Here is a 54,912-nt window from a genome sequence, read left to right as displayed (position 1 = left end):
CTCAGCGACCTGACGAACAACCGCGCGCTGGGTCCGGTGGGCGCGATCGGCATCGGATGCGCGGTGCTGTCGACGCTCACCTTCCTGCCCGCCGTGCTCGCCCTGCTGGGCCATGCCGCGTTCTGGCCCGCCAAGCCCCGCCCGGCCGATGTCGCCACGGGCGGCCACGGACTGTGGCGCCGGGTGGCGCACCGGGTCGACAGCAGCCCCCGGAAGGTGTGGCTGGCGACCTGTGTCGTCCTCGTGGTGGGCGCTGCCTTCTTCCCGGCGCTCAAGTCCAAGGGTGTCCCGCTGGACGAGCTCTTCGTCAACGACGCCCCGTCCGTCTCAGCGCAGCAGACGCTGGGTAAGCACTTCCCGGGCGGCTCCGGGCAGCCCGTGGTCGTCATCGCGGACGCGGCCAAGGGCGCGGAGGTCACCGCGGCGGCGGGCAAGACGCCCGGCGTCGCCTCGGCGGCCCCGGTGGGCGAGTCCGGCAGGCCGGGCGGCACGCCCAAGGTGGTGGACGGGCGGGTACGCATCGACGCGACCCTGACCGGCGCGCCCGACAGCGACGCCGCCAAGGAGACCGTGCAACGCCTGCGCGACCGGCTGCACACGATCGACCCCGGCTCGCTGGTGGGCGGCTACAGCGCCCAGAAGTACGACACCCAGCGCACCGCCGAGCACGACCGCGACCTGATCGTCCCGGTGGTCCTGCTGATCATCCTGGTGATCCTCATCGCGCTGCTGCGCTGCCTGCTGCTGCCGGTGCTGCTGGTGGCGACGGTGGCGCTCAACTACCTGGCCACGCTGGGCATCGCGGGCCTGGTCTTCCGGCACGGCTTCGGCTTCTCCGGCACGGACGCGTCGGTACCGCTGTACGGGTTCGTGTTCCTGGTCGCGCTCGGGGTGGACTACAACATCTTCCTGATGTCCCGCGTCCGCGAGGAGACGGTGCGGCACGGCACGAGGGAGGGCATCCTGCGCGGGCTGATCGCCACGGGTGGTGTCATCACCTCGGCGGGCGTGGTCCTCGCCGCGACGTTCGCCGCGCTGATCGTGATCCCGTTGGCGTTCCTCGTGCAGATCGCGTTCATCGTCGCGTTCGGCGTCCTGCTGGACACCCTGGTCGTCCGCTCCCTGCTGGTCCCGGCCCTGGTCCGCGACATCGGCCCGGCGGTGTGGTGGCCGAGCAAGCTGTCCCGCGAGCGGCACACCCCGGAGGAACCGGAGTCGGCCGACGGGGACCGGGTGGAGCAGAAGCAGTAACCCTCGCACACGAAGGCCGCCGCACCCGGTGCACGGGGTGCGGCGGCCTTCGGGCTACGCGGGGTCCAGGCGCCTGCGCAGGAGGCAGAACTCGTTGCCCTCCGGGTCGGCCAGGACGTGCCAGCTCTCCTCGCCGGTCTGGCCGACGTCGACCGGGCGGGCGCCGAGGGCGAGCAGCCGGTCCAGTTCGGCGTCCTGGTCGCGGTCGGTGGCGTTGACGTCGATGTGCAGCCGGAGCTTCCCGGCGCGTGGGTCGCCGCTCGGGCTGAGGACGAGGGTCGGCTGCGGGCCGCCGAACCCGGCGCCGGGCGGCCCGATCTCGATGCTGCCGTCCGCCTCGCGGCCGAGTTCCACATAGCCGAGCACGTCGCTCCAGAACGCGGCGAGCCGCTCGGGGTCGGCGACATCGATGACCAGCTCACTGATGCGGCATGCCATGCGGGTCAGTGTACGGAGAACGGGCGAATCCGGTACGGCGGAAGCGACCCGACCGTGCCGTACCGGGGAGCCATCCCAGCATGACCCTCACCGCACACATCGACACCACCCGCCCGGTGGCCACGCTCATCAACGTGTTCACCGTGGCCCCGGACCGCCAGATCGAGCTGCTCGACCTCCTCGCCCGCGCCACCGAGGAGACCATGAAGTACCAGCCGGGCTTCATCTGCGCCAACTTCCACGCCTCCCTGGACGGGCAGAGCGTCGTCAACTACGCCCAGTGGGAGACCGAGGAGCACTACCGCGCGATGCTGGCCGACCCCGAGGCCAGGGTGCACATGGAGAAGGCCGGCACCATCGCCACCGACGTCCAGCCCCGCCTGTTCCGGGTGGAGTCGGTCCACGCGAGCTGAGCCCACCCGGCCCCCAGCCTCAGGCTCTCCTCAAGTCCCTTGGCAGCACCGGCACATGACCGCCAGGATCGCTCGCATGACAGGACTCATGGGACTGACCAGGGGCCGGGCCTTCGTGCTGCCGCTCAAGGACTCGGACGCGATCCTGGCGGCGGTGCGCCGAGCGCTGGCGGACGCGTCGCCGGAGGAGCGGCCGGGGCTGGAGCGGGCCGTCGCGCTCGTGGAGTCCACCGCCGCCGCCTCCGAGGACGAGGCGTGTGCCCGCTGGGTCCGCGCCCGGCTGGCCGCCACCGGCTTCACCGGTGACATCGCCTCGATGGCCGCCCTGCGGGCCCTGCGCAAGGCCGAGCCGAGCCTCGGCCTGCTGATGGCGGTGGAACTCCAGAAGAAGGCGGTGGCTCACCCGGAGTGAGGCGCGCCCCGGTCCGCGTTCCCGCTCACCCCGAGTGAAGGGCGTCCCCGGCCCGGGTTTCCGCTCACCCCGAGTGAAGGGTGTCCCCGGCCCGCGTTCCCGCTCACCCCGAGTGAGGCGCGCCCCCCAGTCCGAGTTCCCGCTCCCCCAGTGGCGCGAAGAACCGTTCCACGTCGGTGACCTCCGCCAGGGTGGCGGGTGACCAGCGCGGGGTGCGGTCCTTGTCGATGATCTGGGCCCGGACGCCCTCGACCAGGTCGGGGGTGGTCAGGGCCGCGCAGGAGACGCGGTACTCCTGGTCGAGGACGGCTTCCAGGGAGTCGAGCCGACGGGCGCGGCGGAGGGCGGCCAGGGTGATCTTCAGGTCGGTGGGGGACCTGGTCAGCAGGGTGTCGGCGGTCGCCTTCGCCTCGGGCGAGCCATGGTCCTGGAGCCGGGCGATGATCTCCTCGACCGTGTCGGCGGCGTAGCAGGAGTCGATCCACTCCCGCCGGGCCGCCAGCTCGCCCGCCGGAGCCGGACGCCCGTGCCGGGCGAGCACCTCCTCCACTTCGAGCGCGTCGAGGTCCGCCACGAGATCCGGCAGCGCGTCGGACGGTACGTAATGGTCGGCGAGCCCGCACAGCAGCGCGTCCGCCGCCCCGATCTGCGCGCCGGTCAGCGCGAGGTGGGTGCCCAGTTCGCCGGGGGCGCGGCTGAGCAGGTAGGTGCCGCCGACGTCCGGCACGAAGCCGATGCCGGTCTCGGGCATGGCGATCCGGGACCGCTCGGTGACGATCCGGACGCTGCCGTGCGCCGAGATGCCGACGCCCCCGCCCATCACGATGCCGTCCATGACGGCCACGTACGGCTTGGGGTAGCGGGCGATACGGGCGTTCAGCCGGTACTCGTCCCGCCAGAACTCCGCCGAGGCGGTGCCGTCGCCGTCGCGGGCGTCGTCGTGGACGGCGCGGATGTCGCCGCCCGCGCACAGGCCCCGTTCTCCCGCCCCGGTGACGACGACGGTCTTCACGGTCGGGTCCCGCTCCCACTCGGTGAGCGCTTCGTCGATGAGACCGACCATGGTGTGGTTCAGGGCGTTCAGGGCCCGGGGCCGGTTCAGCGTGAGGTGGGCGGCCCGGCCGAGGGTGTGCACCAGTACGGGTGCCTCGGCGCCGGTCATCCGATCACCTTCGGCGGGCAGTGGGCCACGATGACGCGCATGATCTCGTTGGTTCCTTCCGGGTCCGGTGGACGGGCGGGACACCGACGATCTTGCCTCCGCGGGAGCCTCCGGCGACACCCCCAGCTTTGGTGGAATATTCAACAACCCTGGGGCGCTGTACCCGCCGAAGGAGGTCTCAGGTGGACATCGAGTACTACGACCACGGCACCGCCGCCGAGCGCTGGGAGCGGGCGGGGATGTTCTTCGACGCCAAGGAGTACGCGAGCGCCGCGCGCGTACTGACCGGGCTGGTCGAGGAGGTCCCGGAGCAGACCGCACCCCGGCTGCTGCTGGCCCGCGCCTACTACCACTCCGCGCAGCTGGGCCGCGCCGAGGCCGAGCTGCGGATCATCGTGGAGCGGGACCCGGTGGAGCAGTACGCCCGGCTGATGCTGGGCCGCACGCTGGAACGCCAGTCCCGCGGCGAGGAGGCCGCGCCGCATCTGCGGCTCGCCGCCGCCCTCGCGGGCGACTTCCCGCAGGACTGAGCACGTCCGGGCGCGTCGGATGAACGGCCGGTTTCGCACCGGTCGTTGGTGCGGCGCGCCCCTCTTCCGCGCCGGCAGGCGTGGCATCCTGGCGCGATGACACCTGTCAGTGATCACCCACCCCTGGCCGAGCGGGTGGCCGAACTCCTCGCGGCGGGCGGCCCGTTGCCCATCGTCGCGGCCGGACACCCGGTGCTGCGCCGCCCGGCCGAGCCGTACGAGGGCCAGCTCGCGCCCGCACTGCTGGCCCGCTTCGTCGAGGCCCTGCGCGACACCATGCGCGCGGCCCCCGGTGTGGGACTGGCCGCGCCGCAGGTCGGGGTGGGACTGCGGATCGCCGTGATCGAGGACCCGGCCCCGGTGCCGGAGGAGATCGCGGTGGTCCGGGGCCGGGTGCCGCAGCCGTTCCGGGTGCTGGTCAATCCCGTGTACGAGGCGGCGGGCGCCGAGGGCGCGTCCTTCTACGAGGGCTGTCTGAGCGTGCCCGGCTGGCAGGCCGTGGTGACCCGGCACGCGCGGGTGCGGCTGCGCGGGCAGGACGAGACCGGGCGGGAACTGGACGAGGTGGTCGCCGGGTGGCCCGCCCGGATCGTGCAGCACGAGACGGACCACCTGGACGGGACCCTGTACCTCGACCGCGCCGAACTCCGCTCGCTGTCGACCAACGAGGCGGTGACGGCCCGCTGGGCGCAACCGTCACCGGAGACGGCCGCCGAGGCACTGGGCTTCCAACTCCCCTGAAGCAGAGCGTCAGTTGTCCCGGTAGGCCTCCAGCAGCCGCAGCCACACCTCGCTGAGCGTCGGGAACGGCGGCACCACGTGCCACAGCCGGTCCAGCGGCACCTGCCCGGCGACGGCGACGGTCGCCGACTGGACGAGTTCCCCGACGCCCGGCCCGACGAAGGTGACCCCGCGCAGGATCTCCTCGTCCAGGTCGACCACCATGCGGGCGCGCCCCTTGTACCCGTCGCCGTACAAGCTCGCCCCCGCGACGGAGCCGAAGTCGACGTCGACCGCGCGGACCCGGTGCCCGGCCTGCTCGGCCTCCGCGAGGGAGAGCCCCACGGCGGCGGCCTCGGGGTCGGTGAACACGACCTGGGGTACGGCGTGGTGGTCGGCGGTGGCCACATTGGCTCCCCACGGAGCCTGGTCCAGCGGGGTGCCGGCGGCGCGGGCGGCGATGGCGCCGCCCGCGATCCGGGCCTGGTACTTCCCTTGGTGGGTGAGGAGCGCCCGGTGGTTGACGTCGCCGACCGCGTACAGCCAGTCGGTGCCGGGGACCTGGAGGGTGTCGTCCACCTCCAGCCAGGAGCCGGGTTCGAGGCCGACGGTGTCGAGGCCGATGTCGTCGGTCCCCGGGGCGCGGCCGGTGGCGAACAGGATCTCGTCGGCCTCGATGCGCTCGCCGTCGCCGGTGACGGCGACGACGGTGCCGTTCTCGCGGGTGACGGACTCGACGGAGGTGCCGGTGCGCACGTCCACGCCCGCCTCGGTGAGCGCCTGTCCGACCAACTCCCCGGCGAACGGCTCCATCCGGCTGAGCAGCCCCTTGCCCCGGACCAGCAGGGTGACGCGCGAACCGAGCGCCTGCCAGGCGGTGGCCATCTCGGTGGCGACGACACCGCCACCGACCACGATCAGCCTGCCGGGCACCGTCTGCGCGCTGGTCGCCTCCCGGCTGGTCCAGGGCCGCACCTCGGCGAGGCCGGGCAGGTCGGGGAGCTGGGCGCGGGTGCCGGTGGCGACGACGACGGCCTGCCGGGCGGTGAGCGTGGTGACCGTGCCGTCCTCGGCGGTGACCGTGACCGTGCGGGGTCCGGCGAGGCGGCCGTGGCCCCGGTACAGGTCGATCCCGGCGCCGTCCAGCCACCGGACCTGGCCGTCGTCCTTCCAGTGCGAGGCGAAGTCGTCCCGTCGGGCGAGCACCGCCCCGGCGTCGAGCGGCCCTTGGTTCGCGGGGGCGAGGCCGGGCAGGCGGCGGGCGTCGGCCTGGGCGATGACCGGCCTGAGCAGCGCCTTGCTGGGCATGCAGGCCCAGTACGAGCATTCGCCGCCCACCAGCTCGCTCTCCACGATCGCGGTGCTGAGCCCGGCCGCGTGGGCGCGGTCGGCGGCGTTCTCCCCCACGGGCCCGGCCCCGAGCACCACGACGTCGTACGCGATGGTTTCCGTTTCCGTCATGCGGCCAGTGTGGTGGGTGGGCGTCCCGGGGGCCACACACATGGTGCGCGGGGCGCGGGAATGCCGAAAGGTTTCCTTGAGGGGAAGCTGTAGGGGACCGAATCAGGGAAGACGGGGGCGGGAAGGCCCGGAATAGGCGCCCTGGCGGGCATGTTTCCGCCGGTGGCACTGCCTCCACACCAGGAAGAGGGATCACACCATGAGCGGCACCGTGGAGCTGACCAAGGAGAACTTCGACCAGACGGTGGCGGACAACGAGTTCGTCCTCATCGACTTCTGGGCGGACTGGTGCGGACCCTGCAAGCAGTTCGCGCCCGTGTACGCGAAGGCCGCCGAGGAGAACCCCGACCTGGTGTTCGCCAAGGTGGACACCGAGGCCCAGCCGGAGCTGGCGCAGGCGTTCGGCATCCAGTCGATCCCGACGCTGATGATCGTCCGCGACCAGGTGGCGATCTTCGCGCAGCCGGGCGCGCTGCCCGAGGCCGCGCTCACGGACGTCATCGACCAGGCCCGCAAGCTGGACATGAACGAGGTCCGCAAGGACATCGCGGCCCAGGAGGCGCAGGGCGAGGGACAGCAGTCGGGCGAATGAGCTAGCTGGACGCCCGGTGGACGAGGGTGGCGTCGAGCACGGTCCGGACCTCGGGTTCGGCGCCGGGATGGCGTACGGCGTGGTCGACCAGTTCGGCGAGGTCGCGGCCGGAGGGCAGTTCGATGCGGACGGTGCTGAGCCGGGGCCGTAGCAGTCGGCCGAGCATCAGGTCGTCGGCGCCGACGACGGCCACGTCCTCCGGTACGCGCAGCCCCGCGTCCTGGAGGGCGCGCATCAGGAGCATCGCGTACTCGTCGTTGTGGGCGAACACGGCGTCGAGGCCCAACTCGGGCAGACGGGCGGCCAGTTCATCGGCCGCCCGTTCCGTGTACGCGAGGGGCAATCCGGTCACGGTCGCGTCGGTCGCGGTGAGGGCACGGCGGGCGCCCGCGAGGCGGGGGCGGGAGAAGAGCTCCAGGCCGGGTTCCTCGGGGAGGATCACGCCGATCCGGCGGCGGCCCCGGGCGTACAGGTGGGTGGCGGCGCGGTGGCCGATGACGGTGTGGTCCATCAGCAGGGCGTGCGCGCCCTCGACGCGCGCGGGTCCGAGGGTCACCACGGCGCGGGCCCCGGCCCGCTTGAGCACCGTGACGCCGTGCGGGCCGAGCCCGGAGCCGGGGACCAGGACGGCCACGGGGCGTAACTCGGCCCAGGCGCGGGCGACTTCGTCGCCCTGACCGACGGCGCCGTGCTGGACGACGGTGTAGTCCAGTCGGCCGAGCGCGGCCTGGAGTTCGCCGAGGAAGCGGTGGTGGAGGGGGCCCGCCGGGACGGCCGGGGCGGGCATCAGGACCATGCGGCTGTGTCCGGCGCGCAGGGTGCGGGCGGCCGCGTGGGGCACGTACCCGAGTTCGCGGGCGGCGGCGTGGACGCGGCGGCGGGTGGGCTCGCTGATCCGTACGGCGTCGGTGTCGTTGAGGACGTAGGACACGGTCGCGCGCGAGACTCCGGCCAGGCGGGCCACGTCGGCGCTCGTGGGCGTGTTCGGTATCTGCACCATGACAGGGCGCATCCTGGCAGAGCCCGCGGGGGCGGGTGCGGGCGGGGCGAGGCCGTACAGGACTGGACTAGAACGGGTCGGGCGACCTGGGGATTCACCCATCATTTTACGAACATGTTCGCCACGAACTTGTTCGGAGCGAACATGTTCGTTAGTGTCCGGCCATGACCCCACCCTCCGGTTCCCGTCGGGAGCGACCCGCCAAGCCCGCCCTCACCCGGGAGGGCATCGTGGCCGCCGCGGTGGCGATCCTGCGCGCCGAGGGGCTGCGCAAGGTCACCATGCGGCGGCTGGCCCAGGAACTCGACACCGGCCCCGCCTCGCTCTACGTCTACGTCCGCAACACCGACGAACTGCACGCGGCCGTCCTGGACGAACTCCTCGGCACCCTCCCGCCCGTCCCCGCCGAGGGCACCTGGCGGCAACGCCTGGAGCGGGTGCTCACGTCCGTCACGGCGATGCTGCTGGCCCACCCGGAGCTGGCGCGCTCCGCGCTGACCGCGCGGCCGAGCGGACCGCACTACCTGAACCTGATCGAGACCCTGCTCGGGCTGCTCGCCGAGGGCGAAGTGCCCCGCGACCGCGCGGCCTGGGGCGTCGACCTGCTGCTCCAGCACGCCACCGCGACCGCCGCCGAGCACGCCGGGGAGGAGCCCGCGGACGACTGGCGGAACCTGGTCGGCACCCTGCGCGAGGTCTCCGGCCGGACCCACCCGCACATCGCGGGCAGCGCCGACGTGCTGCTCTCGGGCACGCCCGAGAACCGGCTGTCGTGGGCCTTCCAGACCCTGATCAACGGCATCGAGCGGACCGCCGTACCCGAATGAGCCACCAGGAGACCTCCATGACCGGACCCACCACCACCCCGCTCCCTCACCACCCCATGGCCGTCATCGGCGCCGGACTCGGCGGGCTCGCGCTCGCGCGGGTGCTGTACGCGCACGGCGTCGAGGCGGCCGTGTTCGACCTCGACCCCTCACCGGAAGCGCGCACGCAGGGCGGGATGCTCGACATCCACGACGACACCGGGCAGGAGGCGCTGCGCGCGGCCGGGCTGCACGAGGCGTTCCTCGCACGGGTCCACGAGGGCGGTCAGGCCACCCGCGTCCTCGACCGGCACGCCGAGGTCCACTGGTCGCACGCGGACGACGGCACGGGCGGCCGTCCCGAGATCGACCGGGGCGAACTGCGGGCGCTGCTGCTGGAGTCGCTGCCCGAGGGCCTGATCCGCTGGGGCGCGAAGGTGACCGGGGCGCGTGCGCTGGGCGACGGACGGCACGAGGTGACGCTCGCGGACGGCACCGCCTTCACCACGGACCTGCTGGTGGGTGCGGACGGCGCCTGGTCGCGGGTGCGGCCGCTGGTGTCGGACGCGGTGCCCGCGTACACCGGGATGTCGTTCGTCGAGGCCGACCTGCTGTCCGCCGACACCCGGCACCCGGTGAGCGCCGAAGTGGTCGGCGGCGGGATGCTGTTCGCGCTCGGTGCCGGGCGCGGCTTCCTGGCCCACCGCGAGCCGGACGGCAGCCTGCACGTGTACGCCGCCGTACAGGCTCCGGAGGAGTGGCTCGACGGCGTCGACTTCACCGACACCGAGGGGGCGGCGGACGCGGTGCTGAAGGAGTTCGACGGCTGGCACGCCGAGTTGCGGGCCCTGGTCGCGGACGCCGACCTCCCTCTGATCCCCCGCCGTATCCACGCCCTCCCCGCCGACCACCGCTGGCCCCGCACCCCGGGCGTGACCCTGCTCGGCGACGCGGCACATCTGATGTCGCCCTTCGCGGGCGAGGGCGCCAACCTGGCGCTGATCGACGGCGCCGACCTGGCCCGCGCCCTCCTCGCCCACCCCGGCGACCCGGAGGCCGCGCTCGGCGCCTACGAGGAGCGGATGTTCCCCCGCGCCGGACACTCGGCCACCGACTCGGCCGTCATGGGCGCGATGCTGTTCCAGCCGGACGCGCCGGAGCGGCTGTCGGCGATGTTCGGTGGCCGTCAGCCGTGGGCACGGCAGCCGTGATCCGGTCGACCAGGTCGTACCAGCCCGCCTCCAGCCGCCCCATCGGCATCCCGCACTGGCGGGTCAGATGGTGGATCAGGGCGGGGTCCAGGTAGTTCAGGAGGGTCAGTGCCAGGAAGTCGCAGTCGGCCTCCGGGCGGAGCTGGCGGAGCAGGACCGTGAGGTGGGTGCGCAGCGCCTGGACCGAGGGGTGGGCGTAGCGGCGGGTGGGCTCGGGGACGGCCGCGAGCTGGAGGTCCAGTTGTTCGGCGCAGCGGTGCAGGACGGCCGTGCCGAAGGCGCGGAGGCGGTCGCGCGGGGGTGCGCCGGGGCCCAGCGGGGGCGGGCCGCAGAGGAAGTCGGCCTGGAGCCCGCGGGAGGAGTGGTCGAGGAGGGCGGTGAGCAGTCCGGTGCGGTCGCCGAAGCGGCGGAAGACGGTGCCCTTGCCGACCTTGGCCGCGGCGGCGACGGCCTCCATGGTCACTCCGGCCACCCCGTGTTCGGCGATCAGCCGGGTGGCGGCCTCCAGCAGCCGGGCCCGGTTGCGGGCGGCGTCGGCGCGCAGGCACGGCTCGTCGGGGCCGGTGCCGACCTCCAGCAACTGGGGCGTGTCGACGGGCTCCGGAGGCTGCGGGCAGGGCGGCAGAGCGCTGGACATGAAGACAGCGTAAAGCATCGGGAACAAAACTGGACCCCGGTCCGGTTAAGGTGGTAGAAAATTAAACGGACCCCGGTCCGGATCGTTTCCAGCGTGTTTCACCACCCTTTGGAGTACTCCATGTCCGTTCGCATCCTCGCGCTCGTCGGCAGCCTCCGCGCCGGTTCGCACAACCGTCAGCTCGCCGAGGCGGCCGCCAAGCTCGCCCCCGAGGGCGCCGAGGTCGTGATCTACGAGGGTCTGGCCGACGTTCCGTTCTACAACGAGGACACCGACGTCGAGGGCCAGGTCCCGGCCGCCGCCGCCGAGCTGCGCGCCGCCGCCCAGGCCGCCGACGCGTTCCTCGTGTTCTCCCCCGAGTACAACGGCACGATGCCGGCCGTGCTGAAGAACGCCATCGACTGGCTGTCCCGCCCGTACGGCGCCGGCGCCTTCGGCGGCAAGCCCGTCGCCGTCATCGGCACCGCCTTCGGCCAGTACGGCGGCGTGTGGGCGCAGGACGACACCCGCAAGGCCGTGGGCATCGCGGGCGGCAAGGTGATCGAGGACATCAAGCTCTCCATCCCCGGCTCGCTGACCCGCTTCGCCGAGACCCACCCGTCCGACGACGCCGAGGTCGCCGGCCAGCTCACCGAGGTCGTCACCCGCCTGCACGGCACCGTGGGCGACGTCATCGCCGCCTGACCTCTGGTACGCGAGAGGGCCGCAGTCCACTGGACTCCGGCCCTCTCGCGCGTGCGCGGAAGCTACTTGGCGAACGCGTCCACGCCCGTCAGCTCCGCCGACAGCGTCCACAGGCGGGCCGCCTGCTCCGGGTCGGTCGCCCAGTCCTTGACGCCGCCCCAGGTGCCGTCCGCGGGGGCGGGCTCGGCGATGTCGCAGTCCTCCAGGTACAGACCGCCCAGACCGTCGAGCCGGGGCGAGGTCGCGGCCCAGACCTGGGTGGCGGCGCCCTGCTCCGGGGTCTTGAAGCCCGCCGGGTTCAGCGGGTTGCCCTGCTCGTCGATCCAGCCGCGCTCGACCATCTCCTCCTTGGGCAGGTGCCGCTGGAGCGGGGTCATGATGCCGCCGGGGTGGAGCGAGAAGGCCCGGACACCGGAGTCCCGGCCCAGGGTGTCGAGCTGGAGGGCGAACAGCGCGTTGGCCGTCTTGGCCTGACCGTACGCCTGCCACTTGTCGTAGCCCTCGGTCCACTGGACGTCGTCCCAGCGGATCGGCGCGAGGTGGTGGCCGCGGGAGGAGACGGAGACGACGCGGGCGCCGTCACCGGAGGCGAGCGCGGGCCAGAGACGGTTGGCGAGGGCGTAGTGGCCGAGGTGGTTGGTGGCGAACTGGGTCTCCCAGCCGGGCCCGACCCGGGTCTCCGGGCAGGCCATGATCCCGGCGTTGTCGATGAGGAAGTCGACGGTCCGCCCGGACGCGAGGAACCGCTCGGCGAAGCCGCGCACGCTCTCCAGGTCGCCGAGGTCCAGCTCGTCCACCTCGACGTGTCCGATCCCGGCCAGCGCCTCCCGGGCCACGTCAGGACGCCGGGCCGGGACGACGACATGGGCGCCGGCCTTGGCCAGCGCACGGGTGGTCTCCAGCCCCAGCCCCGAGTAGCCGCCGGTGACGATCGCCAGCTTCCCCGTGAGGTCGATACCCCGCAGGACCTCGTCGGCGTTGCTGTCCGCGCCGAAACCCGAACCGATCTTGTGCTGTGCAGGAGTGCTCATACCCGGAACGCTACGAATTGGAGTGCTCTCGAAGTCAAGCGGAACACCGGGGCGCGCCGGAACGCCCGCGAAGCGACCCTGAGGGGGTGAATCGCCCGCGAGCGAGGGAAGGGGCACGATCATGACCATGGACCCGCCTCCGTTCGACCCGGAACTCGCCGCCGCTCTGGAGCCGCTCAAGGACGTGCTGGAACCGGGCCTGACCCCGGACGGGATCGAGGCGGCCCGGGAGGAGGCGGCCATGGAGGTGTTCGGCTCGCTGGACCTCACCATGGACGGCGCCTTCGAGGTCGAGGACCGCGAGGTGCCGGGTCCGCCGGACGCGCCGGACGTGTCCCTGTACCTCTGCCGCCCCGTCGACGCCCCGCCCGGCGCCCGGCTGCCGGTGCTCTACTACGTGCACGGCGGCGGCATGATCCTCGGCACCAACCGCGCGGGCGTGGACGCGGCGCTGTCCCTCGCGCTGGACCTGGGCGGCGCGGTGGTCGTCTCCGTGGAGTACCGGCTCGCCCCCGAGCATCCGCATCCGGCGCCGGTCGAGGACGTGTACGCCGGGCTGCTCTGGACGGCGGAGCACGCCGAGGAACTGGGCGGCGACCCGCGGCGGATCGTTCTCGCGGGAGCCAGCGCGGGCGGCGGACTCGCGGCCGCCGTGGCCCTGCTGCTGCGGGACCGCCAAGGTCCGCCCGTGCTCGGCCAGTTGCTCCGGTACCCGATGCTGGACGACCGCAACGACACCCCCTCCGGCCACCAGATGGCAGCCACCGGCGTCTGGAACCGCACGGCCAACGAGACCGGCTGGAACGCCCTGCTGGGCAAGGACGCGGGCGGCCCGGACGTCTCCCCGTACGCCGCCCCGGCCCGCGCCACCGACCTGTCCGGGCTGCCCCCGGCCTTCCTCGACGTCGGCTCGGCGGAGACGTTCCGGGACGAGGTGGTGGCGTACGCGTCCCGGATCTGGCGGTGCGGCGGGGTGGCCGAACTGCACGTCTGGCCGGGCGGGTTCCACGGCTTCGACGCCTTCGCGCCCCGGGCGGCCGTCTCCCGGGCGGCCCGCGCGGCCCAACTCGACTGGCTGAGAAGGCTGCTCACCGACGGGACGGATCAAACCCCGAGGTCCGAGGGCCCGTTGACCGACCACTAGGGTGCACGGCGTGAGCACGTACAGCGAAGAGAACGTTCCCGGCCGCTTCGGCCCCCACGCCACCACCGAGGCCGACCCGCGCCAGGTCGGCCCGGTCGCCACCGAGTACACGCCCGAGCGGGACGGCGACCCCGATCCCGGGGAGATCGTCTGGACCTGGGTGCCGTTCGAGGAGAACGACGGCCGGGGCAAGGACCGCCCGGTGCTGGTCGTCGCCAGGGAGGCCACCGGCACCTTCCTCGCGGTCCAGCTGTCCAGCAAGGAGCACGACGGCGAGCGGGAGTGGGTGGCGATAGGCCAGGGCCCCTGGGACCGCACCGGCCGCGACTCCTGGGTGTCCGTGGAGCGGGTGCTGCGGCTGCACGACGACGGCATGCGCCGGGAGGCATGCGCGCTGGACCGGATGCGTTTCAACCTGGTCCGGCAGCGGCTCTACGAGCGCTACGGCTGGACCTGACCAGTCTCCGGAAGGCCCGCCCCGAGCCGGGGCGGGCCTTTCGCGTGCCCGCGTCGGACTCACCCGGTCGGCGCAGCCCCGCCCGGACCGCCCCGGCCCTCCTGAGCTGGCCGAACCGCCCGCACCGGCCGCTCTCCCCACCGCGCCCCCACGCGCCGCCGGGGTAATGCTGGTGGGGTGCCGCGAAGGCGCCCGGAACCGGTCACCCGGTACGGGAGGAAACGCGCGAGGAGACGGAGATGAACGATCCCGGACGTCCCATTGGGCGCTCTTGTGCGATTCGGTGCGAGGGTCTTGGGTGGAACGCGTCTCTGCCCGGCACACCCGAAGCCGGGCTCCGTCGGCACGCTGGCACCCCAGGAGAGTCCCGACATGTCTGACACCCAGAACGGTGACTGTACGGAGCACCACTGCACGAAACACGACTGCGCCCGGCACCGTAGCGTGGTCACCGAGGCCGAGGTGGACGCCCTGGTCCGCGGCATCTGCTTCAAGACCGGCCCGCCCCGCACCCTCGGGGTGGAGGTGGAGTGGCTGGTCCGTGACCCGGAGCGCCCCTGGCTCCCCGTCACCCCCGAACGGCTCGAAGCGGCCCACGCGGCCGTGCGCACCGTCCCCCTGGACTCGCCGCTCACGGTCGAGCCCGGCGGCCAGTTGGAGCTCAGCTCACTGCCCGCCGCCTCCCTGACGGAGTGCGTGAACTCCGTCTCCGCCGACCTGACCGCGGTCCGCAAGGTCCTCGCCGGGCACGGCCTCGCCCTCCTCGGCGTGGGCCACGATCCCTGGCAGGAACCCCGCCGCTTCCTCCACGAACCCCGCTACGACGCCATGGAGGCGTGCCTGGACCGCACCGGCCGGGCCGGACGGCACATGATGTGCGCGTCCGCCTCCGTGCAGGTCTGCGTGGACGCCGGGTACGAGGAACCGGGCCCGCAGGGCTACGAGCGGCGCTGGTGGCTGGCGCACCAGCTCGGCGCGGTCCTGGTGGCCGCGTTCGCCAACTCACCCCTGACCGGACGGCGGCCCACCGGCTGGCGCTCCACCCGGCAGCTGCACTGGATGGAGATCGGTCCCGGCCGGGCCGGTGCTCCCCCGACCGACGGCGAACCACGGGCCGACTGGGCCCGGCACGTCCTGGACTCCCCGGTGATGTGCGTCCGCCGCGACGACGGTCCCTGGGACGTGCCGGAGGGGCTGACCTTCCGCGAGTGGACCCGCTCGCGGGCCCCGCGCCCGCCCACCCGCGCGGATCTCGACTACCACCTGACCACACTGTTCCCGCCGGTCAGGCCGCGCGGCCATCTGGAGCTGCGGATGATCGACGCGCAGCCCGGTGACGACGGCTGGATCGTGCCGCTCGCGGTGACGGCGGCCCTCTTCGACGACCCGGAGGCCGCCGAGGCCGCGCACCGCGCGGTGAAGCCGCTGACGGAACGCGCGCTGGACCGGCCCGCCCCGCACAACCCGCTGTGGGCGGACGCCGCCCGGCTCGGGCTCGCCGATCCGGGACTGCGGGAGGCCGCTATCGCCTGCTTCACGGCGGCGCTGGCGGCGCTGCCCCGGCTCGGCGCGACGCCCGAGGTGTCGGACGCGGTGGCGGGGTATCTGGGCCGTTACGTCCTGCGGGGCCGCTGCCCGGCCGACGATCTGCCGGCGGGTCCCGACGTCACGGACCCGCGCGCCCGAGCGAGGAAGGACATCCGCGCATGACCGCCCAGGAGAACCGCACGGCGACGGCCGGCACCGAGACGCTGCGGGAGCGGCTGCTCGCCTCGCTGGTCACCGCCCGCGCCCGCACCACCCTGCTGACCAGCTGTGTCGAGGACCCGGACCTCACCGCCCAGCACTCCCCGCTGATGTCGCCCCTGGTCTGGGACCTCGCGCACATCGGCAACCAGGAGGAGCTGTGGCTGCTGCGCAACGTCGGCGGCCGGGAGCCGATGCGGCCCGAGATCGACGGGCTGTACGACGCCTTCGAGCATCCGCGCTCCGCACGCCCCTCGCTGCCGCTCCTGCCGCCCGAGGAGGCGCGGAAGTACGCGGCCGAGGTGCGCGGGCGGGCGCTGGACCTGCTGGAGGGCGCGGACTTCGAGGGCGGCACCCGGCTCACCGAGGCCGGTTTCGCCTTCGGAATGATCGCCCAGCACGAACAGCAGCACGACGAGACGATGCTGATAACCCATCAGCTCCGCACCGGCCCGGCCGCGCTGACCGCGCCCGCCCACGACCCGGTGCCGCCGTACGCCGGTCCGGCCGAAGTCCGGGTTCCCGGCGGCCCGTTCACCATGGGCACCTCCACCGAGCCCTGGGCGCTGGACAACGAACGCCCGGCGCACGTGCGGGAGGTGGCGCCGTACTGGATCGACACCGTGCCGGTGACGAACGGGGCCTACCAGGCGTTCATCGCGGACGGCGGCTACGCCACCGAGCGCTGGTGGACCCCGGAGGGCTGGGCGCACGTCCGCGCCAACTCCCTTCAGGCGCCGCTGTACTGGCGCCGGGACGGGGACCAGTGGCTGCGGCGCCGCTTCGGGGTCACGGAGGTGGTGCCGCCCGAGGAGCCGGTGCTGCACGTGTCCTGGTACGAGGCGGACGCGTACGCCCGCTGGGCCGGGCGCAGGCTGCCCACCGAGGCGGAGTGGGAGAAGGCGGCCCGGCACGACCCGGTCACCGGCCGCTCCACCCGCTACCCGTGGGGCGACGCCGAACCGGGCCCGGAGCATGCCAACCTGGGCCAGCGGCACCTCTCCCCCGCCCCCGTGGGCAGTTACCCGGCCGGTGCGTCCCCGCTCGGGGTGCGCCAGTTGATCGGGGACGTGTGGGAGTGGACGTCGAGCGACCTCGAACCGTATCCGGGGTTCGCCGCGTTCCCGTACCGGGAGTACTCGGAGGTGTTCTTCGGACCCGAGTACAAGATCATGCGTGGCGGTTCGTTCGCCGTGGACGCGGTGGCCTGCCGGGGTACGTTCCGCAACTGGGACTACCCGATCCGGCGGCAGATCTTCGCCGGGTTCCGCACCGTCCGCTCGGAGTCCGTCTGATGTGCCGCCACCTGGCCTACCTGGGCCCCGAACAGCCCCTCAAGCGCCTGCTGCTGGACCCGCCGCACAGCCTGTACCGGCAGTCCTGGGCGCCCCGGCGGCAGCGGAACGGCACGGTGAACGCCGACGGCTTCGGGGTCGGCTGGTACGCGGACGGCGACCCGGTCCCGGCCCGCTACCGGCGCTCCGGACCGATCTGGGCGGACCAGTCGCTGCTGGACCTGGCCCGCGTCGTGCGCTCGGGCGCGGTGCTGGCGGCCGTGCGCGACGCTACCCTGACGGGGGCGGACGCGGAGGCCGCGGCGGCGCCGTTCGCCTCCGGGCGCTGGCTGTTCAGCCACAACGGCGCGGTCGCGGGCTGGCCCGACTCGGCCGCCCCGCTGGTCTCCCTGCTGCCCCCGGTCGACGTGCTGTCGCTCCAGGCGCGCACCGACTCGGCGTTCGTCTGGGCGCTGGTCCTGCACCGGCTCAGGTCGGGCGAGGCGCCGGAGCACGCCCTCGCCAAAACGGTCCGCCGACTGGCCGAGGCGGCCCCCGCCTCCCGTCTCAACCTCCTGATGACCGACGGCGGGACGGTCACCGCGACCGCCTGGGGCGACAGCCTCTGGTACCGCGCGGAACCGGGCCGTGCCGTGATCGTCGCCTCGGAGCCGTACGACGACGATCCGCTGTGGCGGGAGGTTCCCGACCGCACCGTGGTCACCGCGAGCCGTACCGAGGTGCGGCTCGACCCCGTCGAGGACCTCGTGTCCATGCCACCGAAGGAGCCCTGTACGTGAGCCTGCACGTCACCCGCACCCTCCCGGAGGACGCGACCGACGCCGCCCTGCGCGCCGACGTCCTCGACGGCCTCTCCGCCGACCCCAAGACCCTCCCGCCCAAGTGGTTCTACGACGCCCGCGGCAGCGAGCTGTTCGAGCGGATCACCGAGCTGCCCGAGTACTACCCGACCCGCGCCGAGCGGGAGATCCTCCAGACCCGCTCCGGTGAGATCGCCGCGGCCAGCGGCGCGCGCACCCTGATCGAGCTGGGCTCGGGCTCCTCCACCAAGACCCGCCACCTCATCGACGCGCTGACCTCGCTGGAGGCGTACGTCCCGGTCGACGTCAGCGAGAGCGCGCTGGTACAGGCGGGGCAGGCGCTCACCGACGAGCGGCCCGGTCTCGCGGTGCACGCGCTGATCGCGGACTTCACCAAACCGATGACGCTGCCCGGGACACCCGGTCCCCGGCTGGTCGCCTTCCTCGGCGGCACGCTGGGCAACCTGCTGCCCGCCGAGCGGTCCGACTTCCTGGCCACCGTGCGCGCCATGCTGGCACCGGGCGACGGGCTGCTGCTCGGCACCGACCTGGTGAAGGACGAGGCGGTGCTGGTCCGGGCGTACGACGACGCGTCCGGGGTGACGGCCGCGTTCAACAAGAACGTGCTCAACGTGGTCGACCGCGAGCTGGGGGCCGACTTCGACCCGGACGCCTTCGACCACGTGGCCCGCTGGGACCCGGAGCGGGAGTGGATCGAGATGCGGTTGCGCTCGCGTACCGCGCAGACGGTGAAGATCCCGGCGCTCGGCATGGTCGTGGACTTCGCGGCCGGTGAGGAGCTGCGCACCGAGGTGTCGGCGAAGTTCCGCCGGGAGAGCGTCGGCGCCGAACTGGAGAAGGCGGCACTGGAGTTGACCCACTGGTGGACCGACTCCGAGGACCGCTTCGCGCTCTCGCTCAGCGTGGCGCGCTGAGCGGACCGGCGCACCGAGTTGCCGTGTCCCCGCCCGGCGGGCGATGTCTCGCGCGCCGGGCGGGGATGCGGCACGGTGGATTACGGCGCGACAAACCGGCCATCTCGGGACGGCCGGGCGCCGCCACCCTGCCGTACGGCGAAGAGGAGCACCCGCCCATGTCGAACCACACCTACCGGGTCAGCGAGATCGTCGGCACCTCCAACGACGGTGTCGACCAGGCCATCCGCAACGCCATCGGCCGTGCCGACCAGACCCTGCGCAATCTGGACTGGTTCGAGGTCACTCAGGTCCGGGGGCAGATCGAGAACGGGCGGATCGAGAAGTACCAGGTGTGCCTGAAGGTGGGCTTCCGCCTGGAGGACGTCTGAGCCAGGTGAACCGCCCCACCGGCTCAGGTCCGGCCCTCCCGCTCCTGGGCCTCCTCCAGCGCGGCCGAGGACTCGGCCCAGCGGGCCCGTACGACGGGGAACCCGGCCCGTTCCGCCGCGTCGCAGACCAGCTCGTCGTCGTCCACCACGACCAGCACCTCACGCCGCCGGGCGAGCCCGCGCAGGATCTCCAGCTTGGTGGTCCGGGCGGGCCTGCGGTCGTGGTTCGGCCGCATGTGCAGCTCACCGTCCGGGAGTTGGTGCAGGGCGAGCCAGTCGAGGGTGTCGCGGCGGCCCCGCTCGGGCCGTCCGGTCAGGTACACGACGTCGCAGGTGCGGGCGGCGGTACGGGCCATCGCCACCCCCTCGGCCAGCGGCGGATCGAGGGGTGCGGCGGCGAAGAAGCCGTCCCAGTCGCGCGGACGCCGCTCCAGGAAGTGCTGCCGGTGCGCGGTCCCCGCCAGGGTGTTGTCGAGGTCGAAGACGGCGACCGGGCGCGCGCTGCTGTGTGCCACAGGCCCACTGTAGAGCGGCCGCCGTGCCCTCCGGGCGTTCGAGATGCGAAGCCGGGCCGGGGCGGTGACCCTGGGAGGGAAGCCTCAAAGCGACGAGGAGGGCTGCCATGTCCTTTATGGACAAGATCAAGGGAATGCTCAAGGGCCACGAAGACATGGCCGACAAGGGCATCGACAGGGGTGGCGACTACCTCGACCAGCGGACCGGCAACAAGCACCAGTCCCAGGTCGACACCGCTCAGGAGAAGCTGAGGGACCAGTTCGGCTCCCAGCAGCACCGCGACAACCCGCCGCAGTCCTGACCTCGCGGGGACGGCCCCGTCACGGCGTCACCCCGCGCGGAACTCCTGTGAACCGTCACGTCCGCTGAACCATGACGACCGCGTCCGGCCCGGAGCGACTCCGGGCCGGACGCGGACGTATGCGTGCGGACGGGTGAGGGATCATGCTTCACATGATCCACACTTCACGCCGCGGTCTGCTGGCCGCCTTCGCCGTCACCGCCGCCTCCCTGCCGCTGGGCGCCCTGGCCACCGCCCCCGCGCGGGCCGACGCCCTGCCCGCCCCCGTGGACCCGCTTCCCGCCCCTGCCGGGCTGACCTCGGCCCGCTCCTCGGTGACCCTGCCGCCGCTGGACGCCTCCTACTTCACCCAGGTGACGCTGGCCGCGCCGCTCACCGCCACCGTGCTGCCGGGCACCCCGGCGCGGACCGAGATAACCAGCGGCGGCAGACGGGTCGCCCTCCTCAGCCAGGGCGCCCGGACCGTGCTGGTGCCGGGCCCGCGAAGAACGTTCGCCGAGAACAAGCGGCCCTTCGTCGACGACTTCGGGCGCACCCTGCCGGACACCTCGCTCCCGGCCGCCGACCGCGCGTACTGGGGGACCTCGCCGGGCGGCGGCAGCTGGTCCACGCTCGGCCCGGCCGACACCGACTACTCGGTGCTGCCCGGCACCGGTGTCATCGCGCTGACCACGGACTACGCCAGCCGCCACGCGACCCTGCGGGACGACCGGATCACCGACGTGGACGTCCGCGCGACGGCCCGCTTCGACAAGGTGCCCACCGGTCAGGCGTGCTCCTACGCCCTGTCCTTCGGCTACCAGGACACCCACAACAACTACCGGGCCCGGCTGTCCTTCCTGACCAGCGGCGCGGTGGAGCTGCGCGTCGAGAAGGAGATCGCCGACACGGTCACCCAGCTCGCCACGGCCGCCACCCTCGCCACCGGCGTCCCGGCGGGCACCGACTTCTCGATCCGGGTGCGCCGGGAGGGCACCCGGATCAGGGTCAAGGCGTGGCGTACGAGCACGGCGGAGCCGTCCGGCTGGGCCGTGGACGTCACGGACTCCGCGTTCGGTCCGGGCCGGGTGGGCCTGCGCGCGCTGGCCAACCAGGGCTGCACCAACCTGCCGGTCAAGCTCCAGGTGAGCCGCTTCGAGGTGGACGCGGCGAACTGGGACACCCCGCCGACCGTCACCCACGGCGACTGGGTGCGTGTGCTGCCGCAGCCCTTCGACGGCACCTGGACGGCCGACCTGGAGCGCACGGTCCGCGGCTGGGCCGGATCGACCGCGCCGGACGTGCTGGCGTACGCCGCGATGTTCCTCGGCGGCGCCCCGGCGGTCACCGCCGGGGACGGGCCCGCGCGGGGCAAGCAGGTGCTGGGCGAGGCCGGTTACGGCTATCTCGACCCGCAGGGCTACCGCTACGAGGGCGCCGACTTCCACGAGTACATGAACGTGGGCTGGACCTTCCCCAACGGCACCTACACGGGGCCGTCCAGCAAGCAGGTCGGCAACCTGGACTGCTCGGGCTACACGCGGATGGTGTACGGCTACCACCTGGGCGTGCCGCTGGCCGCGGGCGCGGACACCTCGGGGACGCGGATACCGCGCAAGTCTCGGGACATCGTGAACTACGCGCCCGGTGTCGTCGTCGACCGCACGAACGGCACCGCCCCGCCCGCCGCCACGCAGCTCCAGCCCGGGGACCTGGTGCTGTTCAACGCCGACTCCGGCGACGACCACCCGACCGTCACCGTGGACCACGTGGGCATCTACCTGGGCCCGGACGCCGACGGCAAGCGCCGTTTCCTGTCCAGCCGGAAGACGGTGGACGGTCCCACCATGTCCGACCTGGGCGGCGCGTCCCTCCTCGACGGCACCGGAACGTACGCCACCGCCCTGCACACGGTCCGCCGTATCTGACCCCCGGAACACAGCAGACGGGGCCGGGGATGAGCACCACTCCCGGCCCCGCCCGTCCGCCCCCTTGGCGAACGTCTGCTGTGGCGGCTACCGCTTGCCCGCCTTACGGGTGGCGCGCAGCCACTCCTTGTTCATGCCGGTGATGGAGAAGAGCGGGATGCCCTTGGGGCAGGCGGTGGCGCACTCCCCGGCCAGGGTGCAGCCGCCGAAGCCCTCCGCGTCCATCTGGGCCACCATGTCCAGCACCCGAGTCTCCCGCTCGGGCCCGCCCTGCGGGAGGACGTTGAGGTGGTTGACCTTGGCCGAGGTGAAGAGCATCGCGGCGCCGTTGGGGCAGGCGGCCACGCAGGCACCGCAGCCGATGCACTCCGCGTGCTCGAAGGAGAAGTCGGCGTCGGGCTTCGGCACCGGTGTCGCGTGGGCCTCCGGGGCGGCGCCCGTGGGGGCGGTGACATAGCCGCCCGCCTGGATGATCCGGTCGAAGGCGGAGCGGTCCACCACCAGGTCCTTGATCACCGGGAAGGCGGCGGCCCGCCAGGGCTCGATGTCGATGGTGTCGCCGTCCCGGAAGGACCTCATGTGCAGCTGGCAGGTGGTGGTGCGCTCGGGGCCGTGGGCGTCGCCGTTGATGACCAGGCTGCACGCGCCGCAGATGCCCTCGCGGCAGTCGTGGTCGAAGGCGACGGGGTCCTCGCCCTCCAGGATGAGCCGTTCGTTCAGGACGTCCAGCATCTCCAGGAAGGACATGTCGGGTGAGATGCCGTCCACCTCGTAGGTGGACATGGCGCCGTCGGTGTCGGCGTTCCGCTGGCGCCAGACGCGCAGGGTGAGCCTCATGCGTAGCTCCGCTGGGTGGGGTGGACGTACTCGAAGACCAGGTCTTCCTTGTGCAGGACGGGGGACTCGCCGGTGGCGGTGAACTCCCAGGCGGCCGCGTACCCGAACTCGTCGTCCCGGCGGGCCGCCTCGCCGTCCGGGGTCTGGGACTCCTCGCGGAAGTGGCCGCCGCAGGACTCGGCGCGGTGCAGGGCGTCGAGGCACATCAGCTCGGCCAGTTCGAGGTAGTCGACGATGCGATTGGCCTTCTCCAGCGACTGGTTGAACTCCTCGCCGGTGCCGGGGACCTTGATCCGGCGCCAGAACTCCTCGCGGATGCGGGGGATCTCGGCGAGTGCCTTGCGCAGGCCCTCGGCGTTGCGGGCCATGCCGCAGAACTCCCACATCAGCTCGCCGAGTTCACGGTGGAAGGAGTCGGGGGTGCGGTCGCCGTCGACGGCGAGGAGCAGGTTGACCCGGTCCTCGGTCTCGGCCAGCACCTCCTGCACCTCGGGGTTTTCGTCGGTCAGCGGCTCCTGGTGCGGGTGGCGGGCCAGGTAGTCGTTGAGGGTGGCCGGCAGCACGAAGTAGCCGTCGGCCAGGCCCTGCATCAGCGCGGAGGCGCCGAGCCGGTTGGCTCCGTGGTCGGAGAAGTTGGCCTCCCCGATGGCGAAGAGTCCGGGGACGGTGGTCTGGAGGTCGTAGTCGACCCAGAGCCCGCCCATCGTGTAGTGCACCGCGGGGTAGATCCGCATCGGCACCTCGTACGGGTCCTCGTCGGTGATCCGCTGGTACATGTCGAAGAGGTTGCCGTACTTCGCCTCGACGGCCTTGCGGCCCATGCGCCCGATGGCGTCGGCGAAGTCCAGGTAGACGCCCTGGCCGCCGGGGCCGACCCCGCGTCCCTCGTCGCAGACGTTCTTGGCGGCGCGGGAGGCGATGTCGCGCGGGACCAGGTTGCCGAAGGAGGGGTAGATCCGCTCCAGGTAGTAGTCCCGCTCGTCCTCCGGGATCTCCTTGGGCGGACGGGTGTCGCCCTCCGCCTTCGGCACCCAGATACGGCCGTCGTTGCGCAGCGACTCGCTCATCAGCGTCAGCTTGGACTGGTGGTCGCCGGTGCGCGGGATGCAGGTGGGGTGGATCTGGGTGAAGCAGGGGTTGGCGAACAGCGCGCCGCGCCGGTGCGCCCGCCAGACGGCGGTCGCGTTGGAGTTCATGGCGTTGGTCGACAGGTAGAAGACGTTGCCGTAGCCGCCGCTCGCCAGGACCACCGCGTCCGCGAAGTAGGTGTCGATCTTCCCGGTGATCAGGTCGCGGGCGACGATGCCGCGCGCCCGGCCGTCGACCACGATCAGGTCGAGCATCTCGGTGCGCGGGTGCATCTCCACGTTCCCGGCCGCGATCTGCCGGGACAGCGCCTGGTAGGCGCCGAGCAGCAGCTGCTGTCCGGTCTGGCCACGGGCGTAGAAGGTGCGCTGGACCTGGACGCCGCCGAAGGAACGGGTGTCGAGCAGGCCGCCGTACTCACGGGCGAAGGGCACGCCCTGGGCCACGCACTGGTCGATGATCTCGACGGAGACCTGCGCGAGGCGGTGCACGTTGGACTCGCGGGCCCGGAAGTCGCCGCCCTTGACGGTGTCGTAGAACAGCCGGTGCACGGAGTCGCCGTCGTTGCGGTAGTTCTTCGCCGCGTTGATGCCGCCTTGCGCCGCGATGGAGTGGGCGCGGCGCGGGGAGTCCTGGTAGCAGAACTGGACGACGTGGTAGCCCTGTTCGGCGAGCGTGGCGCCCGCCGAACCGCCCGCGAGGCCGGTGCCGACGACGATGACGGTGTGCTTGCGCCGGTTGGCCGGGTTGACCAGCTTGGCCTCGAAGCGGCGGGTGTCCCAGCGCTCCTGGACCGGGCCGGAGGGGGCCTTGGTGTCGGCGACCGGGTCGCCGGTCGGGTAGTCGGTGTAGGTCATGGTCAGCTCACCACTCCGGTCATCACGCCCACGGGTACGGCGATGAAACCGGCCGTGAGCAGCAGCGCGAGTACGTTTGCGGCACCCTTCAGGAACCGTTCGCGGGTCCGGCCACCGGCGCCGAGGGTCTGGGCGGCGCTCCAGAAGCCGTGCCGGATGTGCAGGCCGAGGGCGAGCATCGCCACGATGTAGATGACGTTGCCATACCAGGTGGAGAAGGTGTCCACCACGTTCTGGTACGGGTGGCCCTCCTGGAAGCCGCCGGAGTGCACGGTGCCGGTGGTCAGGTCCAGCAGATGCCAGACGATGAACAGACCGAGGATGATCCCGCCCCAGCGCATGGTCCGGGTGGCGTAGCTCGTACGCGCCTTCTTGTGCACGTACTTGCTGGGCCGGGCCTTGATGTCGCGGCGGCTGAGCTGGTACGCGGCGGTGGCATGGGCGACCACGGCGACGACCAGGACCACCCGCACGATCCAGAGCGTCCACTCGTAGTGCATGAACGGCTCGCCGACCGTGCGCAGCCAGTGGGCGTAGTGGTTGAAGTCGCCGGCCCCGAAGTAGATCTTCAGGTTTCCGATCATGTGCGCGACCAGGTACAGCAGCATCACGATGCCGCTGACGGCCATCACGGTCTTCTTGCCGACGGAGCTGTCCCAGACTGTGCGCGCCATCGACGGCCGTCGGTCCGTCCGCGTTGCCAGAGCCATGGACAGGACGTTACGACCGCGCCGCCGATCGGTCCAAGACATGGTTCGGCTGGTTTCCATAGCCTCTCGCTATCCTGGAGGGGTGCAGTTCCAGCAGCTCCAGTACTTCGTCGCCGTGGCCGAGACTCGGCACTTCACCCGTGCCGCCGAGCGGGTCCATGTCGCGCAGCCTTCGCTGTCCCAGCAGATCCGGGCGCTGGAGCGGGAGCTGGGCGCGGATCTGTTCGTCCGGGCGCGGGGCAACATCGCGCTGACCGACGCGGGCGAGGCGCTGCTGCCGCTGGCCCGGCGCATCCTCGCGGACGCGGACACCGCCCGGCACGAGGTGCAGGAACTGGTGCAGCTGCGCCGAGGCCGGGTCCGGCTGGGCGCGACGCCGAGCCTCTGTACGGGGCTGCTGCCGGACGTGCTGCGCGCCTTCCACGACCGGTATCCGGGCATCCAGCTGCTGGTCCAGGAGAGCGGCTCGCGGGACCTGGTCCGGGAGCTGGGCCGGGGGGAGCTGGACCTCGCCCTGATCGTGCTGCCGCTGCCCGCTCCGGCGCCCGCGCTGACCACGGTCGAGCTGCTGCGGGAGGACCTGGTCGTGGTGTCCTCCCCCGAGGCTCCCGCCCCCGGCGGAGGGCGCCGCTTCGTGGAGATCGCCGACCTCGAGAGCGAGCGGCTGGTGATGTTCCGGTACGGGTACGACCTGCGGGAACTCACCGTCAACGCGTGTCGCTCCGCTGGGTTCGAGCCGGAGTTCGCGGTCGAGGGGGGTGAGATGGACGCGGTTCTCGGGTTCGTGCGGGCGGGGCTCGGTGTGGCTGTCGTGCCTCGGATGGTGGCCAGTCGGGCCGGGCGGGGGCTTCGGGTGACTCCCCTCGCCCGGCCGGGGCTGTCCCGGACCATCGCGCTGGCGCACCGGAGTGATGTGGCTCCGCCTCGGGGGGCTCAGGAGTTGCAGCGGATGCTGTTGGAGCGGTAGCGGCTGTTCGTCTGCCTGGTGCTGTGGTTCTGCGGGTGCGGGTGCGTCGGGGCTTGTCGCGCAGTTCCCCGCGCCCCTGACGGGGTGCGGCCTGCTGCGCGGCCGCACCCCGTCCCCTCACCTCCCCGCGCCCCCCGTTCCCTCAGCTCGTCGCGTCTGCCAAGGCCAGGGTGTGCAGGTTCTCCGGGGGGCCCGGCCTCGCGTAGTACCAGCCCTGGGCGGTGTCGCAGCCCAGGAGGCGGAGCTGTTCCGCCTGGGCGCTGGTCTCCACGCCCTCGACCGTGACCGCCAGGTCCAGGCTGTGGGCCAGGGAGACGATGCCTTCGACGATCTTGAGGTCGACCGGGTCGGCCGGGAACTGCTGCATGCCCTGGGTGAAGGAGCGGTCCAGTTTGAGCACGCTGACCGGCAGGCGGCGGAGGTTGGCCAGGTTGGAGTAGCCGGTGCCGAAGTCGTCCAGGGCTATGTCGACGCCCATCTCGGCCAGTCGGCGCAGCGGCTTGAGGAGGCCGTCGTCGGCGCCGATCAGCGCGGACTCGGTGACCTCCAGGCACAGCGCGTCCGGCGTGACCCCCGCGCGCTCCAGGATGTCGACGGTGTCCTGCACCAGGCCGGGGTGGGTGAGCTGGCACGGGGAGAGGTTGACGTTGATCCGCAGCGGGCCCGCCGCGCTCCCGTCCTGTTTCTCCCGCCAGGCACGGGCCTGCCGGATCGATTCCTCAAGGACCCACCGGCCCAGCGGGACGATCAGCCCGGTGTGCTCGGCGAGCGGGATGAAGCGGTCCGGGCCGAGCACCCCGTGCTGCGGGTGCAGCCAGCGGACCAGGGCTTCCGCACCGCTCACGGTGCCGTCGCCGAGCTGGACCAAGGGCTGGTACTCGATGAAGAACTCGCCGCGTTCCAGCGCGCTCGGCAGGGCGGTGGTGAGACCGTGCCGGGTGATCGCGCGGGCGTCCGCCTCCGGGTCGGCCAGCTCGGCCCGGTTGCCGCCCGCCGACTTGGCCCGGTACATCGTGATGTCGGCGCTGCGCAGCACCTCCGCCGCCGTACGCTCCCCCGCCGGGCCCTCCACGATGCCGAGGCTGCCGCGTACCAGCAGGTCGCGGCCGTCGATGCCGACCGGGGTGAGCAGGGCGTTGCTGATGCGTTCGGCCAGCTCCTCCACCCCGCGCTCGGTGTCGCGGCCGGTGGTGAGGGCCACGAACTCGTCGCCGCCGAGGCGGGCGACCATCTCGCCGGACGCGGTGGTGCAGGACTGGAGCCGGTCGGCGACCTCCACCAGCAGCCGGTCGCCCGCCGCGTGGCCGAGGCTGTCGTTGATGGCCTTGAAGCCGTCGAGGTCCAGGTAGCACAGACCGAAGCGCTGGCCCTCGCCCGCCGCGAGCGCCTTCTCCAGCCGCTCGAAGAACAGGGTGCGGTTGGGCAGCCCGGTGAGGGCGTCGTGGGTGGCCTCGTAGCGCAGCCGCAGATGGAGCAGGCGGCGCTCGGTGGTGTCCTCCATCAGCGCCAGCTGGTACTGCGGGGTGCCGTCTGCGTCCCGGAGCAGGGACACCGTGAGGTTGGTCCACAGGGCGGTACCGTCGGTCCGGTTGAACGCCTTCTCCACGTGGTAGTGGTCGCGTTCGCCGCGGACCAGTTCCTCGTAGAGCCGCCAGGTCTGGGGCGCGTCCTCGGGGTGGGTCCAGTCCCGGACCTTCCGGCCGCGCATCATGGTCTCGGAGACGCCGAACATGCGCTGGAGGGCGCCGTTGACCTGGAGGACGTTGCCGTCGAGGTCGGCGATGCCGATACCGATCGCGGCGCCCTCGAACACCGCGCGGAAGCGGGCCTCGCTGGCGTGCAGCGCCTCGGCGACCACGCCCTGGGCGCGCAGCGCGGCCTGCGCGATGGACTCCTGCTCGGCGAGGGTGCGCTCGCGCAGCGCCTGGGCGTACCCGGCGGCCATGGCGTGCTGCAGTCGCGAGGAGCGCATGCGGAGTTGGTCCTGCGGGCTGTCGTCGCCGCAGTACAGCACGAGGTAGGCGTCGACGCAGTCCAGGGTGCGGGCGAGCACCTCGGGGTCGGTGCCGTGCGCGTCGACCAGCGCGGCACCGACCGCCCTGGCCTCCCCGGCGTCGAAGCTGTGGGCCCGCAGGGCCCGGCTGAGGCGGTGGGCGAGCGGGAGCAGCAGCTCCTCGAACCCGGCGCGGGTGAGCGACGTGGAGGTGACGGGGTAGACGGCCCGGCTCCATATCGTCGTCAGCCGCCGCACTCTGCCCTCCGGGCCGTCCGGCTCCGCGCTCACGCCGTACGCCCCACGCCGGCGAACCCGGAGAACGCGAAGTCGTCCTCGTCCTCCGGCGCCGACTCCGGGCGCCAGTCCGGGAGATGGACGAGTCCGGGATCGAGCAGCTCGAAGCCGTCGAAGAAGCGGGCGATCTCCTCCCGCGGGCGCATGACCAGCGGGGTGCGGATGTCCCGGTACACGTCCACCGCGCCCTCGGCGCGCTCCTCCGGCAGCGGGATGCCCTCGTAGGAGGCGTGGGTGAGGATCAGCAGGCTGCCCGGCGCGAGCGCGGCGCGCAGTTCGGCCACCGCGCGGTGGGGTTCGTCGGTGTCCTCCAGGAAGTGCAGGACGGCCACGAGCAGCAGGGCCACCGGCCGGTCGAGGTCGATCAGCCGGGCCACCTCGGGGCTGGTGAGGATCTCCTGCGGCTTGCGCAGATCGGCGGCGACGACGTCCGCGTCCGCGTTGCCCTCGAGCACCGACCGGCTGTGCGCGACGGCCACGGGGTCGTGGTCGACGTAGACGACGTGCGCGCCGGGCCGGGCCCCCTGGGCTATCTCGTGGACGTTGCCGAAGGTGGGGATGCCGGAGCCGATGTCGAGGAACTGGTCGATGCCCTGCTCGGCGGCGAAGCGCACCGCCCGGCGCAGGAACGCCCGGTTGGCCTGCATGATCTTGGGCAGGCCGGGGAGGAACTCCATCGCCTTGCGGGCCGCTTCCCGGTCGACCTCGAAGTTGTGCGATCCGCCCAGGTAGTAGTCGTACATGCGCGAGACGCTCGGCACCGAGATGTCGATGCTCCGGGGGGCCCAGGCGGGGCGCTCCATGTATCACTCCAAGGCGTAGGCGACGGGGACGGGTTGAGCCGGTGTCGGAGCTGAGGCTACTGATCGCCCGCCAAAGGGGCGACCCGAAACGGAAATTGACCATCCGTTCCCGGTCACCGCCTGCGGAAAGCATCCGTCCGACCCCGCTGGGTGACCGTCCCGGCGCACGGGTGAGGGCCCGTACCCTCCGCGTGACACGGACGATACGGGCCCTTCGGCCGGACGGTGCCTTACTCGGCGGGTGCGCCGATCGGCTTGCCCTCCGGCGAGACGGCGTACCAAGTGCCGCCCACGCCCTGGCCGTTGGTGTCACCGGGGACCTTGTCGCCGGAGAAGGTGTAGATCGGCCAGCAGTTGACGGACATCTGCTTGACGCCGTCCGGGCGGGTGAAGGGCATCAGGCCCTTCTTCTTCACGCCCTGGGTGTCGTCGGAGCTCACCGGCGCGACCGCGGGCCACTTCTCCAGGCAGGCCCCGACGCAGTTGGAGACGGACTTCGGCCATGCCTTGTCCTTGAGGAAGCGGTAGACCGTGCGGCCGTTCTTGTCGACGACGATGTCACCGAGCTTGGGGTCCTTGCGGACGGAGAGGCCGGGCAGCGTGGACAGGGACGCCTTCTTGCCGTTGGGGGCGAGCGCGAACCACTTGCCGCCCACGCCCTGGCCGTTGACGTCGCCGGAGTTGAGGTCCTTGGCGTAGCGGTAGGCGGGCCAGCCGCCGATGGTGAGCTGCTTGGTGCCGTCGGCGCGGGTGACCTCGCCGAGCATGGCCTTGTCGATACCGGCACCGGCGTTGGCGTCGTCGGCGGGGACCGGGGGCCAGGTGGTGGCGCAGTCGCCGTCGCAGTTGGTCTTCGGCGGCTCGGCCGTGTCCTTGTCGAACCGGTACAGGGTGAGGCCGGACCCGTCGGTGAGCACATTGCCCAGCTGGGGGTTGGTGGCCACGGTCAGCTTGCCCGCGGGGGCGGCGAGGGTCGGGGAGGCGCTGGCCTGGGCGCCGTCGGCGCCGTAGCCGTTGCCCGAGCCGAGTCCGGTGCCGATGGCCGCGGCACTGGCCGACGCTCCCACGTTCTGGGCCGCCCCCACGGGCGCGGCGGTGTCCTGACCGCACGCCGTCGTCAGCGTCAGCACCGAAGCGGCCGTGGCCACCAGTGCGGCGGTCCGCCAGGAGGTCTTCATCCTCAACTCCCCATTTTCGCCAGTTTGTTGCGGCGTCCAATGAGTCACCGCACGGCCATGGGTACGGGGCGCGGGGGGCGGAGCGTTCAACGGGGCGGCGAAATTCTTTCGGGCGGGGTCCGACGGGGCGTGCCGGAAGGGTGGCGGTGCGTACGGGCGTACCCATCGGGGCGGCCTGGATCGTGCGGTGCGTCAAACCAGGTGGGGCGGGTTGTCCCTCCTTCGGACCAATCCTCGTATCAAAGGTCGCGGGGGCGTCGCGCGGCCCCCATGATCTCGCTCGTGCAAGGTCCCCAAGCAACCCGATGCGCGGTCGTCACGAGGGCGTTGGCGCTCCTCGCGGTGGTGTGGAGCGTGGTCGGCTGCCCGGTCGGCCCGGCGTCGGCCGACGCCTGCGCCTACGCCTCCACGGGCCCGGACGGCACGGTGGCCGTGGCGGTGGCCGGAAGCCACCACCCGGGTCCCCCGCCCTGCCCTCCGCCACCCCCGCCACCGTGCCCGCCGACGCCTACGCCGACCCCGACCCCGACTTCCACGCCGCCCCCTACTCCGACTCCGCCGCCCCCTACACCCACCCCGACACCGACTCCCACACCCACCCCGACCCCCGCTCCGCCGCCCCCGCCGCCGAAGCCCCGACCGCGGCCGACGCCGCCGCCCGCCCCGAAGCCGCCCGTCCGGCCGACGCCGCCCCCACCGGCACCGCGCCCGACCCCGCCGCCACCCCCGCCCGTCCCGGCGCCCGAACCCGCACCGCCGAGGCCGGCACCGAAACCCACTCCCCCGCCGAAGCCCACCCCCCGGCCGACCGTGACCCCGGTGAGCTACCCGGCGTACCACGCCCGCCCCGTCCGGCACACCGCTCCCTCCCACACCTCGCCGGTCCGCTACGTCCTGCTCGTCACGATTCCCGCGATCGTCGCCGTCGCGGCGCTGCGCCCGCGGTGACGCGGCCGCACCCATCCCTGGAGGTATCCGTTGTCGGATTGGCTCGTTCTCGTCCTGGCCATGCTGGGGGCCTGTGCCGTGGTGGTGATCATCACCCTCGTCCGGCACCGTCGGGCCCCGGAGGACGAGGACCCCAGTGAGACCCCGGACGTCATCGAGTACATGACGATGTGGATCGGGGTCGTGTACGCCATCGTCCTGGGCCTGGCCATCGCCGGTGTCTGGGAGGCGCGCAGCGCGGCCGGGGACACGGTCCAGGCCGAGGCGCAGGCGCTGCACGAGGTCTCCGAGCGCGTCCGGGTCTACCCGGTGGACGTGCGGGACCGGGTGCGCGCGGACGTCGACGCCTACGTCTCCTACGTCGTGGACACCGAGTGGAAGTCGATGACGGACAAGGGGAAGGTCACCGCGCAGGGGTCGCGGCTGCTGGACAAGGTGCGTCAGGACGTGACGGACTACCAGCCGCGCAGCGACTTCGAGGCGCAGGCGTACCAGCCGCTGGTGGACCAGGTGGCCGCGGCCGACCAGGCACGCAACGCGCGCGCCGACTCCACGGGCGCCACGATGCCGTCCGTGGTGTGGTGGGGGCTGCTCTCCGGTGCGGTGATCACGGTGGGCATGGTGTTCGCGCTCCAGATCCGGCGCACCGCGCGTGAACTGGTCCTGGCCGGGCTGTTCTCGGCCACCATCGCGTTCATGCTGTTCCTGATCTGGGACTTCGACGCCCCGTTCAGCCGGGGCATCGCGGTGACGGCGGAGCCGTTCCTCACCCTGTTCCCGCACGCGTAGGACATGCCGGAGGCCCTCGTCCCGGCCCGGCGAGGGGTGGGGCGAGGGCCTGTGGTGGCGTGTCCCGCGTCGGCGAGGACGCGGGCGGTGCTCAGGCGCGCTTCTCCTGGCGGCGGCGCAGCCAGAAGACGCCGCCGCCGAGCGCGGCCGAGGCGACGAGTCCGCCGCCGATGGCCGTGTCGGCCTTGGTGGCGCCGGTGGTGCTGCTGCCACCGAGGCCGCCGTTGACACCGCCGAGCACGGTGAAGGCGTTCGGGCGGGTCAGGGTGCGGCCGCCGCAGTCGACGGTGATGTCGTAGCGGCCGGGGCGGGCGCTGCGGTCGATGGTGACGACGGCGCGGGAGTTGTCGTTGCCGTTCGAGTTCAGCCGGGCGCTGCCGAAGGCGCGCGAGGAGACGGTGCCGCCGCGGCAGCCCCGGACGGTGATGGTCAGCCGACCGCCCGCGGGGAGCACGCTGGGCGAGACGCTGATGTCACGGAGGTTGCCGTCGTTGTTGCCGCCGCCGCCGTGGCCACCGTTGCCGTTGCCGTTGCCGCCGTTCTCGTGCCCGTTGCCGAAGTTGCCGTTCCCGTTCCCGAAGTTCCCGTTCCCGTTGCCGTTCCCGAAGTCGTTGCCCCGGCCGTTTCCGTTCCCGTTCCCGTTGCCGAAGTTGTCGTTCCCCCGGCCGTTCCCGTTGCCGAAGTTCCCGTTGCCGTTGCCGTTCCCGAAGTTGTCGTTGCCCCGGTTGCCGTTGCCGTTCCCGAAGTTGCCGTCGTTGCCGAAGTTCCCGTTCCCGTTCCCGTTGAAGTTGCCGTTCCCGTGCCCGTTGCCGTTGCCGTTGAAGTTCCCGTTGAAGTTGCCGTTCCCGTTGAAGACGCCGGTGTTCGGGACGACACCGGGGTTCGGCACGACGATGCCCGTGTTCGGGGCGACGCCCGTGGTGCCGTTCCCGTTGCCCATGCCGTCCGCGACGGCGACAGGAGCGGCGATACCGAGCACGGCGATCGCGGCGCACGTGACCGCCAAGGCACGCTGGTTACGCATGTGTTCCTCCGCGAGAGGCACGCCGGGGCCGGTCCCCGGTCGATCGGCGAGAAAGCACCTCCCGATCAGAACCCTCAGGGGCAAGGAACACGCCCGCATGTCGAGAATGGTCCGTCCTGGTGAGTGGACCTTCCGTGCGACAACCACACAATCGGATATCGCCGCAGGTCACGGCCCGTCAGAAATTATCTCCGGACTGCAACTCGGATGGCGCACCGAAAAGCCGGGCCGCCACCCGTTCGCCCGCCGCCCCGTCGCCGCCCACCAGCGCGGGACTTAGCGTTTTCCCATGCGCGACGGACGCGGTGGCAGCCGCGTCGAGAGGGGATGGCGAATGTCTGCGTCCGAACTGGCGGAGTGGAGCGAACGGGAGGAGCGGCGCAGGAGACGCGCCCCCTGGGGCGTGCTGGCGCTCGTGCTGCTGACCGGTGTGGCGCTGATCCGGAACGGCTCCGGCGAGTTCGACGTGGGCCCCCCGCAGCCCGCCGCGGCCGCCGCCCCGGCGCCCGACGTGAGGTCGTCGCCGAGCGCCGAAGGGGCCGCGCCCGCCTCGGCCCCGGTCGGCCTGTCCTTCTCGCCCGCGGACCGGGTCCGTATCCCGGCGATCCAGGTGGACGCCCCGGTCACCCCGGTGGGCCTGGACGCGGACGGCTGGGTCGGCGCGCCCCCGCCCGAGGACCCGAACCTGGCCGGCTGGTTCACCGGCGCGGTCTCCCCCGGCGAGAAGGGCACCTCGGTGATCGTCGGCCATGTCGACAACACCAAGGGACCCGCCGTCTTCTACGGGCTCGGCGCGCTCAAGAAGGGCGACCGGATCGACGTGGCCCGGCAGGACGGCCGTACCGCCGTCTTCGAGGTGTACGGGGTCGAGGTGTTCGAGAAGAGCAAGTTCCCCGGCGACCGCGTCTACGGCTCCAAGGGCACCCCGGAGCTGCGGGTGATCACCTGCGGCGGCGGCTTCTCCAAGCAGAACGGCTACGACGGCAACGTGGTCGTCTTCGCCCGCCTGGTCACGGGAGCCTGAGCCCCCGCGACCGGAAGGCGCACGGCCTTAGGGCCTGTCTTCCGGATCTTGCCGGGGTCGCGGGGTCTGGCACGCACATCTGCGGCGTTGTCGTCGGTTGCCGACGCTCCGCGTCGACGCCCTCCTCCGCCTTGCAGCTGCACGCACCAGACCGCGCTCGGGTCAGCCAGAAGGGGCCCTCGGCCCGAGCCGGCCTGATCCGGAAGACAGGCCCTAGGTCATCCGGCGGGGCGGCACGGTGAGGTGGTAGCCGTGGTCGAGCAGATAGGGCAGGTACTCGCGGATCGCGCGGACGCTCTGCGTCCGGTCGCCCCCGGCGTCGTGGGAGAGGATCACGACGCCGGGGGCGGCGCCGTGTTCCACCCGCTTGACGACCGTGCCGGTGCCGGGGGTCATCCAGTCGGTGGTGTCGACGGTCCAGGCCATCGGCTCCATGCCCATCTCCGCGCCGAGCTGGAAGGTGGCCCGGTTCCAGGCGCCGTAGGGGGCGCGGAACCACTGCGGGCGGTCCCCGTAGGCGTCCTCGATGACATCGCTGGTGCGCTCGATCTCGTCGCGGATGTCCTCGCGCGCCATCTCGGTGAGCAGCGGGTGGGTCCAGGTGTGGTTGCCGACCACATGTCCCTCCTCGGCCATGCGGGCCAGGAGCTCCTTGTTGTCGACGGCCATCTCCCCGCACACGAAGAACATCGCGCGTACGTCGTACTTGGCGAGGGTGTCCAGGATGTGCGGGGTGTAGTCGGGGTGGGGGCCGTCGTCGAAGGTGAGCATCATGTGCCTGCCCTTGCCGGTGATGCGCATGATGGGCTGGTGACGCACCTTCAGCCGGGCGGGGGCGTTGTGCGGGGGGCCGGAGCCGATGAGGGGCTGGAGGCGGAACGCGGAGGGCTTGAGGGCCTGGCGGGCCTGTGGCCCGGCGAGGCCGGCGGTCGTGCGGGCGGCCTGGTCGCCGCCGCCCGTCATGAGGACTCCCCCGACGCCCGCGGCGCCGAGGACGGCGGCCGAGCCGAGGAGCATCCGGCGCCGTGTGAACAACTGATCCTTCTCCATGAACCATCAGTCGCCCGCCGACCCCGCGCCGCACCGCACCGACACCGGTGCGGCGGGTCCGGTCCACCCGGTCGGCGCAGTGACGGCGCGAACCCGCCGGGCGCCCTGCCCGTCCACTGGACGGAACCGCACCTTCCGATAGCCTCACCGCCGTGACGGAACAGCAGGCAGAGCACGAGCGGCACCGGTTCGAGCGGGGCACGGACGGTCCCAAGGTCATCGTCGTCGGCGTGGACGGCTCCGACTCCTCGCTGCGGGCGGCGGCGTACGCGGGCGGTCTGGCCCGGCGGCAGGGTGCGCTGCTGGCGGTGGTGTACGTACAGCCGGTGCTGGCGGCCGGGGCGGCGCTCGGGGTGCCGGTGGCGCAGGCCACGGACGAGATCGCCGAGGACCTGATCGCGCAGATCAGGGAGGCGGCGGAGCGGGTGAAGGGGATATTCGACGTGCGCTGGGAGTTCCACACCTTCCGCGGCGACCCGTTCAACGGGCTGGTGCAGGCGGCCGACGAGCTGAAGGCGGACGCGGTGGTGGTGGGCGCCTCGGAGCAGGCCGGGCACCGGATCATCGGGTCGGTGGCGGTCCGGCTGGTGAAGGCGGGGCGCTGGCCGGTGACGGTCGTCCCGTAGCGAGGGACCACAAGCCGGGAGCGGCCGACAGGAGCGGCACCCCGGCCGCGGCGAGGGCGGTGCGCGGACCGGTGAGCGAGGCGAACAGCCCCCACAGCGCGGCCGGCGCGGCCCTACCGGTTGGGCCGGGAGCTGGGCCGCCGTGCGTGGCGTCTTCCGAACCGGCCGCCCCTGAGCCATCATGATCCGCCGTCAGCCGTTTGCCGTCGGGGAAGAGGTGAGGCGTGTGGCCCAGATCCGTTCGGGTGAGGGAATTCTCCGTCGCAAACCCATCGAGCACATCGAGGAGGCCGAGGCGGGCGAGGGCGGTCTGACCCGCTCGCTCGGCCTGTGGCAGCTCACCGCGATCGGGGTGGGCGGCATCATCGGCGCGGGCATCTTCACGCTCGCGGGCACGGTCGCCAACGGCAAGGCCGGGCCCGCGGTGGTGGTGTCGTTCCTGATCGCCGGTGTGGCGAGCGCCTGCGCGGCGCTGTCGTACGCCGAGTTCGCGGGCATGATCCCGAAGGCCGGGTCGGCGTACACCTACGGGTACGCGGTGCTCGGCGAGTTCGTGGGCTGGTTCATCGGCTGGGACCTGCTGCTGGAGTACACCGCGATCGTGGCGGTGGTCGCCATCGGCATCTCCGGCTACTTCAGCTTCCTGGTCGAGGAGGCGGGCGCGGACCTGCCCGCGTGGATGCTGGGCGCGCCCGGCACCGGCTCGGGGCACCGGGTCGACCTGTTCGCGGCCATCCTGTGCCTGCTGATCGCATGGCTGCTGAACCAGGGCATGAAGAGCGCGGCCCGGTTCGAGACGTTCGTGGTGGCGCTGAAGGTGCTGGTGGTGCTGCTGGTGATCGCGGTGGGCTTCTTCCACATCAGCACCGCGAACTACCACCCCTTCTTCCCCTTCGGCATCAGTGGCACCTTCACCGGCGCGGCCACCGTGTTCTTCGCGGTGTTCGGCTACGACGCGATGTCGACGGCGGCCGAGGAGTCCAAGGACGCCCAGCGGCACATGCCGAAGGCGATCATCTACTCGCTGATCATCTCGATGGTGCTGTACGTCGCGGCCTGCCTGGTGCTGACCGGCATGCAGAACTACAAGGACATCGACCCGGAGAGCGGCTTCTCCTCCGCCTTCAAGTCGGTGGGTCTCGGCGGTCTTGCCGACGTGATCGCGGTGGGCGCGATCATCGGCATCCTCACCGTGATGTTCACCTTCATGCTGGGCGTGACCCGCGTCTGGTTCTCGATGGCCCGCGACGGGCTGCTGCCGCGCTGGTTCGCCAAGACGCACCCCACCCGGCACGTGCCGACCCGGGTGACGTGGATCGTGGGCGTCGGAGCGGCCTGCATCGCCGGGTTCGTGCCGATCGGCGAGGCGGCCGAGCTGACCAACATCGGCATCCTGCTGGCGTTCGTGGTGGTGTGCGCGGCGGTGATCGTGCTGCGCTACCGGCAGCCGGACCTGCCGCGCGGCTTCCGTACCCCGCTGATGCCGTTCATCCCGGCGCTCGGCGCGCTGTTCTCGCTCTGGCTGGTCACCTTCCTGGAGTGGCAGACCTGGGTGCGGTTCGCCATCTGGTTCCTGATCGGCTGTGTCATCTACTTCGGCTACTCCTACCGGCATTCGGCGCTGGCCCGGCGGGCGCCCGCCGAGTGATCACTGCGCCATGGTGAGCCCGGCCTTCGTCGCGTTCCGGCCGAGCACGGTGTGCGCCACCCGGTCGCGGGTGGCGGCGAGGTCGGCGCCCGCGGCGATGGCGCGGTTCATGTCGATGACGCGTCCGGCGTCGAGGTCGTACACCTGGGGCAGGAACTCGGCGCTGCGGACCTCCCAGCGGCCGCCCGGCTTGGCGGGCGGGGCGAAGGTGAAGCGGGCGAGGGTGGACTCGTTGCCGCGCCACTCCCCCGCGCCGGCCCCGCCGTCCGCGATCTGGTCGCCCAGCCCGAAGACCACCCAGGTGCCGTTGACTTTCTCGAACGGCTGGGGGACGTGGGCGTGGTCGCCGAGGACGAGGTCGATGTCGGGGCGCCCGGCTGTCTTGGCGGCCGTGAGCTGCTTGGCGAGGGTGACCTGTCCGGCGTCGGGGGTGTCCTGCCAGGCGGAGCCCCAGTTCACGGAGAGCACGACCACGTCGGCGCCCGCCTTCCGGGCGGCCCGCGCGGCGGCGGCGATCCGGCCCGCGTCGGCCGGGTCGACCGCCCCGGACTGCCCGGTGGTGTCGTAGGCGTACGACAGGTGGGCGACCTTGGCGGTGCCCGCGCGCAGCAGGGTGACCGTGCGGGCCTCGGTGTCGGTGCGGGAGGTCCCGGCGTGCCGTACCCCGGCCTGGTCGAGGGCGTTCAGGGTGCGGGTGACTCCGTCGCCGTCGGCCTGCGGGGAGGCGGTGGAGCAGCTGTCGTAGCCGGTCGCGGCGAGGCCCTGGGCGAGCTGGGGCAGGGCGGTGACGGCCGGGTCGCCGTCGGCGCCCTGGACCGGCTCCAGGTGACACAGCGCCAGGTCGGCCCCGGACACGGCCGGGCGGGCCCCGGCGAGCATGGGGCGGAAGTCGTGTCCGGCGCCGGAGGCGTCGAAGCCCGCCCGGTCCACGGCGGACGCGTACGGCTGGACACCACCGGCGGCGACGAGCGTGAAGCCCTTCCCGGCGCCCGGCGCGGGCTGCCCGGAGGCGCCGGGCTCGGCCCGGTCCTGGTTCTGGCAGGCGGCCAACGCCGCGAGCGCCGCGGTCAGCGCGAGGGCCACCTGATGCCTGCGTCCGATCATCAACTCACCCCAGGGTTGCCGGAGGGGACTTGTCGTATTGACAGACAAGCTCTGACGGGCATATGGGTATGAAACTCTCCCCCCTCGCAAACAGGGCCTAGCCCATCCGGTGCTGTCGGCGCCCTTGGTGACCGTTCGTCCGACCGCTCGTCGCGCCCTGCCGACCGCCCGTCGCACCGGCGTGCGCGCAGGGTGTCGCCGGGCGGCGGGCTGCGCTGCCATACGGCCATGACGGCCGGGACCACTGCCCCAGGGACGACGACCGCCGAGCACGAACTCGCCGCGCTGGCGCGGGAGCACGGGCGGCCCCTCTTCGCGCTGCTGCTGCGGCTGAGCGACGGGGACCGTCAGCGTGCCGAGGATCTGGTGCAGGAGACCCTCGTACGGGCCTGGCAGCACCCGGAGGCGCTGCGCGCCGAGAACTTCGCCTCGGCCCGCCCGTGGCTGCTGACCGTCGCCCGGCGTCTCGCCATAGACGCACGGCGGGCGCGGCGGGCCCGGCCGCCGGAGGTGGTGGACGAGGTCCCGGAGACCGCTCGGGTGACCGCCGACCACGCCGAGCGGGCCGCCGCCGCGCTCGATGTGCGCGAGGCTGTGAAGACACTCACTCCGCACCACCGTGACGTGCTGGTACTCGTGTACTTCCGCGGGGCGAGTGTGGCGGAGGCCGCCGAGATCCTGGGCATTCCACCCGGTACCGTGAAGTCCCGCGCGTACTACGCGCTGCGTGCCCTGCGCCAGGTTCTTCCGGGATACGCGACTGACCTGCGGTGAAACCGGGCGCCTGGTCAAGCCTCGGTAAAGCGCCTTGCCGTGACCCCCGTCGGGGTCATGAGCTGTCCTCATCCGTGTTCCGGGCGGGGGGCCGGGTTCGGGCGACGCGCACGCACCGGAGGAAGGCAGGCAGGGATGCTCCACAGAGGTCACGAAAGTACGAACGGCGCCGGTGGCGGTGAACTCACCGTCCCCATGGCCTGGTTCTACGCCGAGTACATCGCGGACGAGTTGCTCCGCACCGGCGATCTGATGCCACCGACGTCCTTCGAGTTCCGGGCGGGGCGGGACGCGCTGGCGCTCACCGTCTTCCTGTCCGACACCGAGGGCGAGCTCTCCGGGGTCCGGGTCATCTCCCAGCTGGAGAACTGGCTGTCGCTGACGGCGTACGACCAGCCGTGGCGGGAGTGGGTCGGCGGCCGGATGGCCGAACTGACGGCGGAGGCGGCCGCACCCGGCACTCCCGATCCGGACCTGGCGCTCGCGGGGGACGCCTGGCGCTGGCTCGAGGAGACCGAACTGCTCGCGCCCGACCTGGACGCGGTGCCGGGCGGTGGCACGGCCTACGGCGAGGACGACGGCCCGAAGGTGTGGACCCCGGCCTGGCGGCTCGGACTGCCCCTCGGACACCTGGCCATCCATCTGTTCTGAACCGGGCTCCGACGCGATCCGGGTTCTTTTTCGGGCCACTTGGAACTCGGACCAATCCGGGGGCCCGACCGCTCCGAATCCTCATTGGGTTTCTGCGCGCGGCTTGAGTCATTCCGCCGTCCGGTGCGTACCAATGGGTGCACCGCGTAACCCCACCCGCACCCATAGGCACGAGGATTCGGCATGAGGTCCCTGGAAAGGCATCGCGCCGTCGGCGCGTACGCGCTCGGCGTGCTGGACGAGGCGGAGACCTTCCGCTTCGAGGACCACCTCGCCGAGTGCCCCCGCTGCGTGCACGACGCGACCGAATTCGGCCCTACGGCACGGCAGTTGATGCTGTACCGGGAAGCCACGCCCGCCTTCGTGCCCGCGTTGGCCCAGCCCGGCCCCCGGCTGCTGGACCGGCTGCTCGGCGAGATCACCGTACGCCACCGCGCCCGGCGGCGCAGAGTCCTCTACGGGCTCGCCGCCTCGGTGGTGCTGGCGGTGGCCGGGCCCGCGGTGATGGCCTTCGCCGGGCACGGGCAGCCCGCCGCCCGGATCACCGCCGCCACCGATCCGGGCACCGGGGTGTGGGCGCGGGTCACCACCGAGGGCGAGCGCTGGGGCAGCGGGCTGCGCCTGGAGGTGCGGGACAGCGCCGGTCCGCACTCGTGCAGGCTGATCGTGGTCGGCCGGGACGGCTCGGAGCAGGTGGCCGGTGGCTGGACCGTCGGCGCGCACGACGAGGGCACCACCGCGACCACGGCCGGCTCCTCGCTGGACCCGGACGACATCGACCGCTACGAGGTGCGCACGGACAAGGGCGAGCGGCTGGTGACCCTGCCCGCGCGCTGACCGGCGCGGGTCACTTCAGCAGCCGGGAGAGCCTGCGGTCGGCGAGCGGCTTGCCGCCGGTCTGGCAGGTGGGGCAGTACTGGAGCGAGGAGTCGCTGAAGGAGACCTCGCGGATGGTGTCCCCGCACACCGGGCAGGGCTCGCCGGTACGGCCGTGCACCCGCAGCCCGCTCTTCTTCTCCGCCTTCAGCCGCCCGGCCGCGATCCCCCGCGAGCGCTCGACCGCCTCGGTGAGGGTGGTGCGCAGCGCGGTGTACAGGCGGGTGGTCTCCTCGGGGGTGAGGGAGGCGGCCAGCTTGAACGGGGACATCTTCGCGGCGTGCAGGATCTCGTCGCTGTAGGCGTTGCCGACCCCGGCGATCAGGGACTGGTCGCGCAGCGCCCCCTTGAGCTGGCGCCGCTCGCTCTTCAGCAGCCCCGCGAACCGCTCCTCGTCGAAGTCGTCGGCCAGCGGGTCGGGGCCCAGCCGGGCGATCCCCGGCACCTCGGCCGGGTCGCGCACCACGTACACCGCGAGCCGCTTCTGGGTGCCCGCCTCGGTCAGGTCGAAGCCCTCGCCGCCCTCCAGCGCCACCCGCAGCGCCAGCGGTCCCTTGCCGGGGCGCGGCGGGGTGTCCGGCACGCTGTCGCGCCAGTGCAGCCAGCCCGCGCGGGCCAGGTGGGTGACGAGATGCAGGCCGCCGTCGCTCTGCAGGTCCAGGAACTTGCCGTACCGGCGCACGGCGGTGATCCCGGTGCCCTCCAGGGCGGTGACCGGCGGGTCGTAGGTCTTCAGCACGCTGATGGCGAGCGGCTGCACGCGGGTCACCCGGCGTCCGGCCAGGTGCTCGGTGAGGAAGTCCTTCAGCGCTTCTACCTCGGGCAGTTCCGGCATGTGTCCAGGGTGCCACCGGCGGGCGGCGGTGCCAGGCGGGGGTCAGCCGTCCGGGCCCGTCCGGAACTCGCACCACACGGCCTTGCCGCCGCCGCGCGCCTCCACACCCCAGGCGTCGGCCAGCATGTCGACCAGGAGCAGTCCGCGTCCGGAGACGCCGTCGTCCTGCGGTTCGCGGCGGCGGGGCAGCGCGCTGGAGGAGTCCTCCACCTCGACGCGCAGCCGCCGCTCGGCGCCGGTCAGCAGGCGCAGGGTGACGGTGGCCGAGCCCTCGGTGTGCATCAGCGCGTTGGTGATCAGCTCGTCGGCGACGAGTTCGATCTCGTCGGCGCGCTCCCCGGCGCCCCAGGCCCGCACCTCGGCGCCGATCTGGTGCCGGGCGCGGGTGAGTGCCTCGGGGTCGCCGGGGGCGACGTGCTGGCGGAGTCGGCTGTGTGCCCGGGGCTCCTCGGGTTCCCGGCGGCGCAGCAGGAGCAGCGCTACGTCGTCCTCGCCGCCGCGTTCCTCGGCCATGGCGATCAGGCGTCCGGCGAGTTCGCGTACGTCGTCGGGGCCCGCGGCGAAGACCTCCGCGAGGTCCCGCATGCCGTCGTCGAGGTCGGTGCCGGGCTGCTCGACCAGGCCGTCGGTGCACAGCAGCAGGGTGTGCCCGGGGTCCAGTTCCAGGGTGGCGACGGGGTACTCCAGCCGGCCGAACTCGGCGGACAGGCCGAGCGGCAGCCCGCCGTCGACGTCGACGCGCCGGGTGGTGCCGTCGGTGTCCCGGAGCAGAGGGTCGAGGTGACCGGCGCGGACGACCTGGACCACGCCGGTGGAGAGGTCGGCCTGGGCGTACAGGCAGGTGGCGAAGCGGTCGGTGTCGAGTTCGTCGAGGAAGACGGAGGCGCGGGCCATCACGGTGGCCGGGGTATGCCCCTCGGCGGCGTAGGCGCGCAGCACGATCCGGAGCTGGCCCATGACGGCGGCGGCGTGGGTGTCGTGGCCCTGGACGTCCCCGATGACGGCGCCGACCCGGCCCCCGGGCAGCGGGATGAGGTCGTACCAGTCGCCGCCGATGTCCCGGCCGAGGGCGGCGGCGCGGTAGCGCACGGCCACGTCGGCGCCCCGGACGCTGGGGATGGTGCGGGGCAGCATCGCCTGCTGGAGGCCCTGGGCGAGGTCCTTCTCCTGCTCGTAGAGCATGGCGCGCTGCAGGCTCTGGGCGATGCTGCTGCCGAGGGCGACCAGGACGGCGCGTTCCTCGGTGGAGAAGCCGCGCCGGTCGCTGTAGAGCAGGCCCATGGCGCCGAGCGGGCGGGCCTGGGCGATCAGCGGGAGGTAGGCGGCGGAGGTGATGTGCAGCTCGGTGATGTGCGGCCAGAGGATCGGGTAGTCCTCGGCGAACTCCTCGGGCGACTCGATGAAGCGGGGGACGAGGGTGCGCACGACCTCGCTCATCGGGTAGGGCTCGTCGATCCGGGTGATGCGGGTGCCGGGCACGAAGCTCTCGGTGGGGCCCTCCGCGACCAGCCGGATGCGGCCCGCCTCCACCAGTCCGATGACGACGCTGGCCGCGCCGAGGTGGCGGATGCCGTGGGTGTCCTTGAGGACGTCGATGACGTCCTGGACGCTGCGGGCGTGGGCGAGCGCGGCGGAGATGGCCTCCACGATGCTGGTCTGCTGCCGGAACGCCTCCTCCTGCGCGGTGCGCGGGGCGCGGGCGGGGCTGTCGGCGAGTTCCCGGGTGGCGTCGCGGACCAGGCCGACGACGCGGCGGGGGCGGCCGGTGCCGTCGCGGCGGATGGCGCCCTGGCTGTGGGTCCAGCGGGTGGTGCCGTCGCGGCGGCGGACGCGGAAGTAGGCGCCGTAGGTCTCGCTGCCGTCCTTGATGGCGCGGGCGACCGCCGCGTCCAGCCGGGCCGCGTCCGGCGGGGGGACCCGGACGGCGAGGGAGGTGGCCCGGCCGTCGTACTCCTCGGGGAGCAGGTCGAAGATCTCGTGGGCCCGGGCGTCCATGTGGAACAGGCCCGCGTCCAGGTCCCAGTCGAAGCTGCCCATGTGGTTGAGCGCCAGGATCGTGTCCGGGGCGGCGGGCCGGTTCTCCGGGAGTGACAGGGCACTCGCACCCCGATCAGCCATGGGGCCACCTTGCCAGCAAATGTCCGAATCTTCGAGTGGGGCGTGGCAGGGTGTGGCCGCCCGGCCCGTACGGGTTATGCGGGCCGGGTTACGCGGGCCGGGCGGCGCGGTACACGGAAGGTCGGGCGGGTGCGACGGGTGGGGAGCGGCCCCGGCCGGGCGACCGCCGTGGAGGCAGGAGCGCGAGCGCGATGGAGTGGTTCACCGCCCCCGACTACTGGCTGAGCCGCCTGCTGCTCCAGCGCGGGCTGGCCGCGCTCTATCTGGTGGCGTTCCTGGCCGCGGCCCGCCAGTTCCGGCCGCTGCTGGGTGAGCGCGGGATGCTGCCGGTGCCGAGGTACACCGCGCGGACGCGCTTCCGGGAGTCGCCCAGCGTCTTCCACGCGTACTACTCGGACCGGTTCTTCGCCGGGTGCGCCTGGGCGGGCTGCGCGGTGTCGGCGGCGCTGCTGGCGGGGGCGGACTCGCTGCTGCCGCTGTGGGCCGGGATTCTGCTGTGGCTGGTGCCGTGGGCGCTGTACCTGTCGATCGTGAACGTGGGGCAGACCTGGTACGCGTTCGGCTGGGAGACGCTGCTGCTGGAGGTCGGCTTCCTCGCGGCGTTCCTGGGCAACGACGAGGTGGCGCCGCCCGTGGTGGTGCTGTTCCTGCTGCGCTGGGTGCTGTTCCGGGTGGAGTTCGGCGCGGGGCTGATCAAGCTGCGCGGAGATACCTGCTGGCGGAAGCTGACCTGTCTGGACTACCACCACGAGACGCAGCCGATGCCCGGCCCGCTGAGCTGGTTCTTCCACCACTTGCCGAAGCCCCTGCACCGGGTGGAGGTGGCCGCCAACCACGTGACCCAACTCGTCGTCCCCGTACTGCTGTTCACGCCGCAGCCGATCGCCTCGGCGGCCGCCGCCCTGATGATCGTGACCCAGCTCTGGCTGGTCCTCTCCGGGAACTTCTCCTGGCTGAACTGGATCACCATCGTGCTGGCCCTGTCCGCGCTCCGGCTCCCCGCCGATCCACCCGCCGTGCCCGCGGCCCCGCTCTGGTACGAGGTGCTGGTGCTCGCGGTCGGTGCGGTCCTGCTGGGGCTCAGCTTCCGCCCGGTCCTGAACATGGTCTCCCGGCGCCAGGTGATGAACCGCTCGTTCGACCCGCTGCGCCTGGTCAACACCTACGGCGCGTTCGGCAGCGTCAGCCGGGTCCGTTACGAGGTGGTCATCGAGGGCACCGACGACGAGCGGCCGCGCGAGGACGGCGACTGGCGGGAGTACGAGTTCCACGGCAAGCCGGGCGATCCCCGGCGCTGGCCGCGCCAGTTCGCGCCGTACCACTTGCGGCTGGACTGGCTGATGTGGTTCGCCGCGCTGTCGCCCGCGTACGCCGGGGACTGGTTCGGCAAGCTGGTGGAGCGGCTGTTGGCGGACGACCGCGACACCCTGCGTCTGCTGCGCCGCTCCCCCTTCCCGCCCGGCGCCCCGCCCCGCTACATCCGCGCCCGCCTCTTCCGGTACCGCTTCACCACCTGGCAGGAGCTGCGGGAGACGGGCGCCTGCTGGGAACGCGCCTACGTCCGGGACTTCCTGCGGCCGACCCGGCTCACCACCAGGTGAACCGAGGTGATCCGCCCCCTCTCGACGTGGGGCGCGTCAGCGGGCACAGTGCTGCCATGCGCGCCGTCCGCGCGCCGGGAGTCGACGAGGAGTGCACGTGAACAGCTGGGTCGGCCGTACGGCCGCCGAGATCGCCGCCGCCGTCCGCGAGAAGCGGGTCACCCCCCGGGAGGTGGTGGCGGAGCATCTCGCGCGGATCGCGGAACTGGACGGCCGGGTCGGCGCGTTCCGTGCCGTGCGCGCGGAAGCGGCGCTGGCGGAGGCGGACGAGGTCGGCGCCCGCCCCGACCTGGCCGAACTCCCGCTGGCGGGCGTGCCGGTGGCGGTGAAGGACAACCTCGGCGTGCGCGGCGAGTCCACCCGCAACGGCTCGGCCGCGACCCCGGACACCCCGGCCGCCGAGGACCATGTGACCGTGGCCCGGCTGCGCGCGGCGGGCGCGGTGGTGGTCGGTCTGACCAACGTGCCCGAGCTGTGCGTATTCGGCACCACCGAGGGCGTGTACGGCACGGCCCGCAGTCCGTGGGACCTCACCCGCACGGCGGGCGGTTCGTCCGGGGGCAGCGCGGCGGCGGTCGCGGCCGGTCTGGTCCCGCTGGCGCTGGGCAACGACGGCATGGGCTCGCTGCGCATCCCGGCGGCGGCCTGCGGTCTGGTCACGCTGAAGCCGGGTCACGGGGTGGTTCCGGCCGACATCGGTCACGGCGACTGGTTCGGCATGTCGGAGAACGGCCCGCTGGCCACCACGGTCGAGGATCTGCGGCTGATGCTCGGCGTCCTCGCGGAGACCGCGTTCCCGGCGTCCGCCGAGCGCACCCCCCGCCGGATCGCGGCCGCGGTACGCAGCCCGCTGGCCGGTGTGCCCGTGACCGAGCCGTTCCGCACGGCGGTCCGGGAGGCGGCGGGCCTGCTGAACGGCGCCGGGCACACCGTACGGCGGGCCGAGCCGCCCTACCCCCTCGACCTCGGCCTGACCGCGCTGCGGACCTGGACGGCGGGTACGGCGGTGGACTCGGCCGAGCTGGACCCGGCCCGGCTGGCCTCGCGCACCCGCACGCACGCGGCCGTGGGCCGCCGCTTCGTCCGTTCGGTACGCACCGGCACGGCCCGCGACCGGCTGCGCGCCCGCCTGCTGCCGTTCCTCACCGAGTACGACGTGCTGCTCACCCCGGCACTGGCCCGCCGCGCCCCCGCCGCCGCGCCCTGGCACGAGCGGAGCTGGGCCGCCAACATCGCGGTGAACACGGCCACTTCACCCTTCACCCCGGTCTGGAACCTGACCGGCTGGCCCGCGATGTCGGTCCCCTTCGGCGCCCTCCCGAGCGGCGCCCCGGCCGCGGTCCAACTGGTGGGCCGCCCGGGCACGGAGGCGGACCTGCTGGCGGTGGCGGAGGACCTGGAGCGGTTGCGGCCCTGGGCACGGACGGCTCCGCTGGGCTGAGTAACCGGCATGCGGTTTCCTCAGGCTTGATGGGTCTCGGTAGCGGATGAGGACAACTACTCCCTCGATGAAGGCAAGCGTGGACCTCGCGCACCAAGCCGACCAAGATCACTGGGCACAACCGTCGACACTCCCCGCAACCGTTCGATGAGTCGTACCTCGCCATCTCCGCGACGGCGAGTCGTGTCGGCTCACAACCCCGCACTGATTGACAGCAGGCAGACCTCGCCGAAGATCGCCCACCGGCCTGCGATGTAACAACTTTCCTTGATTCCGTCTCCGGGGAAAGCAGAAGCGGGCACCATATGTGATTGAGGCATCACGCTAAGTCCGAGGGTTCAAGGAGTACCGGTGGCCGAGAAGTTGCCCATCGCCGCGGAGCTTGACGATGGCTGCGACCCCAAGACGGGGCGCAGGGGAACGGTCCGCTACCTTCGGAACGAGACTGCCCCGCGTGCGGCAAGGATGATGCTGGGCAACGCCCTACGCCTTCACCGAGAGGCTGCCGGCTTGAGCGCAGGAGAGGTTGCCAGACAAATGGCGGGCTCACCCTCGAAGTTGAGTCGGATCGAGTCCGGCACTATTTCCGCGAAGGCACAGGACCTGCTGAAGTTCATTGAGATGTACAAGATCACAGATCCAGAAGAACAGACGCAGCTCCGCCAGCTCGCTACAGCTGCTCAGCAATCTCCCTGGTGGCAGCCCTGGGCAGCAGTCACGCCCCAGTATCTGCAGGCCGTCGTCAGTTTCGAAGACATGGCCGTTAGCATCAGATCTTATCAACTCACTTACTTGCACGGTCTGCTGCAGACACCCGAGTACGCTCGCGCGCTGATCGAGCGAGGCCGCGCCTCAGAGGGCGCTTACGACGACCTAATCCGATTTCGCACTGCGCGCCAAGAGCGGTTTGTCGAAGCATCGGACAAGAAGTTGCTCTGTGTCGTAGACGAGTCGGTCCTGGCGCGTCCCGTCGGATCACCGGAGATCATGCGTGAGCAACTGAAGCACTTGATTACATTGACATGTGATCCCCGTGTCCAGCTCCGCCTCGTCCCACTCCACAACTACGACGTGCACGTTGAACTGGCTCCCACCACCATCTTCGACTTTGCAGGCCACCTCCCGACGATTGCCTTCGCGGAGGGGTATGACGGGGGCTTGGTCATTGAAGACAAGAAAATGGTTGATCGACGCGTGAAGGAGTTTGACGCAGTTGCCACACAGTCACTGGGACCTCACGCGACCAGGCGGCGATTGCAGGACTTACTGGCGAGCTACCGTTACTGATGGCGGCACCCACACGATCAGAGCATTTGCATAAAGGCAAAGTAAATGTTGGAAACGCCAACTGGTCAGCAATGACCTTGTTCACTTCCGGCCCGGGCGCTTGAAGCTTTCAGCCCACACCTGTATCAGTCAGTCCGAGGATGTGTGCACGACCACCCCAAGGAAAACGGCGAAAAGCCGCTTTCAGTCCCTAAAGGTCGTGCCAAAAATTGTCTCCGTGTCGTCCACGAGCAGGGCCTGCCTGCTGGCGGGGATTTGCGGCGGACTTCGGGCAACAGGCTCGGACGAGGGGAGGAGAGCACGCATAGAACGCGTCAGTGAGTCGCTGATGGAGTGCGGTCCGCCTATGCATGGCGCACTGCGTATTGCCGACTGAACAACAAGTCGCACCGTCACCACTGGGGACTGAACGCAGTAACTGACAGCGGCTGGGTCCAGGCTCAACGACGCGGTGGTCAGGATCTGGGCCGAGCTCGGCGATCTGACGATTGAGAGCTGCCCGGCCCGTGCGCAAGTGGTCAGTCCCGTTCACGTGGTACATCGCATGCAGCGGGCGCGTCATCGCCGCGGGGCCGGATGTCCTTTGACCCTTGGGTTCGACCTTCGCGGAGGCACTGGTCCACGTCGTGCAGAGCAGGCGGACCGGCTGGGCAACCGCCTCACTGGTAGGTAAGACCACCTTGCGATGGCTTTTTGGTCAAGGCGTCGGTGACGTCCTCGATGGGCCAACTTCACCGGACCGAGATTGCGTAGCTTTGGCAAGCTCGTGACCGTCGTGCTACGCGAGGGGGCGGACAGGGTCCGGCGAAGCCGGCCGTGGAGCTTGCTCTTGGAGGATCGCGTCCTTCTTGTCGCGGCCTACTAGCGCACCAGCTTGACGGTACCAACTCGCCCTTCTGTTCGGAATTTCGAAGTCCGCAGCAGACCGCAGAATAGGTCCGCTGCTCGCTCTGCTGCCGTGCCGACGGTTCCGCATGAACACTGCGCTCATCGTGGACGGCACCCTAGTGCCCATGCGCGGCCACGCGGCAGCCGAGAAAGAGGCCACCCTCCGCGACGCTCTGAATGGAACTAACTGCCACGCTTTTCTATTTAAGTTAGATATTCCCTCTTCAAGTAAACACCGGCCACCAGCGCGTGTCAACCACACTTTCCACCGCCTCCTACGGCGAGCTCCACGCGCACACCGCCACGCTTGGATTTTCCGTCAAATTAGAGGCACGATGCGCCAATCTAAGAAGCCTTCAGCCTGAGAGGCAGGGATATCAGTCAGTTGTTGACAACAATAACAAGACTTCGCCTCGGATAGGCATAATGCAATTGCAACTCATGCCCGACGTAGCCGGTGACTCAGGAACGTCGTCACCATGCCGCTCGACAGTCTGTCGAACGGCATGGGGCCCGGCTCAGTGACCACACGGCCATGGACGGGGGCTCCTCTCATCCTCAACTTCAAGGAGGCCGCAATAAATCTCTCGCCGTGGCGACACCGACGCAAACCGCGCCTTACCCGGCCGCGTCGCGCGCGCACAATCCGCCCGTGTCCGATCTGCGTGATTGAGGCGCTCGAAACTGCCGTCGGGCCCACCGGGCAACTGCTGCTCCTAGACCAGTCAGGCCACTGGCTCAACACCGCAACAAGTGTGTGCTTCCTGGCCGTGCGGATTGCCAGCCTGCGTTGCCCTCACACCTTTGACACCCGAAGCGGATCCGATCTGTAGTGCGTACGGTGACGATCTAACTGTTCATCAAAGCTTGCGTGTCTTGTCTGGCTGCGGTTAACGCCTGCCGGAACTGTGGATCTTGTTCCGGCGGGCAGTCTCCAACATAAGTCACATGTCCGCCGGAGGCAGGGATACCGCACGGACGTGGCACCTGAAGCAGCTTGCGATGGCGGCCGCCTAAGGACGAGTTGACAGTGGTTGCGCCGTCGGCGTCTGGACCGCGCGGTACCCTCTGATAGACCCTCGACTGTCAGTCGGCGCCTCCGGCGCCCGTATGCACAACAGGCTGGGCCTGACAGCGCTCGTGTGCTGCCCCGTCTATCCCTGCCGCCGCATCGCCATCAAGAACGCCAAGCCTGGGAGATCGCCCGGTGGCCGTACGAATACCCTGATGGCGGCCATCCCCGCCGCCACCCTCGTCGATACGAACGCACGCGCGAAGATCTCGGAGTCACCGCTCCTACCTACTGCACCCACTCACGCACGCATGACACCTAGGAACTGTCCGGCGGATCATGTGACTGTCGGATGGATGGCTCGTTGTTCTCGGCATGGGGCGGGGTGATCTGACGAATGCGGAGTGGGCTCGGCTGGAAACCGTACCTGCCGACGTTCGGACGACGTGGCGGGCGGTGGAACGATCACCGCAGGGTGATTAATGGGATCCTGTTCAGGGTCCGAACGGGCATACCATGGCGGGACCTTCCCGAGCGTTTCGGCAGCTGGAAGACCGTTTATGAACGGCATCGGCGCTGGTCGGCGGACGGCACGTGGGACCGGATCCTGTGTGCCGTCCAGGCGGACGCCGACCTCGCGGGCCGGATCGACTGGAGCATGGTCAGCGTCGACTCGACGTCCCGCCGGGCTCATCAGCACGCGGCCGGGGCCCGGAAGAAGAAGCCGCGTGTCCCGAAAAAAGGACAACGCCCCGGCACCACCGCCCCGACGAAGGACTCGGACGGTCCCGGGGTAGCCTGACCTGCAAGATCCACCTCGCCGGTGAAGGCGGATGCCGACCGATGGCCTTCCTCCTCACGCCCGGCCAGTGGGGCGACGCCCCGCAGATGATCGAGGTCCTCCAACGGATCCGAGTGCCCCGCCCGCAGGGCGGACGGCCACGCACCCGGCCGGATCACCTGGGCGGCGATAAGGCATACAGCTCACGCCGCAACGAGGTCGAGCGCACGATCAACCGGCTCAAGAACTCCCGGGCCGTCGCCACCCGATACGACAAGCGACCCTACGTCTTCCACGGCACCGCCCCCACCGCCGCCATCCGTTTATGGCTCCGGCCGTGATCGCCCGGCAGGAACTCGCCCTCGGCAGAGTGAGCTTGATGAAGGCCGACCAACGCTCCACGCCATAGTTCAGTTCACCTCGGCGGGTCCTCGCCCGTGAGCCCGTCGACGGATTCACGGATGAGGTCGGCGTGACCGGCATGGCGGGCGTACTCCTCGATGAGGTCGAGGAGGATGCGGCGGAGGTTGGGGCGTTCGCCGCTACGAGTGGTATAGGCACCGAGTTGGTCCAGCCCGCCCGCACTGAGCGCCTCGTCGACGATGGCACGTGAACGGGCAACCGATTCCTGCCAGAGAACGCGCAGCTGATCGGGGGTGTCCTCCGCGGCGGAGCGATAGTCCCAGTCGGGGGTGCTGTACCAGTCGACGCCGTCCCAAGGGGCCCCGACGGGGGAGCCGAGCCAGAGCCGGGCGAAGTGGCTGTCCTCCACGTGTGCCAGGTGCTTGAGGAGGCCGCCCAGGGTGACGGTGGACGTGCCGAGCGTGGCCCGCAGGCCCGCGGCGTCCAGACCGGAGCACTTCCAGGCCAGGGTGGCGCGCTGACGTTCGAGGGCGCCGAGAATCGCTGCGGCCTCGGTGCCGGCGAGGGGAGGTTCCGGCCAAGCCTCGGTCTTGCTCTCGATCATGGCTGCAGACCTTAGCGAACGGAGCTGACAGCGCAACAGGCGGGCGGACGCAACAAACCGCTCGCTCAAGATCCGCCGGACAGGCCCTAAAGCGCCTTGTGCATGATGTGCAGCCCGACCAGCCCGTCGCGGGGGTGGTCGAAGGCGGCCGGGATCGTGCCGAGGACGGTGAAGCCGAGGGAGGTCCAGAGGCGGACGGCGGGGTTGGTCTCGACGACGGCGTTGAAGACCATCGCGCGGTAGCCCTGGGCCTTCGCCTCGGCGAGGAGGTGCTCGGCGAGCGCCCGGCCGACGCCCCGGCCGCCGTGGTCGGGGTCGACCATGAAACCGGCGTTGGCCACGTGGGAGGCGGCGCCGCCGTAGTTCGCGGTGAGGTAGGCCGTGCCGAGGAGGGTGCCGTCGGCGTCCTCGGCCACGTAGACCCGTTTGGCGGGGCTCATCCAGAGGGCGCGGGCGGCTTCCTCGGGGGTGCCGGGGTCCCAGCCGTAGGTGTCACCGGCGGCGACGATGCGGTGCCAGACGGGCCATATCCGGGGCCAGTCACCGGCCACGGCTTCTCTGATCAGCATGGGCGTGAGTCTGTCACGCCCATGCGCCCGACGGTCACGGGAGGCGGAAGGGGTCAGTCCACGCTGGGCAGGATGTGGGGCTCGGCGAGGTCGTCCTCGTAGCCCGCCAGGCGGATCGGGGCGGAGCGGGCCCACACGTCCAGGCTGCCGAGTTCTCCGGGCCTGCGGCGGGATCGCTCCGTACGTTCGTCGGGGCCCTGTTCGCTGGTCGTCTTCTCCGGTGTCACCGCGCACTCCTTATGTGTCGGATCACCCTGGGGGGCGTCCCGGACCTCCAGATTAACCAAATGAGCGGACCCGCGCTCGATAGGGAATGCAAACAAGACGTAACTTCCGCTCACTCGCTGCCCCCTCAATCCCCCTTAATATGGGGCCGTTTACCGCAAAGCGCATCCCCTGCGGGGGCCGTCGGTTCACCCACTTGGCCTACTTGTCCGTCTGCCCGGCCGATGCCCCGTCATACGACGGCGCGGCACCGGACCGAGGGGTCCGGTGCCGCGCCGTCAGGTACGGGGGGCGGTTACGTCACCACTTGCCGGGCGCGTAGTCCTTCATGAAGACGCCGTACAGATCCTCGCCCTGCTCGCCGCGCACGATCGGGTCGTACACGCGGGCCGCGCCGTCGACCAGGTCCAGCGGGGCGTGGAAGCCCGCCTCGGCCAGGCGGAGCTTGTCGTAGTGCGGGCGCTCGTCGGTGATCCAGCCGGTGTCGACCGAGGTCATCAGGATGCGGTCGGTGTCGAACATCTCCTGGCCGCTGGTCCGGGTCACCATGTTCATGGCGGCCTTGGCCGCGTTGGTGTTGGGGTGACCGGCGCCCTTGTAGCCGCGGGCGAAGACGCCCTCCATCGCGGAGACGTTCACGACGTAGGCGCGGCCGTTGGCGGCCTGCTTCGCGGCGGCGGCCATGGCCGGGCGGAGCTTGCTGATCAGGATGAACGGCGCCGTGTAGTTGCACAGCTGGGTCTCCAGCAGCTCCACCGGGGAGATCTGCTCGATGGACTGCACCCAGGTGTTGGTGTCGACCACATCGGGCAGCAGGCCGCCCGCGTCGATGGCGGTGCCGTCCAGGTGCCGGGCGACGCTCGCGTTGCCCGCGACCAGGGCGAGGTCGGCGACCTTCTGGGCCTCCAGGCCGCTGGTGCCGACGGGCAGCGCGGCCAGACCGTCGACCGCGCCGGAGTTGAAGGCGCCGATGACCTGGTGGGCGGGCAGCTCACCGGCGGGCAGCGGGGCGCTCTCGCCGTCGACCAGCGCGGCGTAGGCCGAGGGCAGGCGGCGTACGGTCTGCGTCGCGTTGTTGATCAGGATGTCCAGCGGGCCGGCCTCGCTGACCTGGTCGGCGAGGGCGACCGCCTGGGCCGGGTCGCGCAGGTCGATGCCGACGACCTCCAGGCGGTGCAGCCAGTCCGCGGAGTCGTCCATCGCCTTGAAGCGGCGGATGGCGTCCTTGGGGAACCGGGTGGTGATCGTGGTGTGGGCGCCGTCGCGCAGCAGCATCAGCGCGATGTACATGCCGATCTTGGCGCGGCCGCCGGTGAGCAGGGCGCGCTTGCCGGTGAGGTCGGCGCGGGCCTCGCGGCGGGCGCGGTTCTCGGCGGCGCAGTCCTGGCAGAGCTGGTGGTAGAAGTAGTCGACCTCGGTGTACCGCTGCTTGCAGATGTAGCAGGAGCGGGGGCGCTGGAGTATGCCCGCGATCCGGCCGGCCTCGATCTTGGAGGTGGGCAGGATGCCCTCGGTCTCGTCGTCGATGCGCTCGGCGGAGCCGGTGGCGGTGGCCTCGGTGACGTTGCGGTCGTGCGCGGTCTTGGCGGCGCGGCGCTCCTGGCGGCGGCGCTGCTTGACCGTGCGGTAGATGCCGGAGGTGGCCCGGCGGACCTGGATGGCGTCGGGGTGGTCGACGTCGATCCGGTCCAGCTCCTCCAGCACGCTGAGGCAGACGGCCAGGCGCTCGGGGTCGATCCCGGGCCCGTACACCATCTCGTCCGTGGACACCGAGTCCGTGGACACCGCGTCCGTGGACGCCGCGCCGTCCTCTGTCACCGTCATCGCGCTGCCGCTTCCCTGATCACCCGCGCGGGGGCAAGGGCGCGCCCGCTGTCGAACGGGGAATTTTACGGAGCGCCCGGCCCCTGGACCAAACCCGCGCCGGTGGCGGGTGGTCCAGGGGCCGGGAACGGCCGAGGTCAGACCTCGCAGGCTGTGAGCAGCGTCTCCATCTCGGCGGTCAGCGCGCGGGCCAGGACATCGAGGTCGGGCACCGCGCGGGCGTCGGCGACCAGCCCGTAGTGGACGCGTCCCCGGTAGGTGGAGACGGCCACCGCGAGGGACTGGCCGGGGGCGAGCGGGGC

General features: G+C 71.8%; 53 protein-coding genes and 2 pseudogenes (2 of these 55 cut by a window edge). 32 read left to right on the top strand and 23 right to left on the bottom strand.

The features are described from left to right. Window positions 1-1,251: the 3' portion of an MMPL family transporter gene (locus ACIPPM_RS05205; protein WP_401443141.1), read on the top strand. Its footprint begins 879 nt before the window's first position; the window shows 1,251 of its 2,130 coding nt (coding positions 880-2,130); its start codon lies beyond the left edge, outside the window; its stop codon occupies window positions 1,249-1,251. A 54-nt stretch (window positions 1,252-1,305) separates the two neighbouring features. Here ACIPPM_RS05205 and ACIPPM_RS05200 read toward each other — a convergent pair whose 3' ends face one another. Beyond that, complete coding sequence (locus ACIPPM_RS05200) at window positions 1,306-1,689, bottom strand: VOC family protein (RefSeq protein WP_401443138.1); 384 nt, start codon at window positions 1,687-1,689, stop codon at window positions 1,306-1,308. An 80-nt stretch (window positions 1,690-1,769) separates the two neighbouring features. Between ACIPPM_RS05200 and ACIPPM_RS05195 the strand changes: the two genes are divergently transcribed. Further along, window positions 1,770-2,102 (top strand): antibiotic biosynthesis monooxygenase family protein, encoded by a 333-nt coding sequence (locus ACIPPM_RS05195; protein ID WP_401443136.1) that lies wholly within the window; start codon window positions 1,770-1,772, stop codon window positions 2,100-2,102. 76 nt (window positions 2,103-2,178) lie between these two features. Further along, the gene (locus tag ACIPPM_RS05190) at window positions 2,179-2,514 is read left to right on the top strand and encodes a hypothetical protein (protein ID WP_401443134.1); all 336 of its coding nucleotides are present in this window, start codon (window positions 2,179-2,181) and stop codon (window positions 2,512-2,514) included. 103 nt (window positions 2,515-2,617) lie between these two features. Here the strand turns inward: ACIPPM_RS05190 and ACIPPM_RS05185 are convergent, their stop codons facing one another. Continuing rightward, window positions 2,618-3,676: an enoyl-CoA hydratase/isomerase family protein gene (locus ACIPPM_RS05185; protein ID WP_401443132.1), complete on the bottom strand. Its 1,059-nt coding sequence runs from the start codon at window positions 3,674-3,676 to the stop codon at window positions 2,618-2,620. 182 nt (window positions 3,677-3,858) lie between these two features. On the opposite strand from ACIPPM_RS05185, the gene ACIPPM_RS05180 reads away from it, so the two are divergent. Further along, window positions 3,859-4,206 (top strand): tetratricopeptide repeat protein, encoded by a 348-nt coding sequence (locus ACIPPM_RS05180; RefSeq protein WP_401443129.1) that lies wholly within the window; start codon window positions 3,859-3,861, stop codon window positions 4,204-4,206. Between the two features lie 96 nt (window positions 4,207-4,302). After that, a complete protein-coding gene (locus ACIPPM_RS05175; RefSeq protein ID WP_401443127.1) occupies window positions 4,303-4,947 on the top strand; it encodes a peptide deformylase in 645 nt (214 codons plus the stop codon). 9 nt (window positions 4,948-4,956) lie between these two features. Here the strand turns inward: ACIPPM_RS05175 and ACIPPM_RS05170 are convergent, their stop codons facing one another. After that, window positions 4,957-6,387, bottom strand: a complete 1,431-nt coding sequence (locus ACIPPM_RS05170; protein ID WP_401443125.1) for a dihydrolipoyl dehydrogenase family protein — start codon at window positions 6,385-6,387, stop codon at window positions 4,957-4,959. Window positions 6,388-6,586: 199 nt separating this feature from the next. Here ACIPPM_RS05170 and trxA point away from each other — a divergent pair, with 199 nt between their 5' ends. Beyond that, window positions 6,587-6,979 (top strand): thioredoxin, encoded by a 393-nt coding sequence (gene trxA, locus ACIPPM_RS05165; RefSeq protein WP_401443123.1) that lies wholly within the window; start codon window positions 6,587-6,589, stop codon window positions 6,977-6,979. A gap of 1 nt (window position 6,980) precedes the next feature. Here trxA and ACIPPM_RS05160 read toward each other — a convergent pair whose 3' ends face one another. After that, entirely contained in the window at window positions 6,981-7,979 is a 999-nt protein-coding gene (locus tag ACIPPM_RS05160; RefSeq protein ID WP_401443121.1) for a LacI family DNA-binding transcriptional regulator, read from the bottom strand. 164 nt (window positions 7,980-8,143) lie between these two features. Between ACIPPM_RS05160 and ACIPPM_RS05155 the strand changes: the two genes are divergently transcribed. Both ACIPPM_RS05155 and ACIPPM_RS05150 read left to right on the top strand, forming a co-directional pair. Beyond that, window positions 8,144-8,806, top strand: a complete 663-nt coding sequence (locus ACIPPM_RS05155) for a TetR/AcrR family transcriptional regulator (RefSeq protein ID WP_401443119.1) — start codon at window positions 8,144-8,146, stop codon at window positions 8,804-8,806. 17 nt (window positions 8,807-8,823) lie between these two features. Further along, window positions 8,824-9,996: an FAD-dependent oxidoreductase gene (locus ACIPPM_RS05150; RefSeq protein WP_401443116.1), complete on the top strand. Its 1,173-nt coding sequence runs from the start codon at window positions 8,824-8,826 to the stop codon at window positions 9,994-9,996. Here ACIPPM_RS05150 and ACIPPM_RS05145 read toward each other — a convergent pair. Continuing rightward, the gene (locus tag ACIPPM_RS05145; protein ID WP_401443113.1) at window positions 9,908-10,651 is read right to left on the bottom strand and encodes a TetR/AcrR family transcriptional regulator; all 744 of its coding nucleotides are present in this window, start codon (window positions 10,649-10,651) and stop codon (window positions 9,908-9,910) included. The two genes, ACIPPM_RS05150 and ACIPPM_RS05145, sit on opposite strands and share 89 nt — an antisense overlap. A gap of 102 nt (window positions 10,652-10,753) precedes the next feature. Between ACIPPM_RS05145 and ACIPPM_RS05140 the strand changes: the two genes are divergently transcribed. Beyond that, window positions 10,754-11,317, top strand: a complete 564-nt coding sequence (locus ACIPPM_RS05140; protein ID WP_401443111.1) for an NAD(P)H-dependent oxidoreductase — start codon at window positions 10,754-10,756, stop codon at window positions 11,315-11,317. Between the two features lie 62 nt (window positions 11,318-11,379). On the opposite strand, the gene ACIPPM_RS05135 is transcribed toward ACIPPM_RS05140, so the two are convergent. After that, window positions 11,380-12,348: an SDR family NAD(P)-dependent oxidoreductase gene (locus tag ACIPPM_RS05135; RefSeq protein WP_401443109.1), complete on the bottom strand. Its 969-nt coding sequence runs from the start codon at window positions 12,346-12,348 to the stop codon at window positions 11,380-11,382. A 121-nt stretch (window positions 12,349-12,469) separates the two neighbouring features. Here ACIPPM_RS05135 and ACIPPM_RS05130 point away from each other — a divergent pair, with 121 nt between their 5' ends. From ACIPPM_RS05130 to ACIPPM_RS05100, 7 genes are all read left to right on the top strand, one after another. Beyond that, complete coding sequence (locus ACIPPM_RS05130) at window positions 12,470-13,492, top strand: alpha/beta hydrolase (protein WP_401443106.1); 1,023 nt, start codon at window positions 12,470-12,472, stop codon at window positions 13,490-13,492. Window positions 13,493-13,502: 10 nt separating this feature from the next. Then, window positions 13,503-13,949: a type II toxin-antitoxin system PemK/MazF family toxin gene (locus ACIPPM_RS05125; RefSeq protein WP_350906899.1), complete on the top strand. Its 447-nt coding sequence runs from the start codon at window positions 13,503-13,505 to the stop codon at window positions 13,947-13,949. 372 nt (window positions 13,950-14,321) lie between these two features. Continuing rightward, complete coding sequence (gene egtA, locus ACIPPM_RS05120; RefSeq protein WP_401443104.1) at window positions 14,322-15,659, top strand: ergothioneine biosynthesis glutamate--cysteine ligase EgtA; 1,338 nt, start codon at window positions 14,322-14,324, stop codon at window positions 15,657-15,659. Beyond that, the gene (gene egtB, locus ACIPPM_RS05115; protein ID WP_401443102.1) at window positions 15,656-16,990 is read left to right on the top strand and encodes an ergothioneine biosynthesis protein EgtB; all 1,335 of its coding nucleotides are present in this window, start codon (window positions 15,656-15,658) and stop codon (window positions 16,988-16,990) included. The genes egtA and egtB overlap by 4 nt, the downstream gene beginning before the upstream one ends. Continuing rightward, window positions 16,990-17,769 carry an ergothioneine biosynthesis protein EgtC gene (egtC, locus tag ACIPPM_RS05110; protein WP_401443100.1) on the top strand — a complete coding sequence of 260 codons (780 nt, stop codon included), beginning with the start codon at window positions 16,990-16,992 and terminating at the stop codon, window positions 17,767-17,769. Before egtB ends, egtC begins: the two co-directional genes overlap by 1 nt. Further along, complete coding sequence (egtD, locus tag ACIPPM_RS05105) at window positions 17,766-18,725, top strand: L-histidine N(alpha)-methyltransferase (RefSeq protein ID WP_401443098.1); 960 nt, start codon at window positions 17,766-17,768, stop codon at window positions 18,723-18,725. The genes egtC and egtD overlap by 4 nt, the downstream gene beginning before the upstream one ends. A gap of 158 nt (window positions 18,726-18,883) precedes the next feature. Further along, window positions 18,884-19,096 (top strand): dodecin, encoded by a 213-nt coding sequence (locus ACIPPM_RS05100; RefSeq protein WP_030817079.1) that lies wholly within the window; start codon window positions 18,884-18,886, stop codon window positions 19,094-19,096. Window positions 19,097-19,119: 23 nt separating this feature from the next. On the opposite strand, the gene ACIPPM_RS05095 is transcribed toward ACIPPM_RS05100, so the two are convergent. Beyond that, on the bottom strand, window positions 19,120-19,611 hold the full coding sequence (locus tag ACIPPM_RS05095) for a hypothetical protein (RefSeq protein WP_401443095.1): 492 nt from the start codon (window positions 19,609-19,611) through the stop codon (window positions 19,120-19,122). A 107-nt stretch (window positions 19,612-19,718) separates the two neighbouring features. Between ACIPPM_RS05095 and ACIPPM_RS05090 the strand changes: the two genes are divergently transcribed. Continuing rightward, the gene (locus ACIPPM_RS05090; RefSeq protein WP_355196613.1) at window positions 19,719-19,913 is read left to right on the top strand and encodes an antitoxin; all 195 of its coding nucleotides are present in this window, start codon (window positions 19,719-19,721) and stop codon (window positions 19,911-19,913) included. A 152-nt stretch (window positions 19,914-20,065) separates the two neighbouring features. Beyond that, a complete protein-coding gene (locus ACIPPM_RS05085) occupies window positions 20,066-21,820 on the top strand; it encodes an NlpC/P60 family protein (RefSeq protein ID WP_401443091.1) in 1,755 nt (584 codons plus the stop codon). An 87-nt stretch (window positions 21,821-21,907) separates the two neighbouring features. On the opposite strand, the gene ACIPPM_RS05080 is transcribed toward ACIPPM_RS05085, so the two are convergent. Genes ACIPPM_RS05080 through ACIPPM_RS05070 form a run of 3 tightly spaced genes read right to left on the bottom strand, consistent with a single transcriptional unit; the run spans window position 21,908 to window position 25,274 of the window. Further along, window positions 21,908-22,657, bottom strand: a complete 750-nt coding sequence (locus ACIPPM_RS05080; RefSeq protein ID WP_393597948.1) for a succinate dehydrogenase/fumarate reductase iron-sulfur subunit — start codon at window positions 22,655-22,657, stop codon at window positions 21,908-21,910. Beyond that, window positions 22,654-24,600, bottom strand: a complete 1,947-nt coding sequence (locus ACIPPM_RS05075) for a fumarate reductase/succinate dehydrogenase flavoprotein subunit (protein ID WP_401443088.1) — start codon at window positions 24,598-24,600, stop codon at window positions 22,654-22,656. The genes ACIPPM_RS05080 and ACIPPM_RS05075 overlap by 4 nt, the downstream gene beginning before the upstream one ends. A gap of 2 nt (window positions 24,601-24,602) precedes the next feature. After that, window positions 24,603-25,274 carry a succinate dehydrogenase gene (locus tag ACIPPM_RS05070; RefSeq protein ID WP_389006008.1) on the bottom strand — a complete coding sequence of 224 codons (672 nt, stop codon included), beginning with the start codon at window positions 25,272-25,274 and terminating at the stop codon, window positions 24,603-24,605. A 118-nt stretch (window positions 25,275-25,392) separates the two neighbouring features. Between ACIPPM_RS05070 and ACIPPM_RS05065 the strand changes: the two genes are divergently transcribed. Next, a complete protein-coding gene (locus ACIPPM_RS05065; protein WP_401443086.1) occupies window positions 25,393-26,277 on the top strand; it encodes a LysR family transcriptional regulator in 885 nt (294 codons plus the stop codon). Window positions 26,278-26,419: 142 nt separating this feature from the next. On the opposite strand, the gene ACIPPM_RS05060 is transcribed toward ACIPPM_RS05065, so the two are convergent. The 3 genes from ACIPPM_RS05060 to ACIPPM_RS05050 form a co-directional block, all read right to left on the bottom strand. Beyond that, window positions 26,420-28,561 (bottom strand): putative bifunctional diguanylate cyclase/phosphodiesterase, encoded by a 2,142-nt coding sequence (locus tag ACIPPM_RS05060; RefSeq protein ID WP_401443083.1) that lies wholly within the window; start codon window positions 28,559-28,561, stop codon window positions 26,420-26,422. Next, window positions 28,558-29,370, bottom strand: coding sequence for an SAM-dependent methyltransferase (locus tag ACIPPM_RS05055; RefSeq protein WP_401443080.1), 813 nt, complete (start codon window positions 29,368-29,370; stop codon window positions 28,558-28,560). The genes ACIPPM_RS05060 and ACIPPM_RS05055 overlap by 4 nt, the downstream gene beginning before the upstream one ends. Window positions 29,371-29,600: 230 nt before the next feature. Continuing rightward, entirely contained in the window at window positions 29,601-30,548 is a 948-nt protein-coding gene (locus tag ACIPPM_RS05050) for an SCO0930 family lipoprotein (protein WP_401443078.1), read from the bottom strand. An 819-nt stretch (window positions 30,549-31,367) separates the two neighbouring features. On the opposite strand from ACIPPM_RS05050, the gene ACIPPM_RS05045 reads away from it, so the two are divergent. Further along, window positions 31,368-31,496, top strand: coding sequence for a hypothetical protein (locus tag ACIPPM_RS05045; RefSeq protein ID WP_389005605.1), 129 nt, complete (start codon window positions 31,368-31,370; stop codon window positions 31,494-31,496). Between the two features lie 30 nt (window positions 31,497-31,526). Beyond that, window positions 31,527-32,285, top strand: coding sequence for a DUF4239 domain-containing protein (locus ACIPPM_RS05040; protein ID WP_401443075.1), 759 nt, complete (start codon window positions 31,527-31,529; stop codon window positions 32,283-32,285). Window positions 32,286-32,376: 91 nt separating this feature from the next. Here the strand turns inward: ACIPPM_RS05040 and ACIPPM_RS05035 are convergent, their stop codons facing one another. Further along, a complete protein-coding gene (locus ACIPPM_RS05035) occupies window positions 32,377-33,309 on the bottom strand; it encodes a hypothetical protein (RefSeq protein ID WP_401443073.1) in 933 nt (310 codons plus the stop codon). A gap of 334 nt (window positions 33,310-33,643) precedes the next feature. Here ACIPPM_RS05035 and ACIPPM_RS05030 point away from each other — a divergent pair, with 334 nt between their 5' ends. Continuing rightward, the gene (locus ACIPPM_RS05030; protein ID WP_401443071.1) at window positions 33,644-34,333 is read left to right on the top strand and encodes a class F sortase; all 690 of its coding nucleotides are present in this window, start codon (window positions 33,644-33,646) and stop codon (window positions 34,331-34,333) included. Window positions 34,334-34,546: 213 nt separating this feature from the next. Here ACIPPM_RS05030 and ACIPPM_RS05025 read toward each other — a convergent pair whose 3' ends face one another. Next, window positions 34,547-35,383, bottom strand: coding sequence for a polysaccharide deacetylase family protein (locus ACIPPM_RS05025; protein ID WP_401443069.1), 837 nt, complete (start codon window positions 35,381-35,383; stop codon window positions 34,547-34,549). A 152-nt stretch (window positions 35,384-35,535) separates the two neighbouring features. Between ACIPPM_RS05025 and ACIPPM_RS05020 the strand changes: the two genes are divergently transcribed. Further along, window positions 35,536-36,009: a universal stress protein gene (locus ACIPPM_RS05020; RefSeq protein WP_161191787.1), complete on the top strand. Its 474-nt coding sequence runs from the start codon at window positions 35,536-35,538 to the stop codon at window positions 36,007-36,009. Between the two features lie 226 nt (window positions 36,010-36,235). Next, the gene (locus ACIPPM_RS05015) at window positions 36,236-37,657 is read left to right on the top strand and encodes an amino acid permease (protein WP_401443065.1); all 1,422 of its coding nucleotides are present in this window, start codon (window positions 36,236-36,238) and stop codon (window positions 37,655-37,657) included. Here ACIPPM_RS05015 and ACIPPM_RS05010 read toward each other — a convergent pair whose 3' ends face one another. Continuing rightward, the gene (locus ACIPPM_RS05010) at window positions 37,658-38,761 is read right to left on the bottom strand and encodes a CapA family protein (RefSeq protein ID WP_401443062.1); all 1,104 of its coding nucleotides are present in this window, start codon (window positions 38,759-38,761) and stop codon (window positions 37,658-37,660) included. 228 nt (window positions 38,762-38,989) lie between these two features. Between ACIPPM_RS05010 and ACIPPM_RS05005 the strand changes: the two genes are divergently transcribed. The 3 genes from ACIPPM_RS05005 (at window position 38,990) to ACIPPM_RS04995 (ending at window position 41,023) form a co-directional block, all read left to right on the top strand. After that, window positions 38,990-39,535 (top strand): sigma-70 family RNA polymerase sigma factor, encoded by a 546-nt coding sequence (locus ACIPPM_RS05005; RefSeq protein ID WP_031181297.1) that lies wholly within the window; start codon window positions 38,990-38,992, stop codon window positions 39,533-39,535. Between the two features lie 135 nt (window positions 39,536-39,670). Further along, complete coding sequence (locus ACIPPM_RS05000) at window positions 39,671-40,186, top strand: hypothetical protein (RefSeq protein ID WP_401443059.1); 516 nt, start codon at window positions 39,671-39,673, stop codon at window positions 40,184-40,186. Between the two features lie 183 nt (window positions 40,187-40,369). Continuing rightward, window positions 40,370-41,023: a zf-HC2 domain-containing protein gene (locus ACIPPM_RS04995; protein ID WP_401443056.1), complete on the top strand. Its 654-nt coding sequence runs from the start codon at window positions 40,370-40,372 to the stop codon at window positions 41,021-41,023. 10 nt (window positions 41,024-41,033) lie between these two features. On the opposite strand, the gene ACIPPM_RS04990 is transcribed toward ACIPPM_RS04995, so the two are convergent. Continuing rightward, on the bottom strand, window positions 41,034-41,897 hold the full coding sequence (locus tag ACIPPM_RS04990; RefSeq protein ID WP_401443054.1) for an Fpg/Nei family DNA glycosylase: 864 nt from the start codon (window positions 41,895-41,897) through the stop codon (window positions 41,034-41,036). Between the two features lie 42 nt (window positions 41,898-41,939). Then, the gene (locus tag ACIPPM_RS04985; RefSeq protein WP_401443051.1) at window positions 41,940-44,015 is read right to left on the bottom strand and encodes a SpoIIE family protein phosphatase; all 2,076 of its coding nucleotides are present in this window, start codon (window positions 44,013-44,015) and stop codon (window positions 41,940-41,942) included. 191 nt (window positions 44,016-44,206) lie between these two features. Here ACIPPM_RS04985 and ACIPPM_RS04980 point away from each other — a divergent pair, with 191 nt between their 5' ends. The 5 genes and pseudogenes from ACIPPM_RS04980 to ACIPPM_RS04960 all read left to right on the top strand — a co-directional run bounded on the left by ACIPPM_RS04980 (window position 44,207) and on the right by ACIPPM_RS04960 (window position 51,366). Further along, entirely contained in the window at window positions 44,207-45,616 is a 1,410-nt protein-coding gene (locus ACIPPM_RS04980; RefSeq protein ID WP_401443049.1) for a lipase maturation factor family protein, read from the top strand. 97 nt (window positions 45,617-45,713) lie between these two features. Further along, window positions 45,714-47,057 carry an amidase gene (locus ACIPPM_RS04975; RefSeq protein WP_401443046.1) on the top strand — a complete coding sequence of 448 codons (1,344 nt, stop codon included), beginning with the start codon at window positions 45,714-45,716 and terminating at the stop codon, window positions 47,055-47,057. Between the two features lie 351 nt (window positions 47,058-47,408). After that, complete coding sequence (locus ACIPPM_RS04970) at window positions 47,409-48,344, top strand: helix-turn-helix domain-containing protein (protein ID WP_401443043.1); 936 nt, start codon at window positions 47,409-47,411, stop codon at window positions 48,342-48,344. A gap of 745 nt (window positions 48,345-49,089) precedes the next feature. Then, window positions 49,090-49,411, top strand: a pseudogene (locus ACIPPM_RS04965) (transposase family protein); the annotation flags it as partial. A gap of 1,208 nt (window positions 49,412-50,619) precedes the next feature. Next, a pseudogene (locus ACIPPM_RS04960) lies at window positions 50,620-51,366 on the top strand (IS5 family transposase). A 74-nt stretch (window positions 51,367-51,440) separates the two neighbouring features. On the opposite strand, the gene ACIPPM_RS04955 reads toward ACIPPM_RS04960, so the two are convergent. The 5 genes from ACIPPM_RS04955 to ACIPPM_RS04935 all read right to left on the bottom strand — a co-directional run. Continuing rightward, window positions 51,441-51,992, bottom strand: a complete 552-nt coding sequence (locus ACIPPM_RS04955; protein WP_401443040.1) for a DinB family protein — start codon at window positions 51,990-51,992, stop codon at window positions 51,441-51,443. 86 nt (window positions 51,993-52,078) lie between these two features. Further along, window positions 52,079-52,561 carry a GNAT family N-acetyltransferase gene (locus tag ACIPPM_RS04950; RefSeq protein ID WP_401443036.1) on the bottom strand — a complete coding sequence of 161 codons (483 nt, stop codon included), beginning with the start codon at window positions 52,559-52,561 and terminating at the stop codon, window positions 52,079-52,081. Window positions 52,562-52,614: 53 nt separating this feature from the next. Further along, the gene (locus tag ACIPPM_RS04945; protein WP_107030878.1) at window positions 52,615-52,788 is read right to left on the bottom strand and encodes a hypothetical protein; all 174 of its coding nucleotides are present in this window, start codon (window positions 52,786-52,788) and stop codon (window positions 52,615-52,617) included. A gap of 298 nt (window positions 52,789-53,086) precedes the next feature. Continuing rightward, the gene (locus ACIPPM_RS04940) at window positions 53,087-54,610 is read right to left on the bottom strand and encodes an SDR family NAD(P)-dependent oxidoreductase (protein WP_393591077.1); all 1,524 of its coding nucleotides are present in this window, start codon (window positions 54,608-54,610) and stop codon (window positions 53,087-53,089) included. Window positions 54,611-54,747: 137 nt separating this feature from the next. Then, window positions 54,748-54,912 carry the 3' portion of a wax ester/triacylglycerol synthase family O-acyltransferase gene (locus ACIPPM_RS04935; protein WP_401443034.1) on the bottom strand. Its footprint extends 1,167 nt past the window's final position, so the window shows 165 of its 1,332 coding nt (coding positions 1,168-1,332); the start codon falls outside the window, past its right edge — the gene reads right to left on this strand; its stop codon occupies window positions 54,748-54,750.

Origin of the sequence: Streptomyces sp. NPDC090119, from assembly GCF_044747085.1 — a bacterium.
GTDB lineage: Bacteria > Actinomycetota > Actinomycetes > Streptomycetales > Streptomycetaceae > Streptomyces.
Note: the sequence above shows the minus strand (reverse complement) of the source record. Positions and strands in the feature narration are given on the sequence as shown.

Bases quoted from the DNA above. Each gene is read 5' to 3' on its own strand.
- ACIPPM_RS05200 (WP_401443138.1), bottom strand. From the start codon at position 1,689: ATGGCATGCCGCATCAGTGAGCTGGTCATCGATGTCGCCGACCCCGAG.
- ACIPPM_RS05195 (WP_401443136.1), top strand. From the start codon at position 1,770: ATGACCCTCACCGCACACATCGACACCACCCGCCCGGTGGCCACGCTC.
- ACIPPM_RS05190 (WP_401443134.1), top strand. From the start codon at position 2,179: ATGACAGGACTCATGGGACTGACCAGGGGCCGGGCCTTCGTGCTGCCG.
- ACIPPM_RS05185 (WP_401443132.1), bottom strand. From the start codon at position 3,676: ATGACCGGCGCCGAGGCACCCGTACTGGTGCACACCCTCGGCCGGGCC.
- ACIPPM_RS05175 (WP_401443127.1), top strand. From the start codon at position 4,303: ATGACACCTGTCAGTGATCACCCACCCCTGGCCGAGCGGGTGGCCGAA.
- ACIPPM_RS05170 (WP_401443125.1), bottom strand. From the start codon at position 6,387: ATGACGGAAACGGAAACCATCGCGTACGACGTCGTGGTGCTCGGGGCC.
- trxA (WP_401443123.1), top strand. From the start codon at position 6,587: ATGAGCGGCACCGTGGAGCTGACCAAGGAGAACTTCGACCAGACGGTG.
- ACIPPM_RS05160 (WP_401443121.1), bottom strand. From the start codon at position 7,979: ATGGTGCAGATACCGAACACGCCCACGAGCGCCGACGTGGCCCGCCTG.
- ACIPPM_RS05155 (WP_401443119.1), top strand. From the start codon at position 8,144: ATGACCCCACCCTCCGGTTCCCGTCGGGAGCGACCCGCCAAGCCCGCC.
- ACIPPM_RS05150 (WP_401443116.1), top strand. From the start codon at position 8,824: ATGACCGGACCCACCACCACCCCGCTCCCTCACCACCCCATGGCCGTC.
- ACIPPM_RS05145 (WP_401443113.1), bottom strand. From the start codon at position 10,651: ATGCTTTACGCTGTCTTCATGTCCAGCGCTCTGCCGCCCTGCCCGCAG.
- ACIPPM_RS05140 (WP_401443111.1), top strand. From the start codon at position 10,754: ATGTCCGTTCGCATCCTCGCGCTCGTCGGCAGCCTCCGCGCCGGTTCG.
- ACIPPM_RS05135 (WP_401443109.1), bottom strand. From the start codon at position 12,348: ATGAGCACTCCTGCACAGCACAAGATCGGTTCGGGTTTCGGCGCGGAC.
- ACIPPM_RS05130 (WP_401443106.1), top strand. From the start codon at position 12,470: ATGACCATGGACCCGCCTCCGTTCGACCCGGAACTCGCCGCCGCTCTG.
- egtA (WP_401443104.1), top strand. From the start codon at position 14,322: ATGTCTGACACCCAGAACGGTGACTGTACGGAGCACCACTGCACGAAA.
- egtB (WP_401443102.1), top strand. From the start codon at position 15,656: ATGACCGCCCAGGAGAACCGCACGGCGACGGCCGGCACCGAGACGCTG.
- egtC (WP_401443100.1), top strand. From the start codon at position 16,990: ATGTGCCGCCACCTGGCCTACCTGGGCCCCGAACAGCCCCTCAAGCGC.
- ACIPPM_RS05100 (WP_030817079.1), top strand. From the start codon at position 18,884: ATGTCGAACCACACCTACCGGGTCAGCGAGATCGTCGGCACCTCCAAC.
- ACIPPM_RS05090 (WP_355196613.1), top strand. From the start codon at position 19,719: ATGTCCTTTATGGACAAGATCAAGGGAATGCTCAAGGGCCACGAAGAC.
- ACIPPM_RS05085 (WP_401443091.1), top strand. From the start codon at position 20,066: ATGATCCACACTTCACGCCGCGGTCTGCTGGCCGCCTTCGCCGTCACC.
- ACIPPM_RS05080 (WP_393597948.1), bottom strand. From the start codon at position 22,657: ATGAGGCTCACCCTGCGCGTCTGGCGCCAGCGGAACGCCGACACCGAC.
- ACIPPM_RS05075 (WP_401443088.1), bottom strand. From the start codon at position 24,600: ATGACCTACACCGACTACCCGACCGGCGACCCGGTCGCCGACACCAAG.
- ACIPPM_RS05070 (WP_389006008.1), bottom strand. From the start codon at position 25,274: ATGGCGCGCACAGTCTGGGACAGCTCCGTCGGCAAGAAGACCGTGATG.
- ACIPPM_RS05055 (WP_401443080.1), bottom strand. From the start codon at position 29,370: ATGGAGCGCCCCGCCTGGGCCCCCCGGAGCATCGACATCTCGGTGCCG.
- ACIPPM_RS05050 (WP_401443078.1), bottom strand. From the start codon at position 30,548: ATGAAGACCTCCTGGCGGACCGCCGCACTGGTGGCCACGGCCGCTTCG.
- ACIPPM_RS05035 (WP_401443073.1), bottom strand. From the start codon at position 33,309: ATGCGTAACCAGCGTGCCTTGGCGGTCACGTGCGCCGCGATCGCCGTG.
- ACIPPM_RS05030 (WP_401443071.1), top strand. From the start codon at position 33,644: ATGTCTGCGTCCGAACTGGCGGAGTGGAGCGAACGGGAGGAGCGGCGC.
- ACIPPM_RS05025 (WP_401443069.1), bottom strand. From the start codon at position 35,383: ATGGAGAAGGATCAGTTGTTCACACGGCGCCGGATGCTCCTCGGCTCG.
- ACIPPM_RS05010 (WP_401443062.1), bottom strand. From the start codon at position 38,761: ATGATCGGACGCAGGCATCAGGTGGCCCTCGCGCTGACCGCGGCGCTC.
- ACIPPM_RS05005 (WP_031181297.1), top strand. From the start codon at position 38,990: ATGACGGCCGGGACCACTGCCCCAGGGACGACGACCGCCGAGCACGAA.
- ACIPPM_RS05000 (WP_401443059.1), top strand. From the start codon at position 39,671: ATGCTCCACAGAGGTCACGAAAGTACGAACGGCGCCGGTGGCGGTGAA.
- ACIPPM_RS04995 (WP_401443056.1), top strand. From the start codon at position 40,370: ATGAGGTCCCTGGAAAGGCATCGCGCCGTCGGCGCGTACGCGCTCGGC.
- ACIPPM_RS04990 (WP_401443054.1), bottom strand. From the start codon at position 41,897: ATGCCGGAACTGCCCGAGGTAGAAGCGCTGAAGGACTTCCTCACCGAG.
- ACIPPM_RS04985 (WP_401443051.1), bottom strand. From the start codon at position 44,015: ATGGCTGATCGGGGTGCGAGTGCCCTGTCACTCCCGGAGAACCGGCCC.
- ACIPPM_RS04980 (WP_401443049.1), top strand. From the start codon at position 44,207: ATGGAGTGGTTCACCGCCCCCGACTACTGGCTGAGCCGCCTGCTGCTC.
- ACIPPM_RS04955 (WP_401443040.1), bottom strand. From the start codon at position 51,992: ATGATCGAGAGCAAGACCGAGGCTTGGCCGGAACCTCCCCTCGCCGGC.
- ACIPPM_RS04950 (WP_401443036.1), bottom strand. From the start codon at position 52,561: ATGCTGATCAGAGAAGCCGTGGCCGGTGACTGGCCCCGGATATGGCCC.
- ACIPPM_RS04940 (WP_393591077.1), bottom strand. From the start codon at position 54,610: ATGACGGTGACAGAGGACGGCGCGGCGTCCACGGACGCGGTGTCCACG.